The following is a 41363-nucleotide window of genomic DNA, read 5'->3' as shown; positions in this document are numbered from 1 at the left end:
ATGCGGCCGAACTCGAGCTTGAAATCGACGAGGCGGATGTTGATCGCAGCAAAGAGGCCGACGAGGAAATCGTTCACGCGGATCGCCATGCTGGAGATGTCCTGCATCTCCTCGTTGCTGGCCCAGCCGAAGCAGGCGATGTGCTCTTCGGCGACCATCGGATCGCCCAGCGCATCGTCCTTGTAGTAGTATTCGATCAGGGTGTGGGGGAGCGGTTCGCCCTCCTCGATGCCGAGGCGCTTGCTGATCGAGCCGGCGGCCACGTTGCGCACGACGACTTCTATCGGGATGATCTCGACCTGCCGCACCAGCTGCTCGCGCATGTTGAGGCGGCGGATGAAGTGCGTGGGGATGCCGATATGCGCGAGGCGGGTGAACACATACTCGCTGATGCGGTTGTTGATCACGCCCTTGCCGTTGATCGTGCCGCGCTTCTGCGCGTTGAAGGCGGTCGCGTCGTCCTTGAAATACTGGATGATCGTGCCGGGCTCGGGACCTTCGTAGAGGATCTTGGCCTTGCCTTCGTAGATCTGGCGGCGACGGGACATGGGCGATTCTTTCACTGGCGCGTTCGGCAAAGATAAGGCCGAAACAGTAAATCAAAAGCCCCGGCGCGCGCGGGATATCACGGCGAAGCGATATCGGCGCCGGGCCGGGGCGTCGCTGCGCCCTTAGGGCAAAACGCGCGTCCACGCAAATGGGTGCATGAAGGGCTGTTCATTCGATAAATTGGAACATAAGCCACGAATTTATCCGGCTGAACCAGACCATCGCGGTGTCTTAAAAGCGGTTCACACAGTGCGGAAGGGCGCGATTCGGCGGCTTCCGCAAGCAAGCAAAGGACAAGGTGCGATGGCAAAGGTTCTGGTTCTCTATCATTCGGCTTATGGCCACGTGGAAACGATGGCGAACGCGATCGCCGAAGGTGCGCGCGCAGCGGGCGCCGAAGTGGACGTGAAGCGCGTTCCCGAGACGGTCCCGGTGGAGGTGGCGCAGGCCCATCACTTCAAGCTCGATCAGGCAGCGCCCATCGCGACGGTGGCCGAGCTTGAGAACTACGACGCGATCGTGGTCGGCACCGGCACGCGGTTTGGCCGCATTTCGAGCCAGATGGCCGCGTTCCTCGATCAGGCCGGCGGCCTGTGGGCGCGCGGTGCGCTGAACGGCAAGGTTGGCGCGGCGTTCGTTTCGACCGCCACGCAGCACGGCGGGCAGGAAACCACGCTGTTTTCGGTGATCACCAACCTGCTGCACTTCGGCATGACCATCGTCGGGCTCGACTACGGTTTCCAGGGCCAGATGCGCAATGACGAGGTTGTCGGCGGTGCGCCGTATGGTGCGACCACGGTGGCGGGCGGCGACGGTAGCCGCCAGCCGAGCGAGACCGACCTCGAAGGCGCGCGCTACCTCGGCCAGCGCGTGGCGACGACGGCGGCGAAGCTGTTCGGGTGATCTGACCGACAGGTTTGTGTTCCCCTCTCCCACCCCTCTCCCCTCAAGGGGAGAGGGCTTTGGGGCTTTTGCATGCGGATTTTGCATGGGGCGGCGTCTGGCGGTTGGGCCCCGGTTTCGCTAGGGGGCGCAACAAAGGAGACCGCCCCATGAGCCGTGCTGACACCATTGCCCTGCTGACCCGCTATTACGCCGCGTTCAATGCGGGCGACTGGCAGGGGATGCTCGATTGCCTTGCGGATGATGTTGCGCACGACGTGAACCAGGGCGAGCGCGTGGTGGGCAAGGACAAGTTTGCCGCGTTCCTCGGCCACATGGAGCGCTGCTACAAGGAAGAGCTCAAGGACATCGTGCTGATGGCGACCGATGACGGTGCGCGCGCGGCGGCGGAGTTCGTGGTGCACGGCGCCTATCTCGCGACCGACGAGGGGCTGCCCGAGGCCGATGGCCAGACGTATGTGCTGCCAGCGGGCGCGTTCATCGCGGTGGACGGCGGCAAGATCACGCGGCTGACGATGTACTACAATCTGGCCGACTGGACGGCTCAGGTGGTCGGGTGAGCATTGCCGTCCGCCCGCTGACCGGCGCGGAAATCGGGGCGGCGCTGGGGGATCTGGCGCAGCTGCGGATCACGGTCTTTGCGGCGTACCCATACCTGTATGACGGTGATGCGGCTTACGAGGCTGAGTACCTCGCCGAATATGCGGCGGCGGCGGATGCCGTGCTGGTCGCGGCGTTCGATGGCGCGCGGATCGTGGGGGCGGCAACGGCGGCGCCGATGATCCACCAGAAAGCGGAGTTCCGCGAGCCGTTCGCGGCGAGGGGGCTCGATGTGGACCGCCTGTTCTACTTCGGCGAGAGCGTGCTGCTGCCCGAGTATCGCGGGCATGGGATCGGCCATGCCTTCTTCGATCACCGCGAGGCGCAGGCCAAGGCGTGCGGCGCGACGGCGGCGTGCTTTGCGGCGGTGATCCGGCCGGACGATCATCTGGCGAAGCCAGCCAATTATGTGCCGCATGACGCGTTCTGGACGAAGCGCGGCTATGCCGTGGTGCCGGGGCTGGTGACGGAGCTGGCGTGGAAGGAGCATGGCGAAGAGGGCGAAAGCCTGAAGGCCATGCAGTATTGGTTGAGAACCTGGTGAGTGCCGCCTGCCCACCCCCGACCCCTCCCGCAAGCGAGAGGGGGGAAGAAGGGAAAGCGCCTCCCGCTTGCGGGAGAGGTTTGGGGTGGGCATGAGCAGCAGCATGACCGTGATGAAGTACACCATTGCCGCCGCGCAATATCCGATCGAGCAGCTGGCCGATTGGGACGCCTATGCCGCAAAGCTGACGCGCTGGGTGGCCGAAGCGGCGGAAGGCGGCGCGGCGCTGGCGGTGTTTCCCGAATATGGCGGGATGGAGCTCGCGAGCCTGGAGCCTGAAACCATGGGTGATCTGGCGGGGTCGCTCGCCTCCGTCGCCGGGTTGATCGCGCGCGTGGATGCGCTTCATGCCGAGCTTGCGGCGCGGTTTGGCCTGCACATTCTGGCGGCGAGCCTGCCGCGGCTTGATGCGGACGGGCGCTATCGCAATGCGGCGCGGCTGTTTGCGCCCAACGGCAAGGCGGGTGTTCAGGACAAGCTGGTGATGACGCGCTTCGAGCGCGAGCAGTGGTTCGTTTCGGCAGGCGCAGAGGGCCTTGCGCTGTTCGAGACAGCGCTGGGCCGGATCGCGGTGCTGATCTGCTATGACAGCGAGTTTCCGCTTCTAGCGCGCGCGGTAGTCGATGCCGGGGCCGAAGTGCTGCTGGTGCCGAGCTGCACGGATAGCCTGCACGGCTACTGGCGGGTTCGGCTGGGGGCGCAGGCGCGGGCGCTGGAAGGCCAGTGCTATGCGGTCCAATCGCCGACGGTGGGGATCGCGGACTGGTCGCCGGCGGTCGATGTGAACCGGGGCGCGGCAGGGCTCTATGGGCCGCCAGACCGGGGCATGCCCGAGGACGGGGTGATCGCAATCGGCACCGAGGGCGAGAGCGCGTGGGTGTTTGGCGAAGTCGATCTGGCGCGCGTGGCGGAGCTGCGCGCCGATGGCGGCGTGCTCAACGCGCGCGACTGGCGCGATCAGCCGGGCGCCGGGCCGTTGCCGGCGGTGCGCATCGTTTCGCTGCTGTAACGGACCTGACTTGCACGGGTCATAGCGGAGCGGTCTTTCCAATGGGAGATTCGCCATGTTCTTCAACCTGCCACGTCGCGCCGTGCTGGCTCTCGGCGCGGGTGTGGGGATTGTGATGACCGCCGCGCCTGCCGCCGCCTCACCCGGGATGCCTGCCGATACGCTGATCTTTGCGCATCGCGGCGCATCGGCGCTGCGCCCGGAAGAGACGCTGGCCGCGTACGAAAAGGCAATTGCGGACGGGGCCGACTATATCGAGCCCGATCTGGTGCCGACCAAGGACGGCGTGCTGGTGGCGCGGCACGAGAGCAACATTGCCGAGACCACCGATGTCGCGAGCCATCCCGAATTTGCCGCGCGCAAGACGGTGAAGGTGATCGACGGGGTGAGCCAGGAAGGCTGGTTCACCGAGGACTTCACGCTGGCGGAATTGAAGACGCTGCGCGCGAAGGAACGGCTCGGCGCGGTGCGCGGCGAAAGCCGGAGCTATGACGGCAAGCTCGAGATCGCGACATTCGACGAGATCGTGGCGCTGGCGCAGCGCAGCCGGACGACCAGTGGCAAGCCGCTCGGCCTGATTCCGGAGATCAAGCATCCCACGTACTTCGCCGGCCTTGGCTTCGACGTTCCGGGCAAGCTGATCGCGGCAATCAGGGCTTCGGACTATTTGCGGCAGGCACCGCTGATCGTGCAGTGCTTCGAGACAGCGACGCTGAAGCGCCTCCACACCGAGCTGGCGGGGCTGAGCAATGTCGACCTGCTGCAGCTGATCCCGGCAAGCGAGGTGAAGCAGCCGGCGGATGTGGTGAAGGCCAAGGGCAAGCTGACTTTCGCGGACATGGTGACGCCCAAAGGCCTCGCCGATGTGGCCAAGTATGCGCAGTGGATCGGGGCACCGCTGCGGCAGGTGATCACGCTCGATGCCGAGGAGAAGGTTGGCCCGCGCACCGCGCTGCTGGCCGATGCGCACCGCGCCGGGCTGAAGATCGCGGTGTTCACCTTCCGGCCGGAGAACAAGTTCCTGCCCTATAACTTCCGCTATGGCGAACCCGACGCGCGCTGGCCCCAAGGGATGGTGGCCGACGTGCGCAAGTTCCTGGTCGCCGGGATCGACGGGCTGTTCACCGACGATCCGTTCGTCGCGCGGGTCGCGGTAGATGGCGGGAATGCCGATCCGCTGAAGTGAGGGTTCAGGCCGCTTGTGCCGGCACCGGCACGCGCGGGGACGTTTTCGCCTGATAGAGCGCCTTGTCGGCAAAATCGAACAGCGCATCGGTCGTGGCGCCGTCGTCCGGCCATAGGGCGACGCCGACGCTGGCGCCGACGGTGATGGGCAGGCCGTCGATCATGTGCGGGCGCACCAGCGCGATGAGGAGCTGGTCTGCGAGCGGCGCGGTGATCAGCGGCGAGTGCGGGGGAATCAGCACCGCGAATTCGTCGCCGCCCTGGCGCACCACCAGACCGCGACTGCCGACGGCTTCGGCAAGGCGCGCGGCGACCGAGCAGAGCAGCTTGTCGCCGAAGGCATGGCCGTAGCGGTCGTTGACCGGCTTGAAGGAATCGAGATCAAGCAGCGCGAGCCGGAACGGGCGCGGGGTGGCCGCGTTGCGTGTGAGGTGAGCGATCTGATCATCAAGCGCACGGCGGTTGGCAAGGCCGGTGAGCGGATCGGTATGGGCAAGATCGCGGGTCTGCGCCTGGAGTTGCAGCAGATCGACCAGCATGGCGTGGCCTTGCAGGATGAAGCGGATGAGGATCGCAGTGGCAAGGACGAGGCTGGTGGCCGCTGCCATTTCTCCCACCCGGCCGGACGAGAGCATCAGCGCGGTGATCGGCACCACCCCGACTGCGAGGTTGAGAATCGCCGCGCCGCGGATCGAGGAGAGGCAATAGGCCGTGGCGAGCGATCCCATGGTGAGGATCATCGCGAAGTTGGCGTGGTTTTCAGGCGGGGAGGCCAGCCAGTTGACCACGCACCACGCGCTGCACATCATGCCGACCCAGCCGGAGACATGGTTGGTCTTGGCGACGAGGATGCGCGCACGGCGCAGGCTCATCCGCCGTTTGCGGCTCTGCCAGTTTTCCAGCATGCCAAGAATGCACAGCACCGCGAGCAGCGCTGGCACGCCATAGCGCACCCCCCAGTGCACTTGCGCCGCGCCGACCCAGGCTGCGGTTGGCGTGGTGGCCAGCAGCATGAGGTACATCAGCGGGGTCTGCGTTTCGACCCGCTGGGCGCGCAGCATGGTGAAATCATCCCGGATCGCTTCGGGAATCGGCGGCATGAGCCGTGCGCGCAGGCGGGTCAGGATTCCGGTCATCACAGAGATTTACCGGATCGGGCGTAAAGTCCGCGTTAACGATGTTTTTCGTCGAAACGGGCTGGCACCTGTCTGCAACGGGGTGACGGCTTGTGCGGCATTGGCTAGGGCTGGCGGGATGATCGCATATGAAACCGGTCCGCGCTGATGGACGCCGCACAGCAGGTTCACGAGCAGTTTGTCGCCGCGCTGGAGGCGGGCACCTTGCAGCGCCGCAGCAATCTGGGGCTCGCGGCTGTCGGCCTTGATCCGAAGCGCGCGGCGGCGATCCTGCATAGCCAGATGGTGAGCCGGCAGCTCGACCGGCTGAGCCGCAAACTGCAAGCGCGGGGCGAGGGGTTCTATACCATCGGTTCATCGGGGCATGAGGGCAATGCTGCGCTGGCCGAGGCGCTGCGCGTGGATGACATCGCGTTCCTGCATTACCGCGATGCCGCGTTCCAGATCCACCGCGCGAACCGCGTGCCGGGCGAGAACCCGATGTGGGACATGCTGCTTTCCTTCACTGCCAGCGCGGAGGACCCGATTTCGGGCGGGCGGCACAAGGTGCTGGGCTCGAAGCGGTTGGCAATTCCGCCGCAGACCTCGACGATTGCGAGCCATCTGCCCAAGGCGGTGGGCGCGGCGTTCTCCATCGGGATCGCGCGGCGGATGGGGCTTGAGGAAACGACGCTGGCGAAGGACGGCGTGGTGCTGTGCTCGTTCGGCGATGCCTCGGCCAACCATTCGACAGCAGTGGGCGCGCTCAACACGGCTGCCTGGGCGGCGTTTCAGGGCACGCCGATGCCTATCGTGTTCCTGTGCGAAGACAACGGGATCGGCATCTCGACGAAAACGCCCAAGGGGTGGGTCGAGGCGAACTGGTCGGGCCGGGCGGGGCTGCACTATATCCAGTGCGACGGCTGCGATCTGGCGGACGCGTGGCGCGGGGCAAGCGAGGCGGTCGACTACGCGCGGCGCTACCGCAAGCCGGTGTTCCTGCACATGAAGACGGTGCGGCTCTATGGCCATGCCGGGAACGATGTGCAGCAGGTCTATCTCAGCAAGGAGGACATTGCCGCGGACAATGCGCGCGATCCTCTGCTCGCGAGCGCGGCCTTGCTGATCGAGGAAGGCGTGATGAACGCCGCCGATGTGCGCGCGGCGTACGACGCCATCGAGGCGCAATTGCTGCGGCAGGTGGAGCTGGCGATCCAGCGGCCCAAGCTGCCTGATGCGGCGGCGGTGATGGCGAGCATCGTCCCGCCCAAGCGCATCGGGGTGGAGCGACCACTGGCAAGCGCCGAGGCGCGCGCGGCAATCTTTGCCGATGAAGCGGCGGTGATGGAAAAGCCGCAGCATATGGCGCGGCTGATTTCATGGGGCATGGCTGACCTGCTGCTGCAGTATCCCAACGTGATCGTCTGCGGCGAGGACGTGGGGCCGAAGGGCGGCGTCTATAATGCGACGGCGCGGCTGCATGCGCGGTTCGGTTCAGCGCGCGTGATCAATACCTTGCTGGATGAGCAGGCGATTCTGGGGCTGGCGATCGGGGCGGCGCACAACGGGCTGCTGCCGATGCCGGAGATCCAGTTCCTGGCCTATGTGCACAATGCCGAGGACCAGATCCGCGGCGAGGCGGCGACGCTCTCGTTCTTTTCCAACGGGCAATACACCAACCCGATGGTCGTGCGGATTGCCGGGCTGCCTTATCAGAAGGGCTTTGGCGGGCACTTCCACAATGACAACAGCCTTGCGGTGTTCCGCGATATTCCGGGGCTGGTGATCGCGGTGCCAAGCTCTGGCCGCGAGGCGGTGCTGATGCTGCGCGAATGCGTGCGGCTGGCGCACGAGGAGAGCCGTGTGGTGATCTTCGTCGAGCCGATTGCGCTCTATATGACGCGCGATCTCCATTCCGAAGGAGATGGGCTGTGGACGTCTGTCTATGAAGCGCCGGGTGTCAGCCAGATCCGCGTGGGCGAGATCGGGGTGCATGGGGACGGCCGCGATCTGGCTATCGTGACATATGGCAACGGCGTCTACCTCTCGCTGCAGGCGCAGAAGCTGCTGGCGGAGCAGGGTGTTTCGGCGCGGGTGATCGACTTGCGCTGGATCGCGCCGCTGGCGGAAGAAGCGCTGTTGGAGGCGGTGGCACCATGCGGGCGGGTGCTGGTGGTGGACGAGTGCCGCGAGACGGGTTCGCAGAGTGAGGCGCTGCTGGCGCTGATGGCCTTGAAGGCGCCGGACAAGGCCTTGGGCGTGCTGGCCGCGACGGACAGCTTCATCCCGCTGGCCCGCGCGGCGACGCATACCTTGCCGAGCCGCGACGGGATTGTCGCCAAGGCGCTGGAGATGGTGCGTGGCTAAGGAAACTGTCGTCGTCGTGTGCCCGGGGCGGGGGACGTATAACGCGCCGGAGCTGGGCTATCTGGCGCGGCATCATGCGGGATCGCCGTGGCTGGCCCATTTCGACGGGGTGCGGGGCGCGGCGGGCAAGCCGACGCTGAGCGAGCTGGATGGGGCGAAGAAGTTCGACCCCAAACTCCATCCGCGCGGGGATGTGGCGGCGCCGCTGATCCATGCCTGCGCCTTTCTGGATTTTCTGAAGCTGGACCGCGAGCGTTTTGAGGTCGTGGCCGTCACCGGCAATTCGATGGGCTGGTACACCGCGCTTGCTTGCGCGGGAGCGGTTTCGGGCGAGCATGGCTTTGCCATTGCCGATGCAATGGGGATCAATTCGCAGAAGCATGCCGCCGGCGGGCAGGCGGTGATCGTGATGGCGGGCGAGGACTGGCGCGTCCATCCCGAGACGGCGCGCGGCGTGGAGGCGGCCTGTGCGCAAGTCGGCGTGCTGCCCTCGATTCGGCTCGGCGGGATGCTGGTTGTGGCAGGGCCGGAAGCCGCGCTCGATGCGCTGAATGCCGCGCTGCCGCCGCTGCCGCGCCCGCCGCTGCGGCTGCCGGGACATGGGCCGTTTCACACCGCATTGATGAAGGCCAGCGCAGATGCGGCGCGGGCGAGCCTTCCGGCGGCGTGGTTCGGCGCGCCGCAGGTGCCGCTGATCGACGGGCGCGGCAAGGTCTGGCGGCATTTCGAGACCGATCCGGCGGAGCTGTGGGACTATACCTTCGGGCACCAGATCCTGGAGGCTTACGACTTCACCGCGGCGATGACCGTGGCACTCAGGGAGTTCGCGCCCGACCGCGTGGTGCTGCTGGGGCCGGGCGAAACGCTGGGCGGCGCCATCGGGCAAGTGATTGTTGCACATCGCTGGCTGGACATTGCGAGCAAATACGTGTTTTCACTTAGGCAGGAAGAGGATCCGTTTCTCGTCGCGATGGGCCGGGAAGCCCAGCGACGGCTCGTTGCCATCTGACCATGGGGTCGCCGCGTGAGCCATCAGACGTGAGCCAGCCGTCCGTTCTGTTCGTGTGTCTGGGCAATATCTGCCGTTCGCCGCTGGCCGAGGCCGCGCTGAGGGCCGAAGCGGTCGCGGCGGGCATAGCGGTGACGATTGATTCGGCAGGGACCGGCGGGTGGCATGCGGGCGAACCACCCGATCCCCGCGCAATTGCCGAGGCAGCGCGCCACGGGATCGATATCTCCGGCTACCGCGCGCGCCAGGTACGCCGGCAGGACTTCCAACGCTTCGGTCAGATCTTCGCGCTCGATCAGCAGAACTTGCGCGACCTCAGGCGGATCGAACCGAAGGGGTTCATGGGGCGACCGATGGCCGGGCACACCGCGCGGCTGGGCCTGTTGATGGACATCGTGCCCGGGCGCGAGGGCAGTGCAGTGATTGATCCCTATGGCGGCACCGCCGAGGATTTCGCGCAGACCTGGGCCGACGTGCGGGAGGCGGCACGGCATATCGTGGCGCGGCTGGGCGGGTAGCTAGCTAGCCTGCCGCCCGGTGGCGCCGTTCGGCATCGAGCAGGGCGCGCTTGCGCTCCAGCCCCCAGCGATAGCCGCCGAGGCTGCCATCCGCGCGCAGGGCGCGGTGGCAGGGGATGAGCAGCGCGATGCGGTTGGCCGCGCAGGCGCTGGCGGCTGCGCGCACCGCGCGCGGCTTGCCGGTGGCGGTCGCGACCTCGGAATAGCTGACGACATCGCCGGGCGTCACCGACATCAAGAAACGCCAGACGCTGATCTGGAAGGCGGTCCCGCGCATGTCGAGCGGGAGATCGGGGCGCGGGGCCGCGCGTTCCAGATGGGCGGCAAGCGCGGCCATCCACGCATCGAGCGGGGCTGCGGATGCCAGCGCGGCAGTCAGCAGTGCGGCTTTCGGAAACTCGCGCGCCAGCTGTTCAAGCAGGGCCTCGGCGCTCTCCCCGAACTGGACAAAGCAGACGCCGCGCTTGGTGGCGGCCATCATCAGCGGGCCTAGCGCGGTCTCGCGCGTGGCATGGACGATATGTTCGCCCTCACCGCCCGCGCGGTAGGCGCTCGGGGTCATGCCGAGGCTGCCGTCGACCATGTCATAGAGGCGGCTGGTCGAGCCGAAGCCGGCGTCGAGGCCCGCTTCGAGCACGCTGGACCCCTCGCGCAGACCCTGCTTGAACCGGACGAGGCGCTGCGCGGCCTGGTACTCGCGCGGGGAGACGCCGAGCGCGGCCTTGAACGCGCGCTGGAAGTGGCTGGGGCTCATGCCCGCCTGATCGGCGAGACGGACGAGCGGCAGGCTCTCCCCGGCGTGGGCGGTGATATAGGCGGCCATCGCCTCCATCAGCGAGGCGGCGGGCTCGCGCATGGCGGCGGGATGGCAGCGGCGGCAGGCCCGGAAACCGGCGGCTTCAGCCTCGGCCGGGGCGGCGAAGAAGCTGACGTTCGCGCGCTTGGCGAGGCGCGAGGAGCAGGAGGGGCGGCAATAGATGCCGGTAGTCCTTACGGCATAGACGAACTGGCCGTCCGCCGCCTTATCGCGCGCGGTGACCTGCTGCCAACGGGCTTCATCGAGGGTTTCGGGGCTTGTCACGGCGTGGGCGTAGCGTGTGGGGGCGGGGATTGCCATGGGGGTGCTCCTGCTTGCTCAGGAGGGCATTAATTGCCGGAGCGCCGCGCCGCGCTCCGGAGCTTGCGGTGCAATTGGGCTAGGCGAGCGCCATGAGGCTGGCGTTGCCGCCCGCCGCGGTGGTGTTGACCGAGAGGGTCACTTCCTCGAGCAGCAGGTGGAGCGGGTAGCCGTCTGCGATCGCGGTGTGCGGCGTGACGATCGCGCCTTCGCGCCGCGCAAGCTGGCGAGTGGCTTCGGCAATCCGGGCGGGATCGCCTGCGAGCAGCGCGGCGGCTAGATCGGGGATGCGCTCCAGCCTTTCACGCGCCCATGCGATGCGGGCGGCGAGCACGGCGGGAAAATCGGCGGGGCGCGCGGCGACGGGGCCGCCGGGGGCGATGACAGCGCTATTGCCGGTGGCGAGCACGGCGGCGACCTGATGCCAGAGCGCCTCAACGCTATCCGCCACGCAGGCGATCCGGCCACGCGGAGCGAGGCGCCAGGTGTTGCGTTCGCCAACCGGGCCGGGGAGTTCGATCTCCTGCCCGAGGCGCGACTGGGCGGCGGCATGGCGGGTGGCGCGGGCTATGACAGAGAGGCCCTGACCTTCCGCCCATTGGACGAAGGGGGCGATGGCGGGATCGGGCCTTGCCGTGCTGGGCGGCAGGGTGGGCATGGCACCGGGGGCAAAGCGGGTGAGATAGAGCGGGCCGCCGGCCTTGGGGCCGGTGCCGGAAAGGCCGCGCCCGCCGAAAGGCTGCACGCCGACGACTGCGCCGATCATGTTGCGGTTCACGTAGAGATTGCCGGCGTGGATGCGGCTGGTCACGCGCTCGACGGTCTGGTCGATGCGGGTGTGGAGGCCGAAGGTGAGGCCGTAGCCCGAGGCGTTGATGCCTTCGAGAAGGCTGTCCATGTCCTCGGCGCGGAAGCGGACAACATGGAGGACGGGGCCGAAGACTTCTGCCTTGAGATCGTGTAGTGAGGTAAGCTCGATCAGTGTGGGGGCGATGAAGGTGCCGTTTGCGCCATCTTCGCCCAGCGGCATTTCGATTACCGGGAAGCCGTCCTTGCGCATGGCGCTGACATGCGCGGCAATTCCGGTGCGAGCGCGGTCGGAGATGACCGGGCCGACATCGGTGGCGAGGGCAGCAGGATTGCCCACGGCGAGTTCGGCAATGGCGGCCTTCAGCATAGTGAGGGTGCGATCGGCAATGTCTTCCTGCAGGCAGAGCAGGCGCAGCGCGGAGCAGCGCTGGCCCGCGCTGTCGAAGGCGGAGGCGAGGACATCGGCCACGACCTGTTCGGCAAGCGCGGAGCTATCGACCACCATTGCGTTGAGCCCGCCGGTTTCGGCGATGAACGGGATGGGGGCGCCGCCAGCCGTGAGGCGACCGGCAAGCGACTGCTGGATCGCGCGGGCGGTCACGGTGGAGCCGGTGAAGACGACGCCTTGCGTTTCAGGTGCGGCGACAAGCGCAGCGCCGATTTCTCCGCCGCCGGGGAGGAAATGGAGCGCGTCAGACGGAATGCCGGCGGCGTGAAGCATGCGGACGGCCTCAGCCGCGACGAGCGGGGTTTCGGGCGCGGGCTTGGCGAGCACCGGATTGCCTGCGGCAAGCGCGGCGGCGATCTGGCCGGTGAAGATGGCGAGCGGGAAGTTCCACGGGCTGATGCAGACCACCGGGCCGAGCGGGGCGCCGCCGGTGAGGCTGCGAGCCTGCATGGCATAGTAGCGCAGGAAATCGACCGCTTCGCGCACTTCGGCCAGCGCATTGGCAGCGCTCTTTCCGGCCTCGCGGATAAGGAGCGTGATCAGGGGGACGCGCGCGGCTTCCATCGCATCGGCGGCGCCTTCGAGCATGGCGGCGCGGGTGGTGGCGGGGGTAGCGGCCCAGTTCGAGGCGGCGGCTGCACCTGCAGCGCGGGCGGTGTCTTCGGGGGTGGCGGGGTGGACGTGGCCGACGGTGTCGTGGTGGTCGGCCGGGTTCACCACGGCTTGCGCGGGGCGGGCGGCATTGCCGGCGCGGTGGTGCTGCACGGCGCTGTGGGCGAGGGCATCTGCGAGCGCGGCGAGGGTGGGTTCGTCAGCGAGATCGAGGCCCTTGGCGTTCTGGCGGTCGGCGAAAAGGGCCTGCGGGAGCGCGATGGCGGGGTGCGGCGCGCCGGGCTGCGGTTCGGCGGCGACGACGGCGGCGGGGTCTTCGATGAGGGCTTCGACGGGCACATCGGGATCGGCGATGCGGTTGACGAAGGAGGAGTTCGCGCCGTTTTCGAGCAGGCGGCGAACGAGATAGGCGAGCAAGGTCTCGTGCGTGCCGACGGGGGCGTAGACGCGGCACGGGCGGGCGAGCTTTTCGGGGCCGACGACTTCTTCGTAGAGCGGCTCGCCCATGCCGTGGAGGCACTGGAACTCGTAGTCGCCGGGGGTGAAGTCCGGGCCGGCGAGATGAAGTACGCTGGCGAGGGTCTGCGCGTTGTGCGTGGCGAACTGCGGGAACACGGCATCGCGCGCGGCGAGCAGCTTTTGCGCGCAGGCCACGTAGGCGAGATCGGTGTGGACCTTGCGGGTGTAGACGGGGAAATCGGCGAGGCCGGCTTCCTGCGCGCGCTTGATTTCGGCATCCCAATAGGCCCCTTTGACGAGGCGGACCATGATCCGGCGGCCCGCGCGGCGGGCGAGATCGACGATCCAGTCGATCACCATCGGGCAGCGCTTCTGGTAGGCCTGGATGACGAAGCCGAGGCCTTGCCAGCCCGCGAGGCTGGGGGCATGGGCGAGGCCTTCGAGCAGATCGAGCGAGAGTTCGAGGCGGTCGGTTTCCTCGGCGTCGATGTTGAAGCCGATGTCGTAGGACTTCGCGAGCTTCGCCAGCATGAGGACGCGCGGGGCGAGCTCGGCCATGACGCGGTGTGCCTGCGCGCGCGAGTAGCGCGGGTGGAGCGCGGAGAGCTTGATCGAGATGCCGGGGCCGGCGAACACGCCGCGGCCCGCGCTGGCCTGACCGATGGCATGGATGGCGGCAGTGTAGGCTTCGAGATAGCGCGCGGCATCGGCAGCGGTGGCGGCGGCTTCGCCTAGCATGTCGTAGCTGAAGGCGAAGCCTTGCGCTTCGCGGCGGCGGGCGCGGGTGAGCGCTTCCTCGATCGTTTCGCCCATCACGAACTGTTCGCCCATCATGCGCATGGCGACATCGACACCGCGGCGGATGACGGGTTCGCCAAGGCGGTGGACCATGCGGGTGAGCGCGTGGCCGAGCCCGGCGGCGTCGACGCTGGCGGTGAGGCGGCCGGTGATGACGAGGCCCCAGGTGGCGGCGTTGACGAACAGCGGCTTGTCGCCGCCGAGGTGCGCGGCCCAGTTGCCGGTGGCCAGCTTGTCGCGGATCAGTGCATCGCGCGTGGCATCGTCGGGGATGCGCAGGAGCGCTTCGGCGAGGCACATGAGCGCGACGCCTTCGTGGCTGGAGAGCGCGAATTCCTGCACGAGCGCCTGCACGCCGCCGGGCCGGGCCTTGGCGCGCAGTGCCTCGATCAGGCCGCGCGCGGTGCTGGCTATGGCCTGCCGGTCGCCCTCGGGGAGTGTGGCAGCCGCGAGCAGGGGGCGCACGGCTTCTGGCTCCGTGATGCGCGTGGCGGCGGTGATCGCGCGGCGCAGCGGGGTTTCGGGCGCGAGGCGGGGGGCGAAGGCGGGCAGCTGGTTCATGCGGCGCATGATACGCGATTCCTGTCAGGCCTTTTGCCCGATTTGGGTTGTCCAGATGTCCATATCGCCTTAAGTTTACTCATATGGCAGTCGATATGGATACGGATAGCACAAATGGCGGGCCGTTGGACCGCTTCGACCGTGCCATGCTCGAGATTCTGGCGGTGGATGGCCGGCTGCCGATCACCGAACTGGCGCAGCGCATCGGGCTTTCCAAATCGCCGACGCAGGCGCGGCTCAAGCGGCTGATCGCGGAGGGCTATATCCGCGGCTTTCGCGCGATCCTCGATCCGCGCAAGCTGGGGATGGACCATGTCGCCTTCACCGAGGTGAAGCTTTCAGACACGCGCGAGGCGGCGCTGGCGGCCTTCGCCGCGGCGGTGCTGCGCATTCCCGAGATCGAGGAATGCCATATGATCGCATCGAGCTTCGATTATCTGCTGAAGGTGCGCACCGCTGATATCCGCCGCTACCGCGAAGTGCTGGGGGAGAAGATCTCAAGCCTGCCGCATGTGGCGAGTACCTCCACGTTCGTCGCGATGGAGACGGTGCGCGAGTCGCATGATTGAAGTTGCAATTGCAACCGGATGGGCCTATCGGCGCCCACCGGTCGGCGAATCGCGCGACCGAAGGAGACGTGCATTGCTGGAAATGAGAAACCAAGTGGGCGCTGCGCCCCGGTCCTTCCAGCCCTTCGCCTAACGCGCTTTCGCGCGCCGCGGCAGGGCCAGACGGCCCGTGCGCGGCAATCCCACTTCGAACTGAAACACTGGGAACGTCCCCGTGCGCACGCTTGCGTCCGGGGCGCGAAGCGAGACTTTATGGACGAGATAACGATTGGCCGGAGGATGCTTCTCCGGGCCATGCAGGGCGTGACGGCGGCTTCTCCGCCGGGCAAGTCGCTGCTGGAGTTTGGCCGCAACCATGCGGGCGATCTGCTGGGCCTGCGCCCGGCGGCGGCGAAGAAGCTCAACTGGACGGCGCTGAAGCGGGCGGCCGCCGGCAAGGCCGTGCACCCGCACGAGCCGTCCGGCGCGGTGCGGCTGGCGGGTGAGGTTGCGGCCTTGCTGCGGCTCGATCCCGTCGACGCGGGGATTGTGACGGTGGTCTTCGCGATGGACCGGGTGCGTATGGTGCGCGACCTTGGCGATATCCTGCGCGGACAGGGCGACAGCCTGCCGGCGATGATCGGCGAAATCGCCGGGGCCGACCGGCAGGATGCCGAGCGGCGCGTGCGGCTGAACCCGCTGTTCCGCATGGGGCTGGCCGTGTTCCGCGCGGACTGGCGCGGCCAGATCGAGCTGGAAACGCGCTGGGCGCTCGACAACTTGCTCGACCGCATGCCGGAGAGCGAGGACGGGATCATCGCGCAGCTTGTCGGCCCCCGCCAGACCGGGGCGCTGCCGCTGGAGGCCTTTGCCCACGTGGCGGAGGCCGATTTCCTGCGGCGGCTGCTGGAGGGCACCAGGGCCGAGCGCGCGGCAGGCATCAACGTGCTGATCCACGGGCCGCCGGGCACGGGCAAGACCGAGTTCGCGCGTGCGCTGGCGGAGGCGGCGGGCCTCATGCTGCACAGCGCGGGCGAGGCCGACGACGACGGGCGCGAGCCCGACCGGGCGGACCGGCTCGCCGCGTTCCAGATGGGACAGCGGCTGCTGGCGGGGCGCGGCGATGCGGCGCTGCTGTTCGACGAAATGGAGGACCTGATCGGCGACGCGGCGCCGACGGGCGCCGACTTCATGCGCGGGCGGCAGGGCAGCAAGGTCTTCGTCAACCGGATGCTCGAGACCAACCCGGTGCCGGTGATCTGGACGACCAATGCGATCCGCAACGTCGATCCCGCGATCCTTCGGCGGACGAGCTTCGTGCTGAAGCTTGGCCATCCCTCGCGCGCGACGGCGCTGCGCATGCTGGAGCATGTCGCGGCGGAAGAGCGCGTGGCGGTGGGCGCAGGCTGGGCGGGGCTGGTCGATGCCGCGCCCGAGGCGGCGTCTGTCTTGCGCGTGGCGGCGCGGGGCGGGCGGCTTGCGGGCGAGGCGGATGGCGGTCTGCGGGCCGCGCAGTCGCTGGTCAAGGCGCTGCGCGGGACGAGCGACCTGCCGCCGGGACACGATGGCACGATCGATTTCGACTTGTTCGAGACCGATCGCCCGCTGCAGCCGTTGTTCGAGGCGGTGGCGGGAAGCGCGCATGCCGACGTTTCGCTGCTGCTGACGGGGGTGCCGGGCACGGGCAAGACCGCGCTCGCGCACACCCTCGCCCAGCGGCTCGACCGGCCGCTGCTGGTGAAGCGTGCCTCCGACCTGCTCTCCAAGTGGGTGGGCGATACCGAGCGGCTGATTGCCGAGGCCTTTGCCGAGGCGCGGGCGCGCGGCGGGGTGCTGCTGTTCGACGAGGTGGATTCGCTGCTGTTCGACCGCACCACGGCGCGGGCGAGCTGGGAAGTGAGCCAGGTCAACGAACTGCTCACCTGGCTTGACCGGCATCCGCTGCCGGTGGTGGCCGCGACCAACCATGTCGGCAAGCTCGATCCGGCGACCATGCGGCGGTTCGTGTTCAAGCTGGAACTGCGCGCACTTTCGCCGGTGCGGGCAGGGCGGGCGTTCACGCGCTTCTTCGGCATGGCGCCGCCGCTGGGGCTTGCCGCCGTGCGCGGATTGACGCCGGGCGACATGGCCGTGGTCAAGCGGCAGCTGCGCTTTGCCGACAAGGCCGATGCGGGGGAGATCCTTGCGCGGCTGCGCGAAGAGGTTGCAGCGAAACCGGAGACCGGAGGGAGGATCGGGTTCTAGGACCCGGTCCTTCCTTTCGCGCGCATAAGATGATCACAAATCGGCCGCATATGGTGCGTCTTGTGGGTCATCAGCGCCAATACTTGCCAAAATGTGATCACATTATTGTTGACATTGAGGGTGCAGGAATTTAGGCGGCAAGAGTACTTTTGCGAGCACTTTGCCATGAACGCCACCACCACTGCCCCCGCTTCCGCCCCGAATTCGGACCGCGTGATCGACACGTTTTCGCCCGCGTCGCCCTACGCCGGCATGCCGACGTATTATGCGGCGAGCGCGAACCCCACGCCGCGGCGGCCGGAGCTGCTGGGTGAGGAGCGCGCCGACATCTGCGTGGTGGGTGCAGGCTTCACCGGCATGGGTGCGGCGCTGGAACTCGCCGAGCGCGGGTACAAGGTGATCGTGGTCGAGGGCGAGCGCGTGGGTTGGGGCGCTTCGGGGCGCAATGGCGGGCAGCTCGTCAATGGCTACAGCCGCCGCATGCTCGAAGTGCGCCAGCACTATGGCGCGGAAGCCGAGAAGGCGTTCGGCGCGATGGCGCTCGAAGGCCAGGGCATCATCCGCGAGCGCGTGGCGAAGTATGGCATCGCGTGCGATCTGCGCGCAGGCAATGCGATTATGGCGATGAGCAAGCCGCAGCTGAAGACACTTGCGGAGCGCACCGAGGAATGGCACCGCCACGGCCACACCCAGATGTTCCTCGCCGAGGGCGCAGCGGCGCGCGAGCACATCAATTCGGACCGCTATATCGGCGGCATGTTCGATCCCATCGGCGGGCACATGCATTCGCTGAACTACGTGCTGGGCGAGGCGGCAGCGTTCGAGAGCCTTGGTGGGCGGATCTTCGAGTACTCGCGCGTGACGCATGTCGATCGCGGTGCGGAGCCGGTGGTGCACACCGCCAAGGGCAAGGTGCGCGCGAACAAGGTGCTGGTCTGCGGCAATGCCTATCTCGGCGATGCGGCGCCCGATCTTTCGGGGCGCGTGCTGCCGGTTTCGAGCCAGGTCATCGCGACCGAGGTGCTGGGCGATGACCTGCTCGAAACGCTGTTTCCGACCAATTATTGCATCGAAGATATCCGCTATATCCCGGACTACTACCGGCGCACCGCCGATGGCCGGCTGCTCTATGGCGGCGGCACGATCTATGGCGGGTTCGATCCGGCCTCGATCGAGGGCAAGATCCTGCCGCAGCTCCACCAGACCTTCCCGCAGCTGAAGGGCGTGAAGGTCGACTTCCAGTGGAGCGGCAATTTCGCGCTGACGATGACGCGCTATCCGCAGATGGGGCGCGTTTCGGACAGCGTCTATTTCTCGCAGGGCGACAGCGGGCACGGGGTGACGACGACGCAGATGCTGGGGCGGCGTCTCGCCGAGGCAATCGATGGGCAGATGACCAAATTCGACGTGTTCGCCTCGCTGCCATACATCCCGTTCGTGGGCGGAAAGCTGTTTCGCGTGCCTTACTGCGTGGTGGGTGCGTGGTACTATGGGATGCGCGATCGCCTTGGAATCTAGGGATGAATCCTAAATCTAAAGCGAGCTTTAGGTCCGATTCAGGTTTGCGATTCCTTTCAATACGTTGGCAATCAGGCCGGGCTTCCATTCGGAGTCCGCGCCGACCACTTCGGGGCGGTCTGCGCACCAGCCGATGAGCATCAGTGTGCGGGCCAGCAGGAACAGATCGAACTGGGCGTGCGCGTCATGCGGAAGGCTGCGGCGCGCGGCGTAGCCGCGGAGGAGATGGTCGCGCAGTGCGGGGAAGTGCGGATCATCCCATGCGCCGCGCAGGCTGACCGCGAGATCGAACATCGGCCAGCCCCAGGCGCAGTCGTCGAAATCGATGAGGCCCAACCGGGCATCGCTGACGAGGACGTTGGCGGGGTGAGCATCGGCGTGGATGACGATGAGCGGATCTCCGAGCGCGGCGAGGCGGGGGGCGACCAGGTCGCGGGCCTTTGCGAGCAGAGTCCGTTCTTCGTTGGTCAGGCCGGGCACGTCCCAGAAGCGGCCCCAGAAGGGCGTTTCGCCGACGAGGCCATCGGTAGCTAGGCGGTGGCGGGTGAAGCCAGCAGGTGGTGTCCAGCCAGAGGTGGCGTTGTGCAGATCGGCGAGGAGCGCGCCGGAACGCTCGAACCACGGCCATGTAGCGGGGCCGCGTTCATCGCCGATGAGGTCCGCAAGCGTCTGGCCCGGGTGCCAGAGCGTCATCCCGGCGAGGCGGCTGCCTGCGGGATCGGGCGTGGCGACTTCCGCGTACCATGCGCCGTCCACGGTGCGGCGGCCGGTGGGGACGATCAGGCCGCTGGCGGCGAGATGCGCGGTGAGGTCGCGGTCTGACTCCAGCGCGGGGAGCGCGTGGTAGCCGGGGCGGTGGAGGCGCAGCGCCCATGTGGTGCCATCGGGCGCATCGGCGCGGAAGACGACGTTTTCGCTCTTGCCGATAGGATGGGGTTCGGTTTCGGGGAGACCGAAGGCGGCGAGGGCTTCGCGGGCGGCGGGGAGATAGGCCGCGATGTCAGGCATGCGTGACGCGGTCGAAGGCTTCGAGGAAGGCGAGGGCGTCTTCGCGGGGCAGGACGAGCGGGGGGCGGATCTTGACGCAGTTGTTGAACGCGCCGTCGACCGAGGTGAGGAAGCCTTTGCGGCGGAGCGCGCAGACGAGCGCGAAGGCGTGGGCTGCGTCGGGCTCACCCTTGGCGTCCACGAATTCGGCGGCGAGGAACAGTCCCTTGCCGCGCACGTCGAGGAGGCCGGGGGTGTGGCCGAGGCGCTGCTTCAGGCCAGCCTTGAGTTCGGCGCCGAGTGTGCGGGTGTGTTCGACGAGGCCTTCATCCTCGATCACATCAAGCACCGCGAGGCCGACCGCGCCTTGCAGCGGGCTGGCGGCGAAGGTGTTGAAATAGCGTGTTTCAGCGCGGAAGCGTTCGACGATGTCACGGCTGGCGCAGGTGGCGGCGAGGGGGAGGCCGGCGCCCATCGGTTTGCCGGTGACGACGATGTCTGGGGTGAGGCCGACATGATCGTAGCCCCAACATGTGCCGCAGCGGCCATAGCCCGCTTGCACTTCATCGGCGATGATGAGGCCGCCCTCGGCGCGGACCATCGCCTCGGCCTTGGCCATGAAGCCCTCCGGGATATCTGGCAGGCCTTCGTTGGCGAGGATCGGGCAGAGAATGAGGGCGGCGAAGCCCTGGCCGGTGGCCTTGAGGTCGTCGATGGCGGCCTTGAGGCGCGCGACGTAGGCATCCGCCGGCGCGCCGCCGGGGGCGAGGGGGCGCAGCGTTTCGGGGAAGGGGATCGAGCGGATGGCGGGGTGGCGGGTGTCGCCTGCCGGGAGGTTCGTCAGCGCGCCGACGACCGTGTTGTTCCCGTGGTAGGTGTGATCGGTGCAGACGATCCCTTGTGCGCCGGTGGCCATGCGGGCCATGCGCAGGGCGATCTCGATGGCCTCGGTGCCGGAGCAGGAGAACACGGCGCTTTCCGTCACGCGCTGGAGTGCGGTGAGGCGCTCGGCGAGCGCAATCGCGGGTTCGCTGAGATAGCGGCTGTGGGTGTTGAGCGTGGCCTGTTGGCGCGCCATCGCCTCGACAATGCGCGGGTGTGCGTGGCCGACCGAGGCGACGTTGTTGTACATGTCGACGTAGCGGCGGCCCTGCTTGTCGTACAGGCTGGCGCCTTCACCGCCGATGAGGTGCAGCGGTTCATCGTAGAACAGCTTGGCCCCGCGCCCGAAGGCGCGGTCGCGCCGTTCGATAAGCGGATCAGGCGTTGCGGAGATACCAGTCATAGTCGAGCGCGGTGACCTCGCTGAAGAACCGGTCCTGTTCGGTGCGCTTCACCGCGCAGTACATCTCGACGAAATTGTCGCCGAGGTAGTCGCGCATGATCGGCGAGGCGTGGAGCGCATCGACGGCGGCGTACCAGTTGCCGGGGACCTGATAGGGGCTGTCTGCCGCGGCCTTGTACCCATCGCCGACAACCGCCGGGCCGGGATCGATCTGGTTCACCATGCCGTGATGGACGCCCGCGAGCATGGCTGCGAGCGCGAGGTAGGGGTTGGCGTCGGCCCCGGCGAAGCGGTGTTCGACATGGCGCGAAGCGGGCGGGCCGGCGGGGACGCGCAGCGAGACGGAGCGGTTGTTGACGCCCCAGATCGGCGCGGTGGGCGCATAGGAATTGGCGCGGAAGCGGCGGTAGGAATTGGCGTTGGGTGCGAAGATCCCGAAGGCCTGTGATTGCGTTTCGCGCAGGCCGCCGATGGCGTGGCGCATCTGCTCGGTGCCTTCGGGGTCCTCGCTGGCGAAGACGTTCTTGCCATCTGCGCCGGCCATGCTGAAGTGCAGGTGCATCGAACTGCCGGCGGAATGGCTGAACGGCTTTGCCATGAAGGTGGCGGCCATGCCCTGCACTTGCGCGACGCCCTTGGCGAGGCGCTTGTACATCTGCGCTTCGTCACCCGCGCGCAGCGCGTCGGGGCGGTGGTGGAGGGTAAGCTCGACCTGGCCTTGCGCATATTCGGAAATGACGGCTTCGAGCGGGATGCCCTGCACATCGGCCTGCCGCCACAGTTCCTTGAAGAAGGGGGCGAAGTCCTGGATGTCGGTGAGGCTGAAGACGTCGATGAGGTGCGGCTGCGCAGAGGTGTGCGGCGAGCGGGCGAGGTGGACTTCGCCCTTGGGGCCGCGAACCGGATCGACGAGGTAGTACTCGATCTCGCAGGCGACGACCGGGGTGAGGCCGAGCGGCTTGAACCGATCGACTACGCGGGCGAGGACATGGCGCGGATCGAGTTCGCAAGGCGTGCCGTCCGCATAGTACATCGATGTGATCACTTGCGCGACGTCGTCGCCCAGCCACGGCGCCTTGACGAGCGTGCCGGGGACGGGGCGCAGCATGTAGTCCGGATCGCCATTGCCCCAGACGAGGCCGGTGTCCTCGCAGTCCTGTCCGGTCACGTCTGCGACGAGCATCGAGCTCGGGAACAGGCGGCCGTTCTCGTAGATCGCCATGAGCTCGCTCTTGCGCACGCGCTTGCCGCGCGGGACGCCGGAGAGCGCGGTGAAGATCACTTCGATGAAGGCGATCTCGGGATTGGCGGCGAGGAAATCGCGCGCTTCGGCCGGATCGGCGATCATGCTGGCGGGGGTCGTCATGGGTCTGGGGGTCCTGGGCGGGTCTTCGTACCGGGTGGTATGGAGCGGGGCGGGGGGTGTCAATCGCACTTGGCGCGCCCGCGAAAATGTGATCACATGGCGACATGGCAGCAACAGGCCCACTGGCGGATGACGATGCGCGCACCTTGCACCAGCAAGTGCTGGCTCGGCTGCGCGAGAATATTCTGCTCGGGCGGATCGAGCCGGGGCAGGCGCTGACGATCCGGGGGCTGGCGGCGGAATTGGGCGTGAGCGCCATGCCGGTGCGCGAGGCGCTGCGCCAGCTGGTGGCGGAGCGGGCGCTGGAGCTGATGGACAATCGGCGCGTGCGCATTCCGCCGATGACGATCGAGCGCTTCGATGATTTGATCGCGGCGCGCGTGGTGCTGGAAGCGGAAGCGGCGGCACGGGCCATGCCCTATGTGAGCGAGGCGCTGATCACACGGCTGGAAGCGGAAGATGCGGTCATCAACGAGGCCGCGGCGGCGCGCGACTACGACACCTGGATCGGGGCCAATTTCGGTTTCCATGCGATGCTTTACGGCGCGGCGGGGCAATCGGCCTTTCTGCCGCTGATCGAATCGCTGTGGCTGCAGATCGGTCCGTTCCTGCGCCGCGCGATGCGGACCATTTCGGGCCATTACACGGTGGACCGCCACAGCGAGGCCCTGGCGGCGCTGCGGCGGCGCGATACCATGGCGCTCAGGATCGCGATCGAAGCCGATATCCGCGACGGCATCGCCCATATCGGCAGCACGCTGATCCGTAGCGAGGCGATGGGGGCCAATGCCGTGCGCGCCGCCCATCGGCAGGCGCAAGGTGAGCGGGGACTTGTTGACGAAGTGAACTGATTCCGGGGGGCACTATGGCATGAGTGAAAAGGGCGGCCAGCAGAAGAGCCAGCCGAGTTTGGCAAAAGGTGCGCTCTCGGCGCTCGAATCGACGATCATGGGGATCGCGGGGACTTCACCCGCCTTCACCGTCGCGGTGACCACCGGCACTATCTACGCTGCCATCGGGCCGCTTTCGGTGGGGAGCCTGCTCTACAGCGGCGTGATCATGCTGGGCATCATGTTCGCCTTTGCCAATCTCAACCGGGTGATGCCCGATGCCGGCGCGGCCTTTGCGTGGGTCGGCTCGGTATTCGGGCCAGTCTGGGGCTTCTTCGCGGGGTGGGGGCTGATGGTCGCCTCGGTGGTGTTCATGGTCTCCGCCACGCTCCCGGCCGCGACCGCGACCTTGTTGCTGTTTGCGCCGGATCAGGTGGAAAACACCCCGCTGGTCACCGCCATCGCAGCGATCTGGCTCACGTTGGTGACCGCAATCGTGCTGCGCGGCATCAAGCACGCGAGCACCGCGCAGGTGACCGTGACGGTGATCGAGGCGGCCATCGTCGTCGCCCTGCTGGGTGCGGCGGTCTACTGGTTCGGCGCCACCCCGGCGCATGCGCCCTCGCTCTCATGGATCGCGCCGGGCTCGTTCACATTCAAATCGTTTGCCGATGGGGCGATTGTCTCGGTGTTCTTCTACTGGGGCTGGGACGTGACGATGAACCTCGGCGAGGAGACCGAGCCGGAAGATGCCTCCACGGGTGCATTCTGGGCGATGATCAACCTGATCGTGTTCTTCGTGATCCTGATGACCGTGGTGCTGATTGCCCTCAGCGACAAGGAGATCGCCGCGGCCAACACCAACGTGCTCTATGCGATCTCGTCCAAGATCTTCCCCGCGCCGTGGAGCTATCTGGTGGTGCTGGCGACAGTACTGAGCACGGTGGGCGCGCTCGAGACGCAGATCCTCCAGTTCAGCCGCAGCATGTATTCGATGGCGCGCGCGGGCGTGCTGCATCCGCGCTATGCGGCCGTCCACCGCGAGTGGCAGACGCCCTGGGCGGCGACGCTGGTGATCTGGGGACTGGGCCTCGTGCTCCTGTTCGCGGCATCCTACATGCCCTCGGTTGCGGCGATCCTCGAAAGTTCGATCGAGGCGATCGGGCTGCAGATCTGCTTCTACATGGGGCTGACGGGCTATGCCTCGGCCTGGCATTTCCGGGGCCTGCTGCGGACCGATCTGCGCGAGGGCTTCACGCACGTGGTGATGCCACTGCTCGGCGCGCTGTTCATGACGGGGGTGGCGGTTTGGGTGATCCCGACGTTCAGTGCGGTGGTGCTGACGGTGGGGATCGGCGGGCTGGCGCTTGGTTTCATCCCGCTTTCGATTGGCTGGTGGCGCAATCGGCAGGGTGGCATCGTACCGGCCTGACACGCTGCCAATGTAACAAAATATGCCTAGATGTTAACCGCATGTTCGGTCCGGACTGGTAGCTATCCGGTCCGGAGATCGAGTGTTGAACGACGTATCCTTTACCATCCACCCGGGGAAGGCGCCACTTCCCGGAGCCGGCGAGGCTGATACCAGCTTTGCCGTGCTGCCGTGGCGTGCATGGGATACGCCCGAAGCGCGGGGCGCGTGGGATGCTCTGGCGGCGCGGGCTGGGACGCCCAATCCCTTTTTCGAGCCGTGGTATCTGCTGCCGAGCCTGGCGCGGTTCGATCCGCAGCAGCGCATCGCGATTGCGGCGCTGCTGCGCGGGGCTGTGCCCGAGGCGCTGGTACCGGTGCAGCGCGCGCGGCGCTATGGACGGCATCGACTGCCGCATCTCGCGGTCTGGCTCCATGCCAATGCCTTCCTTGGCGCGCCGATCGTGGCGGCTGGAGCGGAAGAAGCGTTCTGGGAAGCCTTGCTAGACTGGGCGGACCGCAACGCCGGAGCATCGGCCTTTCTCCATGCCGCTGCGCTGCCGCTAGAAACGGCCCTGGCGGAAGCTCTCCTGGCCGTCGGCGCGCGGCAGCGCCGCCGGGTCGTACTGGTCCACCGCGAAGAGCGCGCGATGCTCGCCTCGCCGCTCGCGCCTGCTGCCTATCTGGAGCACGCACTGCCGGGCAAGAAGCGCAAGGAGCTGCGCCGCCAGCAGGCGCGGCTTGCCGAGCAGGGTACGCTTGCCGTGGCGCGCCGCCATGACGCCGAGGGCATCGCGGCGTGGATCGACCATTTCCTTGCGCTCGAACTGCGAGGTTGGAAAGGTGAGGCGGGTAGCGCGCTGGCATGCGCGGAAGCGACGGCGGGGCTGTTTCGCGAGAGCATGACCGCAGCAGCGGGGCGTGGCTGCCTCGAGCGGCTGAGCCTCGAGCTAGATGGTGCGCCGATTGCGATGCTGGCAACCTTGATCGCGCCGCCCGGGGCCTTTTCCTACAAGACCGCATTCGACGAGCGCTTTGCCCGCTTCTCACCCGGCGTGCTGCTCCAGCTTGAGAATCTTGCGCTGCTGGAGCGCCCCGGCATCCGCTGGGCCGATAGCTGTGCGGCGCCCGACCATCCGATGATCGATTCGCTGTGGCGCGAACGCCGCGCGATCGGGCGGGTCTCCGTCGCCATCGGCGGTGCCGCGCGGCGCGCCCTGTTCGGCCGCATTGCCGCGTTTGAACTTTCCCGCAATCCGCAGGGCCTGACATGACCTTTACCGTGTTCGAAGCGGAGGCGCGCGCCGCCTTTGCTGCTGCCTATCCCGAAGTGCCGCACCGCCTGACGCATGGCCTGCGCGGCCATCCGCTGCTGACGATCGACGCGCTGGCAGACCTTGCCGAAACGCTTCCCGTGCAAAGCCGCGAATACAACCGCGCCGATCTGCCGGTGGGGCTCAACGGCATCGTGCCGCCGGGCAACGGCCTCGGCATCGGCGAGACGATCCGGAACATTGCCGAGACAGGCAGCTGGGCCGCGCTCAAGAACATCGAACAAGTGCCCGCCTACCGCGAGCTGCTGCTGGCGCTGCTGGAGGAACTGCGCCCGGCGATTGAGGCACGCACCGGCGCGATGCTGCGCCCGCAGGGCTTCGTGTTCATCACCAGCCCGAACGGCGTCACGCCCTATCATTTCGATCCGGAGCACAACATCCTGCTGCACCTCGCAGGCGTGAAGACGATGACCTTGTTTCCGCAGGGGAATCCGAGCTACGCGCCCGACGAGACGCACGAGACCTATCACACCGGCGGCGGACGCGAGCTGTTTTGGCGCGACGAGTTCGAGCGCGGCGGCACCGAATGGAAGCTGCACCCGGGCGAGGCGCTGTATGTGCCGGTGATGGCGCCGCACTATGTGCGCAATGGCCCCGCGAGCGCGATCTCGCTTTCGATCACCTGGCGTTCGGAATGGAGCTTTGCCGAGGCGGACGCGCGGGCGTTCAACGCGGTGCTGCGGCGCATGGGCCTTTCTCCGCGCGCACCGGGACGCTGGCCGCATGATAACCGGATCAAGGCGGCTGGCTGGCGGATGTTGCGGCGGTTGCCGGGGTTTGGCTGACGGAAGCTTTCCGTTGACGCAAACGTCAGGCTGCGCAATGCGCCTTTGCCATGAGTGAAACACCCGCCAGTTCCGATCCCGCCGATCTTGTCGACGGCCTTCTGCGCCTGCTCGATGTTGCCGAGCAGGGGGGCGACCACTTTGCCGGAGCGCGCAAGCCGGGTGGCGTGGGGCGCGTGTTTGGCGGGCAGGTGATCGGCCAGGCGCTGGCGAGCGCCGAGCGCACCGTGCCCGATGACCGCCCTGTCCATTCGCTCCATGCCTACTTCCTGCGCGGCGGGAACGAGGACTATGGCATCGATTTCGAAGTGATGCGCGATCTCGATGGCGGGAGCTTTGCCAACCGGCGGGTGGTGGCGAGCCAGCAGGGCAAGCCCATTCTCACCATGGTTGCCTCGTTCCACAAGCGCGAGCCGGGGGTGGAGCACGCCGAAGAGATGCCGGTGGTGCCGGAGCCGGAAAGTCTGCGCAGCGAGGCGGATCTGCGCGCCGAATATGCGGACCGCGTACCGGAACGGCAGCGGCAGATGATGCTGCAACCGCGCCCGATCGAGCTGCGCCCGGTGGAATCGCGGCACTGGATGGGCGGTCCCCCGCGCGAGCCGCTGTCGCACACATGGATGCGCGCGGTGGCCCCGCTGCCCGATGATCCCAAGATCCACCGCGCCGTGCTCGCCTATGCGAGCGACATGACCCTGCTCGGCACCGCAACGCTGCCGCACGAGATCAGCTGGGCGAAGGGCAACATGATGGGCGCCAGCCTCGATCATGCGATCTGGTTTCACGACGATTTCCGCGCCGATGAATGGCTGCTCTATGTCTGTGACAGCCCGTGGGCAGGCCGTGCGCGCGGCTTCAACCGGGGGCGGATCTTCACGCGCGCAGGGAAGCTGGTCGCCAATGTCGCGCAGGAAGGGCTGATCCGGCCGCTGACGAAGAAGCCCTGAAGCTGATGCCTATTTGCCTGCAGGGCAATTGACGATCGCTTCGAGCAACGTGGCCTGCACCAGCGAGGACGACACCATCGTCAGCAGGCGGTCGGTGTTGGTCTTGTCCGACAGCGACATCACGATCGCATCGAAGGCCTTGCAGCGCTGCAGCGTGGTGATCCCGGCGCCGTACTGGTTGCCGATCATCGTGAGGTAGCGGTCATAGGGATCGGTGCGGCGCGAGATCTTGGCGGTGGGCGGCTTTGCGGGGCCGGTGGCTGGACGGCTGGCTGCACTGGCCGGGCCCTTGCGCGCCTTGCCAGGGGCGGGTGACGCGGCCGGGGTGGTGATGGCAGGCGTTGCCTCAGCGTTGGCAGTCTTTTTGAGGCCTGCCTTGCCGGGGCCTGCCTTGCCGGGGCCTGCCTTGCCGGGTGCCGCTTTGCCGAGAGCTGCCTTTGCCGGCGCTGCCTTGGCGGGTGCGGCCTTGGCAGGTGAGGCGGGGGTCGGCGCGGCGAGCGCGGCTGTCGTGGCGGACGGTTTGGCGTTCAGGCTGCGCAGGAACGTCGCGACCCGGTCGTTGGACCCGACAAACATGGTGCGACGGGCGCTATTCATGCCATCGAGATGGTCCATGATCGGCACGCCGACATGGCGGCAACGCACCGCAACGCCCATCATCATGGTCTGGAACTCGACGATGCGGGCAGCCTGAACGGTCGCGGCATCGGGGCAGACCTGCTCCGCCTGCACGGCCACGGGGGCAAGCGCCAGCGCGGCGGCGCTCGCCATCCCGAGGCAGCGCATGCGATCAATCATGGCTGCTTCGGCGCGTCGCAGTTGAGGATCGGCACGGCCATCAGCGTGCTGAACGCGCTCACCAGCGTAGACTGGGCGGCAAAGGCCGCAGCGGCAACCGGGCCATAGGCGCGCGCTTCTGCAGCGACCGCATTCTGCGGATTGACGTCACCGCTGAGCTGGTTGGCATCATAGATCGTCTGAAGCCTGTTCATGTGGGCAATGGCGGCATCGTTGTTGCGCCGTGCCGCTTCCACCGCCGCGACATAGGGCCCATCGTGGAAGGCATTGCGGGCATCGGCGGAGCAGAAGCTGGACGGGAAGGCGAGCGGCGGGATCGAAGCCAGCTGCGGACGCGGCGGCAGGGCAAAGCCGGCCGGAAGCGGGCCGACGGCAATCGGGCGCGGGTCTGCTGCCGGTACGGCGCGTGCCGAAAGCGCCGCTGCATCGGGCACGGCGACGGGCGGGCCAGGCACCTCGACCAGTCGCGCCGGGGCGGCAGCGGGAGCGGGAGCGGCGGCTGGGGCAGGGGCGGCCGGTGCCGCGAACTGCGCGCCGTCGGACGCGGACGGTTCGGAAGCGTCGACAATCGGCGTCGGCGCGGGGGCACCCATTCGCTGGCTGTCACCCAGTGCGCCCAGCAGGCGGCGCAGCGCGTCGCTGTCCCCACCCTCGGCTGCGGGCTCGGTCGGCGGCGCAGCGGTGACATAGGGCACCGAATCGTCGTCATCCGTGTTGCGCGGTCCGGCCGAGCGCGAAGCAGGCGGTGCGGGCCTCGGCGCGGCGGGCACGGCTACGAGGCGCTCACGCACCGAAGGGCCGGGCAGCGGCGCCGTTGCGGCGAGCTCTGCCTTGGTGCTCGCCAGCTGTTTGCGCGCTGGCGGAGCTGGGGTTGCAGGCGGAGCTTGCGTCGTGATGGCCGGTTGCGGCGCCGAGGCAGTCACGATCGGCGCGGGCGCGGGTTGCGGCGCGGGTGCGGGGATAGCCTCGACCGGTGCGGCCAGCGGAACCGGCGCGGGGGCCGCATTCGGAGCGGTGGGCGCCGGCGCGGAGAGCTGGCGCAGCTTTGTCAGCTTGACCCGCGCCACGGCTGCAAAGGTGCCGTTGGGGTACTGTGCGAGGTAGGCCTCGTAGAGCGCGGGATCGTTGCCGCTTTCAACCGACTGCCAGAAGGTAAGTTCGAATTGCGAGCCTACGCCGGTCGTAGCGGGGGCCTGCGCGTGGGCGGGCGAAGCGAGCGGAAGCAACAATGCAGCAATCGGCGCAAGGCACCGCACCGACATATGCCGCATGCGCCAGCGCGCGTTTCCAGATCCCGTTTGTCCCACCGTGCCCCTCGGTTCGTCCATCGCCCGCCCGCGATTGGTAAGGGTCCCTATCACACGATAGTAAAGAATCGAAGACGATAAGGGCTGAGCCGGGCCTGATTGGCCTTCCTTATGGGACAGGGGGGGCGCAGGTACGCAGCGGCACGGCCATCAGCGCATCAAACTGGCGAACCAGCGCTGCCTGCACCGAATAGGCGCGCGCGGCTTCGGACTGATAGGCGCGCGCTTCGGCGGCAATCGCATTGAGCACCGCCGTATCGCGGCCGAGCTGGCCACGGTCGTACGTCTGCTGGAGCTGGCGCAGGTAGGCCACAGCAGCTTCGTTGTTGCGGGTCGCGACTTCTACCGCCGGGCGATAGGCATCGTTGTGGAACGCGTTGCGCGCGTCGTTGCTGCAGAAATACGCCGGCAGCGCGACATCGGGGACGGGCAAAAGCAGCGGCCGGGCCGAGGCATAGCTGACGGCCGGTGTGGCCGCCGGGGTCAGCGCGGCGGCGGGTGCGGCAGGCGCCGGGGCATAGACCGGCTGCGCGGGCGCGGCTGCGGCAAGGCCAGGTGCGGCTGGGCCCGGTGCGGCAGGACCCGTTGCGGCAGGCGCCGTCGAAGCAAGGCCGGGCGCGGTGGCAGGAAGTGGCTGCACCGGCGGCGCGGGCGTTATGTGGGGCACTGCTTCGGGCTGAGCTGCGGGCACCGCTGCCGCTTGCGCGGCGGCATCGCCCGATCCGCGCAGCTGGGCAAGCAGGCGCGCCAGCGGCGAGGGCGCGGCTTCGGCGAGGGCAACCGGCGCGGTGGCCGGGATCATCTCGGCTGCGGGCGCGGCGGGGGACTGCTGCGCGACAGCGACGGCGGGTGTCGGCGCGAGCGGCGCGGCGCCATGCGGCATGGTCAGCACTGCCGGGGCGGGCTGGGGCGCGGGCACCGGTGCTGCGGCTGGAGCCGGGACAGGCGCGGCCGCAGCGGGCTGCACCGCAAGGGCGCGCTGGATCGCGGCGATGCGTGCGCGGGCAAGGCCGCTGAACGTGCCATCGGGATAGCGCGCAAGGTAGGCCTCGTAGCTGCCAATATCCTCGCTGCCGGTCACCGATTGCCAGAAGGTCAGCTCGAAGGCCGAGCCCACGCCGTTGGGCGCAGCGGCCAGCGGCGGTGTTGCTGCGCCCTGAGGCGCTGCGCTCTGCGCTGCGGCAGGCGCGGTGCAAAGCGCCATCAGCGCGGCGAGGAGGACCGGCCCGGCGGCGCGTCCCTGGCGATTTGTGCGCATCATATGCTCCCCAGCTTGCGGACGGCGCCCCTTTCTCGGGTGGTGCGCCGTCCTCTTGGCATTCTCCCTTGCGACGCAGAGTGCCCGCTATTGGTGGACGAGCGCCAAAGGCATGCGGTTAAGGCGAAAGTTACCCTGATTGATCGGTGTTGCTCAGTTTTCGGCGGCGCAGGCCATCTCATCGAGCTTGGGCCGCGCGATCAGCGTTTCGGCGACTTGCGCAAGGAGGCGCACGTCAGGCACCTTGGCAAGCTCGCCCGCCACCTGATCGAGCGTCTGGCAGGCGGAGAACGTCGTTGCGCCGCCACCGTAGCTGTTGCCGAGGATCGTGGCGTAGCGATCGAAACCGCCGCTGTGCGGGTCGATCCCATCACCGCCGAGGTAGTGGCGCAGCCGCGTTGCCGCCTGGCCGAAGGGGGCCTGATGCGCCACGACCATGTTTTCATAGGTGCCGCGCATGTCATAGCCGATGCGGGCGCAGCGCAGCGAGACGACCATCATCATCGTCTCGAACTGGTGGATGCGCGCGGCGGTGGCGGTCTGGCGGTCGATGCAGGCGGCCTGTGCGGGGGCGACGAGCACGAGGCTGCCGAGCGCGGCGATGCACGCGGCGCGGGAAAGGCGGCGGATCACTGGCTGGCTCCGCAGGTGCTGAAGGGTGTGGTCATGATGTCCTCGAACTGGCCGGTGAGCTCGTCCTGAATCGAGCTGGCGGCGTTGACGGTGCGGGAGAAGTCTTTCGCTTCGGCGGCGATGGCGGCCTGCGCGCGGGCATCGCCGCTGAGCTGGTAATTGTCGTAAAGCGTACGCAGGCGGCGCACATAGGCGGCGGCGACTTCGTTGTTGTGCTGCGCGATGGCCATCGCCGGCTGGTAGATTCCTTCCATGAAGGCACCGCGCTGCTCGGCCGAGCAGAAGCTGCGCGGCACGGCGACTTCGGGCATGGACATGAGGCGCGGGCGGGTCGGCATCGCCATTTCCTCCTGCAGCCCATACTGGCTGCCGGGCGTCTCCTGCGAGGTGACAAGCTGGCCGAGCAGCAAGCCAAGCGGCGAGATCTGACGGCCGACATCGGGCATTTCGACCGAGACTGCGGCGGTGGAGACCACGGCGCGCATGAAGCGAGCATTGGCGGCGGTGTGCGACGGGCGGCGACCGCGCGGCGGGGCGAAGCTGGCGGCGGCATAGTCGGCACGCGGTGCCGGGGCGGGCGTCGGCGCGGCGGCATAGACCGGTGCGGACGGGGGAACCGGCGTGGTCTGCGCGGCGATGGCCGCTTCAAGCGCTGCGGCGCTGGGCAGCGCGACGGGGGCGGCGCCGAGCGCGGCGAGTACCGTCGGTGGGGCGATGGGCGCGGGCTGCGGGGCAGGCTCGGCCGTGACCGGGACGAAGCTCGGCGCGAGCGTTGGCGCGGCGGGCGGGACAGGTGCGGGCGGGGCCGGTTCGGCCGTGAGTGTCGCGAGGAGTTTTGCGCTCGCCACCGGCATGACTTCGGCGCTGCCAAGGAGGTCCTGCGCGGCCTCTGGCGCGGCAGCGGCGGCGAACGTGAGCACCGGCGGCGCGGTGGGAGCAGGCGGTGCCATCAGCACTGCGGCGGGGGACGGCGTCGCGGCGGCGGCTTCCTGCGCCGCCTCATTGGCGGCAGCCTTCGCGGCCTTCGCCGCCTGCAGAACGCCGGCGGCTTCGGGAGCGCCATCCTGCGCGAGTGCGGCGGGGGATGCCATGCCGAGCGCTGCGCCGGATGCACCTGTCAGCAATGCTCTCAGAAGACCATGTTGCGCCATGTCGCGCCTCCCGTTCTGCCCTTGTCGCGGCCACCTCGCGGGGGGAAGCGGCCATGGCGGACGGTATGGCGGAACGAGGTGGAAATCGGCTCAAGCAGCGCCTGCGTACCTGTCCTTATCCGGTTGGAATAATTGACTGAATTGTGACGAAAATCAGGCGCCTGGATGGTAGAAATCGTAGACCGCCTGCGCGACTGTCGCGCTGACGCCGGGCGCGCGCTGGAGGTCTTCGAGGCTGGCTGCGCGGACCTTGCTGGCGGTGCCGAAGTGGAGCAGCAGCGCGCGCTTGCGCGCCGGGCCGATGCCGGGGACTTCATCGAGCGGGCTGGCGGTGATCGCGCGGCTGCGCTTGGCGCGGTGGGCGCCGATGGCGAAGCGGTGGACCTCATCGCGCAGGCGCTGGAGATGGAACAGCACCGGCGAATTGACCGGGAGCATCTTCTCGCGCCCGTCCATGAAGTGGAACACCTCGCGCCCCTCGCGCCCGTGGTGCGGGCCCTTGGCAATGCCGATGAGGGTGACGTCCTCGATGCCCATGGCTTCGAGCGTCTCGCGCGCGGCGGACAGTTGCCCCTTGCCGCCGTCGATCAGGACGAGATCGGGCCATGTGCCGGCCTCGCGATCCGGGTCGTCGTCCTGCGCTTTTGCGAAGCGGCGCTGGAACACCTCGCGCATCATGCCGAAATCATCGTTGGTCTGCGCGGTCTTGATGTTCCACTTGCGGTACTGGCCGGTGAGGAAGCCTTCCGGCCCTGCAACGATCATCGCGCCGAGCGCATGCGCGCCCTGTACGTGCGAGTTGTCGTAGACTTCGACGCGCTGCGGGGCTTCGCCGAGTTCGAGGAATTCGGCCATCTCGCGCCAGGTGCGCGCCTTGGTGCCGCTTTCGGCCATGCGGCGATCGAGCGCCTCGACCGCGTTGCGCTGGGCCTGCTCCATCAGGCGCCGACGGTCGCCGCGCTGCGGGACCGAAATTTCGACCTTGCCACCGGCGGCGGGGTAGAGCGCTTCGGCCAGGAGATCGGCTTCGGGCAGGTCGCGGTCGACAAGGATCAGGCGCGGCGGAGGCACTTCCTCGTAGAACTGGGCGAGGAAGCTGGTCATGACTTCGTGCTCTTCGAGCCCCTCGGTATGGCCGGGGAAGAAGGCGCGGTGGCCCCAGTTCTGGCCGCCGCGGATGAAGAAGGCCTGGATGCCGATCTGCCCGCCCTTGCTGGCCATGGCGAACACGTCCGCATTGCCCACGCCTTCGGCATTCACCGCCTGGCTGCCCTGGATGAAGGTGGCGGCGCGGAGGCGATCGCGCAGCATGGCCGCGCGCTCATAATCGAGCGCTTCGGCGGCCTCGGTCATCTGCGCCTCGATTTCCTTTTGCACCGCGCCCGATTTGCCGCCAAGGAAGTCCTTCGCCTGACGCACGAGCTCGGCGTAGTCCTCCTCGCTGATCCGGTCGACGCAGGGGGCCGAGCAGCGCTTGATCTGGTAGAGCAGGCAGGGCCGGTCGCGGCGCGACATGTAGCCATCGTTGCAGCTCCTCAGCAGGAACAGCTTCTGCAGCGCGTTGATCGTGGTGTTCACCGAGCCGGCGCTGGCGAAGGGGCCATAATAGTTGCCCTTGGCGCGGCGCGCGCCGCGGTGCTTCTGGATGCGCGGAAAGGCGTGATCGGCGCGCAGCAGGATGAACGGGAACGATTTGTCGTCGCGCAGCAGCACGTTGTAGGGCGGGCGGTAGCGCTTGATCAGCTGCGCTTCGAGCAGCAGCGCCTCGGCTTCGGAATTGGTGGTCACGATGGTCATCGAGCGCGTCTGGCTGACCATGCGCTTGAGCCGCTGGGGCAGCCGATCGACCTGCGTATAATTGGCGACGCGGTTCCTGAGCGCGCGCGCCTTGCCGACATAGAGCACATCGCCGCGCGCATCGTGCATGCGGTAGACGCCGGGCTTGGGCTTGAGCGTGGCGACGACTTCGCGGATCGTGGCGACACCGCGCTCGATATCGGGCTGGTCGGACCCGCGGACGGTGTAGGTCGCCTTGTCCTCGTTGAACCGCTCCGAAGCCTGCGGGAGCAGCGGCTCCGGCACTTGCGGGCCGGAATGGTGTTCGGGCGGAAGAGGGGGATCGCGGCGCGCCATGGCGGGTTCGAGATAGTCGCTCCTGCGCGGCTTGGGGAGGGGCGGCGGGCAGATATCCCCGCGTGGCGGTCGGGTTTCTCCAGCCTCTAGGGGAATCCCGCTAGGGTCATCGCGATGGTCGGTTAAAGGGTGCGGGCGCACGTGTGTACGGGTCATGTCCGCCCATTGCTCCCAGCCGATCGTCCCCATGCCCCGGATCACCGGGCGCCGCGCGACCCCCCGCGTGCGGCTCTACATTCCGGCGCAGGTCCTGCTGATCCATGGGCTGGAGAATTGCCTGCTCGACGATCTTTCACAGTCCGGTGCGCGGGTGACGATTGCCGCGAAGCTGCCGAGCCCCGGCGCGGGCGTCGTCCTGCGCGCCAAGTCGCTGGAGGTCTTCGGCAACGTCGTCTGGTCGCAGGGCGCGCGGTTCGGCATCCTGTTCGAGGAACCGCTGGCGCTTCACGATGTGGTCAACGTGCGCCATTTCGCCGATGCCTATGTTGATCACGAGCGCGCGATCCAGCGCCGCAACGCGCGCATTTTCGTGCAAGGCATGCCGCGGGCAAAGCGCTTCAGCTGAAGCCGGCGATCAGAACTGCTTGCGCAGTTCGATGCTGAAGACCCGGCCCTCCGGATTGAGGTAGCCGCGCTGGTAGCGCAGCGGAGTGGCGCCGGTCTGATCGGTGACCTTCTGGACGGCATCGAACAGGTTGTTCACCCCTAGCGCGATGCGCGTGCCCTTGAAGAACGGCGCCCGCGTCGTGAGCTTCTGCATGCGGCCGAGATCGATGAAGCCGCGCAGATTGAACGTTGCCAGCGCGCCGAAATCGAGACGGCTGGCACCCGGAATGCCCCCGCTACTCGCTTGCGCACCATCGACCCGCGTGCCGCTGGCATAGGTGCCTGACACGCGCAGGCCGAAGCCGCGATAGAAGCCGCCGCCTTCGAGCGTGGCGCTGCTCCGGGCGATCCCCGCGCCGGAAAGCGCATCGCCGCCGAGCAGATCGAGCACGCGCCCGCCGGGCACGATCCGCGCGGTCTCGTCGAGTTCCTGCGTATAGGCGAGGCTAAGGTTCCAGTGGCCGCGCCCGTCGGCGCCGGGCCCGCGGCCACCACTACCGCCGCCAGCTGGGCGAGCGCCGCCGCTGGGGCCGCTGCCGCCGGGGCCCCCACCGCCAGGCCTGCGCATCCCGGCAAAGGCGCCGCGCCGCGCATTGGGATCGGGCTTGCCGAACGGTCCCCCGAAATTGAGGCTGGCGCGCAACCGCGAGCCGGTGGTTTCGGCAAAGGTCACCGCGCGCTGGTCGACGCTGACGATGCGGCCCGAAGCATCGCGGGTGACGCGGCCGGGAAACGCGGCCTCGACATCAGGCGTGAGCAGCGGGAACGCGTTGGTCGTGCCCTGCGAGCGGTTGCGGAAGTACTCGACCAGCAGCGCGGATTCCTTGCCGATGGGAAGGTCCCAGTTCGCCGAAAGCTTGATGTCGCGCTGGCGCTCTTTCACGAGCGCCGGATTGCCGCCGGTAATGACGGTGGCGAGCACGCTTTCTCCGCGCGTGAAATCATAGAGCGCAACGCCGGTGGTCACGGTGACCGGTGCGCCGAGATCGGCAAGGCCGGGCGCCTTCTGGCTGGTGATGTAGTTGGCGGCGAAGGTCAGCTTCGGGGTTACGCCCCAGGTGATCCCCGCGCCCCACGCGGTAAGGCCGCCGAAGTCGGAAACGGTGTGCGCCTCGCCGTTGAAGTTCAGCGAGATGTCGCCGAGTTTGCCCCCGAAGCCTTCCCGGCGGCTGGTGATCGGCAGATCGAGGCTGAAGCCCGCCTGCGCATCACCCCGCTTGAGGTCTGCGGGGGCGCCGAGCTGGCGCGAATCCGAGGAGCGGAGGCCGTTGTAGGCAAACCCGGCCTTGAGCGTGAGCGCGGTCTGCCCGCCGGGCAGCCGCAGCGGCGATCCGGTCACGGTAGCAAGCGTTGTCGCGGTATCGGATTTGCTGCGTGCGATGCCTTGCGGGGCGGGAAGGATCGCGTCGGCGGGCAGGCTGCCGAAGGGCGAGAGCGCGCCCTGATCGACAAGGCTCTGCAGGCCGGAGAGGTCGGCGCGCGCGTCGATCGTGGTGGTGGTGGCGACATGGCTGCCGTCTGCCGTCCACGCAAGCTGCCATGCGCCGAGCGGCAGATTGAGCGTCGCGCCCGCCGAGACGGTATCGGCGACGGTCCGGCTGGCGAGCGGAGCAGGCAGCAGCGTCGCGCGCTGGGTCAGGCTGCCATCGGGCGCAGCGAGGACAATTGTATTGAGCCCGTTGAGGCTGCGGTTGTCATTGCGCTGAACAAGGCCATTGAGCGTGAGCGAGGCCCCGGTACCGAGCGATTTGGCCCAGGTGCCATTGAGCACTGCGCTGCGCGCATCGGCAAGCAGCGTGCGGTAATCGCCCTGCTTCGGATCGGTGGAGACGGTGGCCGCGCCGCTGGCAGAAGGCTGGACGATGCCGCGCTCGGCTTCAGTCAGCGGCGAGCGGCGCTCGATCGTGCCCGTCAGGTTGAGGCGGCTTGCCTTCTCGATGCGCGTGAGCGTTGCTTCCTGGCTGAGATCGCTGAAGCCGCCCGCGCCGGGGAGCTTTGCTTCGGTTTCGCTGCCGAAGCTGCGGAACTTGTCCTTGAGGATGAAGTTGACGACGCGCTGGTCGGGGCGGAAGCCATATTTGAGCGCGACTTCTTCAGGCAGGACTTCGACGCGGCGGATTGCCTCGGGCGGGATCGAACGGATCTCGCGGAAGCTGGCGATGCGCAGGCCGTTGAGCAGGACCGATGGCGCGCCGTCGCCGCGGCCGCGGCCGGAACCGGTCTGCGGGGCAAGCGCGGTGAGCAGCGACTGGAGCGAGCCTGCACCATAGGCCGCAATGTCGTCCTCGCTGAGCGTGATGATCGGCGGCACCGCGGTTTCGACCTCGCCGCGCACACGCGTCGCCACAACGACAATATCGCCGTCCGGATCAGACGTTTCCGGCTCGGGAGCGGCGGCGGGGGCAGGTGCGGCATTCTGTTCGGCAGTCGGCGGTTCGGCAGTCGGCAGTTCGGCGGCCGGCGGCGCCGCAGTCTGCGGTGCAGCGGCCGCCGGAAGCGGTGTCAACACGAGCAGCGCCATGGCTGCGGCGCGATCTGGCAGTACCATCGCTCAGGTTCCTGTTGGCTGGCCAGGCAATGCTGCCCAGCGCGAGGTTGCTGCCCCCGTGCCGCTGGTAGGGCGGGGTATGCTCGTCCGACAATGACCCTTTCGTATCAATTTGTCGCAGTGCAACAAACGGCTTCCCGCTTTCCTTTTGCGCCGCAAGTCGCTATGCGCGCCGCCCATGGGCGCGTCTGCGCCCGCAATGCGTGCAATTTTCACCCACGAAAAGGCAATCGACCCCGCCTATGGCGAAAGAAGAACTCCTCGAGATGCGCGGCCAGGTGGTCGAACTCCTGCCCAACGCGATGTTCCGCGTGAAGCTTGAGAACGAGCACGAGATCCTTGGCCACACCGCCGGCAAGATGCGCAAGAATCGTATCCGCGTGCTGGTGGGCGACGAGGTGCTGGTCGAACTGACGCCCTATGATCTGACCAAGGGCCGCATCACCTACCGCTTCATGCCCGGTCGTTCAGGGCCCGGCCAGTTCTAACGGCACCCGGCAGTGATGGCTGCGGTGTGATGGCCGTGCCGCCTGTATCCGGGACTCAAGAGCTCGTGCTGGCCTCGGCCAGCCCCCGGCGCCGGGAACTTCTGGCCCGGCTTGGCCTTGCCGACCCGCGCATTCTCGCCACCGATATCGACGAAACGCCGCTGCCCGGCGAACAGCCGCGCGAGCATGCCGCGCGTCTTGCCGCCGGAAAGGCGCGCGCTGCGGCGGCGCTGGCGCCGGGGGGCGTGATCCTTGCCGGCGATACCGTGGTCGGTGTGGGGCGGCGCATCCTGCCCAAGGCCGAGGATGAGCAGACGGCCCGCCGCTGCCTCGCGCTGCTTTCGGGGCGCCGGCACCGGGTGTTCTCGGCCATCGCGGTGCTGACGCCTGACGGAACACTGCGCGAGGCAATGAGCGAGACGGTGCTGCGCTTCAAGCGGCTCGAGCCCGCAGAGATCGAGGCCTATATCGCCGGGGGCGAGTGGCACGGAAAGGCGGGCGGCTATGCCATCCAGGGCAGCGCCGAGGGCTTTTGCCTGTGGCTATCGGGAAGCCATTCGGGCGTTGTCGGCCTGCCACTGTTCGAGACGCGCCGCCTGCTGCGCGCGGCGGGTCTGAAGATCGCCTGATATGGCCGAGTGGCTGGTTGAGGATGGCATCGGCGAGGAGCGCGCGATCCTCGTCGAGCAGAGCGCGATCGTGGCGGCGCGCATCGTGTGGGACGAGCCGTGGCGCGCGGGCGCCGTCGTCGAAGCGCGGCTGGGAGCGCGCATTCCGGGCACCCGCCGCGCGGTGGTACGCCTGCCTGATGGCAGCGAGGCGCTGGGCGAGGGGTTCGATCCGAAGCTGACTGAGGGGCAGGCGGTGCTTGTCCGCGTGACGCGCTGCGCCATTGCCGAGAAGGGCCGCACCAAATTGCCGCAAGTCCGCCCGGCCGCGCCGGGAGAGGCGCCGCGTCCGGCGCTGTCGCTGCGGGAAGAGCTCGCTGGCGGTCCTTATCCGGTGCGCTGCGTGCCAGTGCATGGACGCGCGTTTGCCGAGGCGGGGTGGGACGATCTTGTCGTGGAAGCGCTGACCGGTGAAGTCGCCTTCGCCGGAGGCAGCCTTGTTATCAGCCCGACCCCGGCGATGACCCTCATCGATGTGGACGGCCCGCCACCGCTCCCGGCGCTGGCGCTGGCGGCGGTGCCGGCCATCGCGGCGGCGTTGCGGCGCTTTGATCTTGGCGGATCGGTAGGGATCGATTTTCCCTCGCTTGCCGAGAAGGCACAGCGCCGAACGGTGGACGAAGCGCTGGCGGAAGCCCTTGCCGCGGCGGGCTGGCAGGGCGAGCGCACGGGCATGAACGGCTTCGGCTTCGTGCAACTCGTATCGCGGCTCGAACGGCCCTCGCTGATCGCCCGCTTCGCCCGCGCACCTGCCGCCGCTGCCGCGCGCAGATTGCTGCGTCTCGCAGAGCGGGTAGCAGAGCCTGGCACGCTGCTGCTGACCGCGCACCCCGCGGCCCGCCGCGCGATGCGGGCCGAATGGGAAGCAGAGCTTGCCCGCCGCACCGGCCGCCGCATCCAGTGGCACGAGGACGCAGGACTTGCGCTGGGCGCGACCTTCGCGCAGGCGATTGCAGCATGAGCCAGACTCCCGCCCCCCATTCCGGACCTTCTGTTCGCCGCTGCCCCATCTGCCGCAAGCCGCGTGTCGCCGAATTCACGCCGTTCTGCTCATCGCGCTGCCGCGACCGCGACCTCGTCAACTGGCTGGAAGAGGGTTACACCTTGCCCGGGCCAGTGGTGGACCCCGAAGGCGATCCCGAAGCGGGCGATTTCGGCAACTAGGGGCTGGACAACCCCGAACGGCTTCGCCATAGGCGCGCTTCCAACGCGCGGACGAGCCATGCCGGCCCTCCGCGACGGCGATGCCCGGGTAGCTCAGTTGGTAGAGCACGTGACTGAAAATCACGGTGTCGGCGGTTCGACTCCGTCCCCGGGCACCATCGCTTTATTCGCCAAACCCCGCCAAAGCTTGAAAAAACCGCAGAAATCCGCCATTTGCTATGCCGGTTTGGACGCTGATGCTTGCTTCTGAACCCCACTAAGCGGGCAAATCTGCCGGTGATCCGCAGCCCAGCGACCAGAGTGGTCGTCTTGCGATGGCCGTGGGGCTATCACATCCTCAGGCACCAACCCTTGGCGCACCGCCCGTGGCTGCGGGTCGTGTTGGTCGCGGTCCAGGTCTCGTCAATGAACACGAGGCGCTCGGGATCGAGGTCGAGCTGGCCGTCGAACCAGGACCGACGCTGATTCAGGACAGAATCTTGGCCAGCGGGATGTCGCCGCAACGACCCGATTCCGCAAATCATGAGATAAGACTCTGGCCATCCACGCTGGCTTCCTGCCTAGCCAACAGGATGAGGCAGATCTTCAACGTCGCAGGAATCCCTCGCGCTTCAGCGGCTGAGGAGAACGATCTAGAGCGTCCTGCGGAAAATCTGAATCGTGGGATTCCCATTGTTTGTGATTTGTGATTCACCCTCATTGGAGGTGGATCATGGGCAAAGCACATTCGGCTGATCTTCGGGTTCGGGTT

35 protein-coding genes, 1 tRNA gene and 1 pseudogene are annotated in these 41363 nt (G+C 67.9%); 22 read left to right on the top strand and 15 right to left on the bottom strand.

Features of this window, described 5'->3' with window-relative positions:
- A partial coding sequence (locus Q0082_RS19740) for a phosphoribosylaminoimidazolesuccinocarboxamide synthase (protein ID WP_298195314.1) occupies window positions 1-548 on the bottom strand: 548 nt, incomplete at its 3' end.
- Window positions 549-852: 304 nt separating this feature from the next.
- Here Q0082_RS19740 and wrbA point away from each other — a divergent pair.
- The 5 genes from wrbA (at window position 853) to Q0082_RS19715 (ending at window position 4791) form a co-directional block, all read left to right on the top strand.
- Window positions 853-1452 (top strand): NAD(P)H:quinone oxidoreductase, encoded by a 600-nt coding sequence (gene wrbA, locus Q0082_RS19735; RefSeq protein ID WP_298195313.1) that lies wholly within the window; start codon window positions 853-855, stop codon window positions 1450-1452.
- Between the two features lie 149 nt (window positions 1453-1601).
- The gene (locus Q0082_RS19730; protein WP_298195312.1) at window positions 1602-2012 is read left to right on the top strand and encodes a ketosteroid isomerase-related protein; all 411 of its coding nucleotides are present in this window, start codon (window positions 1602-1604) and stop codon (window positions 2010-2012) included.
- Window positions 2009-2596: a GNAT family N-acetyltransferase gene (locus tag Q0082_RS19725; protein ID WP_298195311.1), complete on the top strand. Its 588-nt coding sequence runs from the start codon at window positions 2009-2011 to the stop codon at window positions 2594-2596. The genes Q0082_RS19730 and Q0082_RS19725 overlap by 4 nt, the downstream gene beginning before the upstream one ends.
- A gap of 91 nt (window positions 2597-2687) precedes the next feature.
- Window positions 2688-3605 carry a carbon-nitrogen hydrolase family protein gene (locus Q0082_RS19720; protein WP_298195310.1) on the top strand — a complete coding sequence of 306 codons (918 nt, stop codon included), beginning with the start codon at window positions 2688-2690 and terminating at the stop codon, window positions 3603-3605.
- Between the two features lie 55 nt (window positions 3606-3660).
- Window positions 3661-4791, top strand: a complete 1131-nt coding sequence (locus Q0082_RS19715; RefSeq protein WP_298195309.1) for a glycerophosphodiester phosphodiesterase family protein — start codon at window positions 3661-3663, stop codon at window positions 4789-4791.
- A gap of 4 nt (window positions 4792-4795) precedes the next feature.
- On the opposite strand, the gene Q0082_RS19710 is transcribed toward Q0082_RS19715, so the two are convergent.
- Window positions 4796-5926, bottom strand: coding sequence for a diguanylate cyclase (locus Q0082_RS19710; RefSeq protein ID WP_298195308.1), 1131 nt, complete (start codon window positions 5924-5926; stop codon window positions 4796-4798).
- Window positions 5927-6073: 147 nt separating this feature from the next.
- Between Q0082_RS19710 and Q0082_RS19705 the strand changes: the two genes are divergently transcribed.
- Genes Q0082_RS19705 through Q0082_RS19695 form a run of 3 tightly spaced genes read left to right on the top strand, consistent with a single transcriptional unit; the run spans window position 6074 to window position 9799 of the window.
- Entirely contained in the window at window positions 6074-8272 is a 2199-nt protein-coding gene (locus tag Q0082_RS19705; RefSeq protein ID WP_298195307.1) for an alpha-ketoacid dehydrogenase subunit alpha/beta, read from the top strand.
- Window positions 8265-9281, top strand: coding sequence for an ACP S-malonyltransferase (locus Q0082_RS19700; RefSeq protein WP_298195306.1), 1017 nt, complete (start codon window positions 8265-8267; stop codon window positions 9279-9281). The genes Q0082_RS19705 and Q0082_RS19700 overlap by 8 nt, the downstream gene beginning before the upstream one ends.
- A gap of 29 nt (window positions 9282-9310) precedes the next feature.
- Window positions 9311-9799: a low molecular weight protein-tyrosine-phosphatase gene (locus Q0082_RS19695; RefSeq protein ID WP_298195305.1), complete on the top strand. Its 489-nt coding sequence runs from the start codon at window positions 9311-9313 to the stop codon at window positions 9797-9799.
- Between the two features lie 4 nt (window positions 9800-9803).
- Here the strand turns inward: Q0082_RS19695 and ada are convergent, their stop codons facing one another.
- Window positions 9804-10916, bottom strand: a complete 1113-nt coding sequence (ada, locus tag Q0082_RS19690; RefSeq protein WP_298195304.1) for a bifunctional DNA-binding transcriptional regulator/O6-methylguanine-DNA methyltransferase Ada — start codon at window positions 10914-10916, stop codon at window positions 9804-9806.
- Window positions 10917-10995: 79 nt separating this feature from the next.
- Complete coding sequence (gene putA, locus Q0082_RS19685; RefSeq protein ID WP_298195315.1) at window positions 10996-14604, bottom strand: bifunctional proline dehydrogenase/L-glutamate gamma-semialdehyde dehydrogenase PutA; 3609 nt, start codon at window positions 14602-14604, stop codon at window positions 10996-10998.
- Between the two features lie 83 nt (window positions 14605-14687).
- On the opposite strand from putA, the gene Q0082_RS19680 reads away from it, so the two are divergent.
- The 3 genes from Q0082_RS19680 (at window position 14688) to Q0082_RS19670 (ending at window position 18914) form a co-directional block, all read left to right on the top strand.
- The gene (locus Q0082_RS19680; protein WP_298195303.1) at window positions 14688-15173 is read left to right on the top strand and encodes an Lrp/AsnC family transcriptional regulator; all 486 of its coding nucleotides are present in this window, start codon (window positions 14688-14690) and stop codon (window positions 15171-15173) included.
- 279 nt (window positions 15174-15452) lie between these two features.
- On the top strand, window positions 15453-17396 hold the full coding sequence (locus Q0082_RS19675; RefSeq protein ID WP_298195302.1) for an AAA family ATPase: 1944 nt from the start codon (window positions 15453-15455) through the stop codon (window positions 17394-17396).
- A 165-nt stretch (window positions 17397-17561) separates the two neighbouring features.
- The gene (locus Q0082_RS19670; RefSeq protein WP_298195301.1) at window positions 17562-18914 is read left to right on the top strand and encodes an FAD-dependent oxidoreductase; all 1353 of its coding nucleotides are present in this window, start codon (window positions 17562-17564) and stop codon (window positions 18912-18914) included.
- Window positions 18915-18941: 27 nt separating this feature from the next.
- On the opposite strand, the gene Q0082_RS19665 is transcribed toward Q0082_RS19670, so the two are convergent.
- Genes Q0082_RS19665 through Q0082_RS19655 form a run of 3 tightly spaced genes read right to left on the bottom strand, consistent with a single transcriptional unit; the run spans window position 18942 to window position 22552 of the window.
- A complete protein-coding gene (locus Q0082_RS19665) occupies window positions 18942-19922 on the bottom strand; it encodes a phosphotransferase (RefSeq protein ID WP_298195300.1) in 981 nt (326 codons plus the stop codon).
- Complete coding sequence (locus Q0082_RS19660) at window positions 19915-21186, bottom strand: aminotransferase class III-fold pyridoxal phosphate-dependent enzyme (protein ID WP_298195299.1); 1272 nt, start codon at window positions 21184-21186, stop codon at window positions 19915-19917. Before Q0082_RS19660 ends, Q0082_RS19665 begins: the two co-directional genes overlap by 8 nt.
- Window positions 21161-22552 (bottom strand): glutamine synthetase family protein, encoded by a 1392-nt coding sequence (locus Q0082_RS19655; protein ID WP_298195298.1) that lies wholly within the window; start codon window positions 22550-22552, stop codon window positions 21161-21163. Before Q0082_RS19655 ends, Q0082_RS19660 begins: the two co-directional genes overlap by 26 nt.
- Window positions 22553-22656: 104 nt before the next feature.
- Between Q0082_RS19655 and Q0082_RS19650 the strand changes: the two genes are divergently transcribed.
- From Q0082_RS19650 to Q0082_RS19630, 5 genes are all read left to right on the top strand, one after another.
- A complete protein-coding gene (locus Q0082_RS19650) occupies window positions 22657-23403 on the top strand; it encodes a GntR family transcriptional regulator (RefSeq protein ID WP_298195297.1) in 747 nt (248 codons plus the stop codon).
- Between the two features lie 19 nt (window positions 23404-23422).
- Entirely contained in the window at window positions 23423-24814 is a 1392-nt protein-coding gene (locus Q0082_RS19645) for an APC family permease (protein WP_298195296.1), read from the top strand.
- Window positions 24815-24896: 82 nt separating this feature from the next.
- Complete coding sequence (locus tag Q0082_RS19640) at window positions 24897-26066, top strand: GNAT family N-acetyltransferase (RefSeq protein ID WP_298195295.1); 1170 nt, start codon at window positions 24897-24899, stop codon at window positions 26064-26066.
- On the top strand, window positions 26063-26911 hold the full coding sequence (locus Q0082_RS19635) for a transcriptional regulator (protein WP_298195294.1): 849 nt from the start codon (window positions 26063-26065) through the stop codon (window positions 26909-26911). The genes Q0082_RS19640 and Q0082_RS19635 overlap by 4 nt, the downstream gene beginning before the upstream one ends.
- Before the next feature lie 50 nt (window positions 26912-26961).
- Window positions 26962-27858 carry an acyl-CoA thioesterase II gene (locus tag Q0082_RS19630; protein ID WP_298195293.1) on the top strand — a complete coding sequence of 299 codons (897 nt, stop codon included), beginning with the start codon at window positions 26962-26964 and terminating at the stop codon, window positions 27856-27858.
- A 9-nt stretch (window positions 27859-27867) separates the two neighbouring features.
- On the opposite strand, the gene Q0082_RS19625 is transcribed toward Q0082_RS19630, so the two are convergent.
- The 6 genes from Q0082_RS19625 to uvrC form a co-directional block, all read right to left on the bottom strand.
- Entirely contained in the window at window positions 27868-28629 is a 762-nt protein-coding gene (locus Q0082_RS19625; RefSeq protein WP_298195292.1) for a hypothetical protein, read from the bottom strand.
- A 23-nt stretch (window positions 28630-28652) separates the two neighbouring features.
- Window positions 28653-29885 (bottom strand): hypothetical protein, encoded by a 1233-nt coding sequence (locus Q0082_RS19620; RefSeq protein WP_298195291.1) that lies wholly within the window; start codon window positions 29883-29885, stop codon window positions 28653-28655.
- A gap of 187 nt (window positions 29886-30072) precedes the next feature.
- Window positions 30073-31224, bottom strand: a complete 1152-nt coding sequence (locus Q0082_RS19615) for a hypothetical protein (protein ID WP_298195290.1) — start codon at window positions 31222-31224, stop codon at window positions 30073-30075.
- Between the two features lie 150 nt (window positions 31225-31374).
- Window positions 31375-31854: a hypothetical protein gene (locus Q0082_RS19610; protein WP_298195289.1), complete on the bottom strand. Its 480-nt coding sequence runs from the start codon at window positions 31852-31854 to the stop codon at window positions 31375-31377.
- Window positions 31851-32945, bottom strand: a complete 1095-nt coding sequence (locus Q0082_RS19605; RefSeq protein ID WP_298195288.1) for a hypothetical protein — start codon at window positions 32943-32945, stop codon at window positions 31851-31853. Before Q0082_RS19605 ends, Q0082_RS19610 begins: the two co-directional genes overlap by 4 nt.
- Before the next feature lie 213 nt (window positions 32946-33158).
- Window positions 33159-35138 carry an excinuclease ABC subunit UvrC gene (uvrC, locus tag Q0082_RS19600; protein WP_298195287.1) on the bottom strand — a complete coding sequence of 660 codons (1980 nt, stop codon included), beginning with the start codon at window positions 35136-35138 and terminating at the stop codon, window positions 33159-33161.
- Between the two features lie 187 nt (window positions 35139-35325).
- Between uvrC and Q0082_RS19595 the strand changes: the two genes are divergently transcribed.
- Window positions 35326-35703, top strand: coding sequence for a PilZ domain-containing protein (locus Q0082_RS19595; RefSeq protein ID WP_298195286.1), 378 nt, complete (start codon window positions 35326-35328; stop codon window positions 35701-35703).
- 9 nt (window positions 35704-35712) lie between these two features.
- Here the strand turns inward: Q0082_RS19595 and Q0082_RS19590 are convergent, their stop codons facing one another.
- Window positions 35713-38292: a TonB-dependent receptor gene (locus Q0082_RS19590; RefSeq protein WP_298195285.1), complete on the bottom strand. Its 2580-nt coding sequence runs from the start codon at window positions 38290-38292 to the stop codon at window positions 35713-35715.
- A gap of 242 nt (window positions 38293-38534) precedes the next feature.
- On the opposite strand from Q0082_RS19590, the gene infA reads away from it, so the two are divergent.
- The 5 genes from infA to Q0082_RS19565 all read left to right on the top strand — a co-directional run bounded on the left by infA (window position 38535) and on the right by Q0082_RS19565 (window position 40770).
- Entirely contained in the window at window positions 38535-38780 is a 246-nt protein-coding gene (gene infA, locus Q0082_RS19585) for a translation initiation factor IF-1 (RefSeq protein ID WP_292940983.1), read from the top strand.
- A 29-nt stretch (window positions 38781-38809) separates the two neighbouring features.
- Window positions 38810-39409, top strand: coding sequence for a Maf family nucleotide pyrophosphatase (locus Q0082_RS19580; RefSeq protein WP_298195284.1), 600 nt, complete (start codon window positions 38810-38812; stop codon window positions 39407-39409).
- A gap of 1 nt (window position 39410) precedes the next feature.
- On the top strand, window positions 39411-40409 hold the full coding sequence (locus Q0082_RS19575) for a ribonuclease E/G (RefSeq protein ID WP_298195283.1): 999 nt from the start codon (window positions 39411-39413) through the stop codon (window positions 40407-40409).
- Window positions 40406-40612 (top strand): DNA gyrase inhibitor YacG, encoded by a 207-nt coding sequence (yacG, locus tag Q0082_RS19570; protein ID WP_298195282.1) that lies wholly within the window; start codon window positions 40406-40408, stop codon window positions 40610-40612. The genes Q0082_RS19575 and yacG overlap by 4 nt, the downstream gene beginning before the upstream one ends.
- Before the next feature lie 82 nt (window positions 40613-40694).
- Window positions 40695-40770 (top strand) — tRNA-Phe (locus Q0082_RS19565).
- A 174-nt stretch (window positions 40771-40944) separates the two neighbouring features.
- On the opposite strand, the pseudogene Q0082_RS19560 reads toward Q0082_RS19565, so the two are convergent.
- Window positions 40945-41085, bottom strand: a pseudogene (locus Q0082_RS19560) (IS630 family transposase); the annotation flags it as partial.
- Window positions 41086-41363 lie beyond the last annotated feature (278 nt).

Origin of the sequence: Novosphingobium sp. (genome assembly GCF_027489515.1) — a bacterium.
Classification (GTDB): Bacteria; Pseudomonadota; Alphaproteobacteria; order Sphingomonadales; family Sphingomonadaceae; genus Novosphingobium.
Note: the sequence above shows the minus strand (reverse complement) of the source record. Positions and strands in the feature narration are given on the sequence as shown.

Bases quoted from the DNA above. Each gene is read 5' to 3' on its own strand.
- wrbA (WP_298195313.1), top strand. From the start codon at position 853: ATGGCAAAGGTTCTGGTTCTCTATCATTCGGCTTATGGCCACGTGGAA.
- Q0082_RS19730 (WP_298195312.1), top strand. From the start codon at position 1,602: ATGAGCCGTGCTGACACCATTGCCCTGCTGACCCGCTATTACGCCGCG.
- Q0082_RS19720 (WP_298195310.1), top strand. From the start codon at position 2,688: ATGAGCAGCAGCATGACCGTGATGAAGTACACCATTGCCGCCGCGCAA.
- Q0082_RS19715 (WP_298195309.1), top strand. From the start codon at position 3,661: ATGTTCTTCAACCTGCCACGTCGCGCCGTGCTGGCTCTCGGCGCGGGT.
- Q0082_RS19710 (WP_298195308.1), bottom strand. From the start codon at position 5,926: ATGACCGGAATCCTGACCCGCCTGCGCGCACGGCTCATGCCGCCGATT.
- Q0082_RS19705 (WP_298195307.1), top strand. From the start codon at position 6,074: ATGGACGCCGCACAGCAGGTTCACGAGCAGTTTGTCGCCGCGCTGGAG.
- ada (WP_298195304.1), bottom strand. From the start codon at position 10,916: ATGGCAATCCCCGCCCCCACACGCTACGCCCACGCCGTGACAAGCCCC.
- putA (WP_298195315.1), bottom strand. From the start codon at position 14,604: ATGAACCAGCTGCCCGCCTTCGCCCCCCGCCTCGCGCCCGAAACCCCG.
- Q0082_RS19680 (WP_298195303.1), top strand. From the start codon at position 14,688: ATGGCAGTCGATATGGATACGGATAGCACAAATGGCGGGCCGTTGGAC.
- Q0082_RS19675 (WP_298195302.1), top strand. From the start codon at position 15,453: ATGCTTCTCCGGGCCATGCAGGGCGTGACGGCGGCTTCTCCGCCGGGC.
- Q0082_RS19670 (WP_298195301.1), top strand. From the start codon at position 17,562: ATGAACGCCACCACCACTGCCCCCGCTTCCGCCCCGAATTCGGACCGC.
- Q0082_RS19665 (WP_298195300.1), bottom strand. From the start codon at position 19,922: ATGCCTGACATCGCGGCCTATCTCCCCGCCGCCCGCGAAGCCCTCGCC.
- Q0082_RS19660 (WP_298195299.1), bottom strand. From the start codon at position 21,186: ATGACTGGTATCTCCGCAACGCCTGATCCGCTTATCGAACGGCGCGAC.
- Q0082_RS19655 (WP_298195298.1), bottom strand. From the start codon at position 22,552: ATGACGACCCCCGCCAGCATGATCGCCGATCCGGCCGAAGCGCGCGAT.
- Q0082_RS19650 (WP_298195297.1), top strand. From the start codon at position 22,657: ATGGCAGCAACAGGCCCACTGGCGGATGACGATGCGCGCACCTTGCAC.
- Q0082_RS19645 (WP_298195296.1), top strand. From the start codon at position 23,423: ATGAGTGAAAAGGGCGGCCAGCAGAAGAGCCAGCCGAGTTTGGCAAAA.
- Q0082_RS19635 (WP_298195294.1), top strand. From the start codon at position 26,063: ATGACCTTTACCGTGTTCGAAGCGGAGGCGCGCGCCGCCTTTGCTGCT.
- Q0082_RS19630 (WP_298195293.1), top strand. From the start codon at position 26,962: ATGAGTGAAACACCCGCCAGTTCCGATCCCGCCGATCTTGTCGACGGC.
- Q0082_RS19625 (WP_298195292.1), bottom strand. From the start codon at position 28,629: ATGGCGAGCGCCGCCGCGCTGGCGCTTGCCCCCGTGGCCGTGCAGGCG.
- Q0082_RS19615 (WP_298195290.1), bottom strand. From the start codon at position 31,224: ATGATGCGCACAAATCGCCAGGGACGCGCCGCCGGGCCGGTCCTCCTC.
- Q0082_RS19605 (WP_298195288.1), bottom strand. From the start codon at position 32,945: ATGGCATCCCCCGCCGCACTCGCGCAGGATGGCGCTCCCGAAGCCGCC.
- uvrC (WP_298195287.1), bottom strand. From the start codon at position 35,138: ATGGCGCGCCGCGATCCCCCTCTTCCGCCCGAACACCATTCCGGCCCG.
- Q0082_RS19595 (WP_298195286.1), top strand. From the start codon at position 35,326: ATGCCCCGGATCACCGGGCGCCGCGCGACCCCCCGCGTGCGGCTCTAC.
- Q0082_RS19590 (WP_298195285.1), bottom strand. From the start codon at position 38,292: ATGGTACTGCCAGATCGCGCCGCAGCCATGGCGCTGCTCGTGTTGACA.
- infA (WP_292940983.1), top strand. From the start codon at position 38,535: ATGGCGAAAGAAGAACTCCTCGAGATGCGCGGCCAGGTGGTCGAACTC.
- Q0082_RS19580 (WP_298195284.1), top strand. From the start codon at position 38,810: ATGGCCGTGCCGCCTGTATCCGGGACTCAAGAGCTCGTGCTGGCCTCG.
- Q0082_RS19575 (WP_298195283.1), top strand. From the start codon at position 39,411: ATGGCCGAGTGGCTGGTTGAGGATGGCATCGGCGAGGAGCGCGCGATC.
- yacG (WP_298195282.1), top strand. From the start codon at position 40,406: ATGAGCCAGACTCCCGCCCCCCATTCCGGACCTTCTGTTCGCCGCTGC.